Raw genomic sequence first — 57671 nt, forward strand, 5'->3', positions numbered from 1 at the left:
TCATCATCATTCAATGACATATCATCAGCATCAGGTGCGGTTTCTACCACTTTGATACCCATGTCATTGATCATTTGGATAATATCTTCAACCTGCTCAGAATCTACAATTTCTTCTGGTAGGTGATCGTTAACTTCTGCGTAGGTCAGATAGCCTTGTTCCTTGCCTTTGATTACAAGTAATTTTAGCTGTGACTGCGGATTTTGATCCATAGACGGTATCCTACTTCTGGTCTGTGTGAAGGAATTAGTATGCGAAATGCAAACTACTAATAATAACAAATTTTTTCATTGATGACGATGCTGGGATTCTATGCTTTTAGTTCTAGCATTAAGGCTAGTAGCTCCCGCTTTTCTTCGACTGATAAGCCAAGTGTTCTTTCTTTCGTCTGCAAACTTTCAATTTGTTGATTGATGCACTGGGCCAAAATATTGTCCAGCGAATCCATAAATAAATCTTGTATGTTGTCTTGGTTGATAGGAAGTTCCCATGCGGCCAAGCGTGATAATAATTTTTCATTTTTATCACCGCGCCAATATTCTAATAATTGGCCTGTAGTGATATGGGGGTTATGTCGACAATTTTCAAGTAATTGTAGAAATAAACTTAAACCAGGCAGTGGAATGTCTTGAACACTGCTTAAATCTGGTACTAATTGAGCTAAATTCGGATTTTGTAATAGCAGTGTGATCACTTCACGCATTGCCGTACGTTTCATTTCTGGTTGAGCTTGGCGCTTTGTTTCTGGAGCGCCTTGTTTAGATATTAGTTGCTGTAATTGGCTTTCATCCATAATTCCAAGCGTTTTGCCAAGTTGCTCACGTAAATAAAGACGTAATGTGCCACCAGGAACTTTATCAATCAAAGGAACCGCTAAAGTTGTTAGTTTTGCTTTCCCTTCGCGACTACTGGTATCTATTTGATCAACCAAACTTCTAAACATAAAATTAATTAAAGAATCAGCTTGAGCGACTTCTTGTTCAAATGCCTCTTTACCATGTTGACGAATATAAGTATCAGGATCTTCGCCATCAGGTAAAAACATGAACTTTAATTGGCGTCCGTCATTTAAGTATGGCAAAGCTTGTTCCATTGCGCGCCATGCCGCTTCTCGACCTGCTCGATCGCCGTCATAACAACAGACTACAGTACTGGTTTGACGAAACAGCAATTGCATGTGATCGCCAGTTGTTGCTGTACCTAGAGAGGCAACAGCATAATCAATGCCAAATTGAGCAAGGGCAACGACGTCCATATAGCCTTCAACCACCAATGCTTGCGGTAATTCTTTATAAGCTTGTAGTGCTTCATATAAACCATAAAGTTCTTTTCCTTTATGGAAAATAGGTGTTTCTGGTGAGTTTAAATATTTTGGAGTGCCTTCACCAATTACACGACCACCAAATCCAATAACACGTCCTCGGCGATCTCGAATTGGAAACATAACTCGACCACGGAAACGGTCGTAACGACGGCCATTATCGCTTTCAATTAACATCCCACCGCTGACTAATGCGTCTTGTGATGTTTTGTCTCTACCGAAGTTGTTTTTCACTAACTCCCATTCATCAGCAATATAACCGATACCAAACTTCTGAACTATTTCGCCAGAAAGTCCTCGATCCTTAAGATAGTTGATTGCGTGAATATTTGCTGCGGATTTTAATTGAGAGCAATAAAATTGACTGATGCCACCCATCAAATCATATAAGCTTCGTTTTTGTTCTGAGTTTGCTGTTGGGTCTGAGGGAGCATTGAAACCACTGCGTTGTTCACGTGGTACTTCAAGACTAAGCATTGAAGCAAGCTCTTCAATTGCTTCAACAAATTCTAAACGGTCAAACTCCATGAGGAAATCAATGGCGTTACCATGAACCCCACAGCCAAAGCAGTGGTAAAATTGTTTTTCTTGGCTAACAGAAAAAGAAGGGGATTTTTCGTTATGAAATGGACAACAAGCACCGTAGTTTTTCCCTTGTTTTTTCAGTTTTACTCTTGCGTCAATGATATCGACAATGTCATGTCGATTTAAAAGCTCATCAATAAAACTGCGAGGGATATGTCCTGCCATTTTTTCTTTTCCTGTAAATACAAACAAGCCGTGCGATCAAAGATAGCACGGCTTGTTTTATAAATAGAGTACTATTAAGCCAGTTTAGATTTAACTAGTTGGCTTACTTTACCCATGTCAGCGCGGCCTTGGATTTGAGGTTTTAACACGCCCATCACCTTGCCCATATCTTGCATTCCTGCAGCACCTGATTCAATAATTGCTTTGTCTAATAACTCGGCAACTTCTTCATCGGTAAGTGCTTGCGGCATAAAATCATCAAGTACTGAAATTTCAGCACTCTCTTTATCTGCAAGATCATCACGACCAGCGGCAGTAAACTGCGATACTGAATCACGACGTTGTTTAACCATCTTCGTTAAAACAGCAATGATTTCATCGTCAGACAAAGTTGTATGACCGTCGATTTCACGTTGTTTAATTTCCGATAAAGCTAAACGAATTGTGCCAAGGCGTAATTTATCCTTGGCTTTCATCGCTAACTTTTGCTCGTCTTTGAGTTTTTCAATTAGAGCCATAACTTAGTCCTAAATTAGGTAAGTTATTAGTACAGGCGAACGCGACGTGCGTTTTCGCGAGACAACTTCTTAGCGTGACGCTTTTGAGCTGCTGCTTTAGCGCGTTTACGTACTGTAGTAGGTTTTTCGTAATGCTCACGACGGCGAACTTCAGAAAGAATACCTGCTTTTTCGCAAGAGCGCTTGAAACGACGTAGTGCAACGTCGAACGGTTCGTTTTCACGTACTTTAACTACTGGCATATGCCTTTCACCTCAGGTGTTAGTCAATTCGCTGGTAGTTATAATTAACCAGCTATTATTCAAATTGGTGCCGAATTTTAATCCGATCAAGACGTTTTGTAAAGCATTCTTGATTAAGAATTGAGTAATTTCTTTGTTTATTTTGTCTTCTCTAGTCATCAGGTCGCTTGAGCTAGCTTAGGGATGTAGGTAATATGGCGATAAATTAACGGGTAACTGAGAAAAATATGCGAATTTTAGGTATTGAAACCTCGTGTGATGAAACGGGTGTAGCTATTTATGATGACGAAAAAGGGCTACTGGCTCATCAGCTGTATAGCCAAGTAAAATTGCACGCAGATTATGGTGGTGTTGTACCTGAATTGGCCTCTCGTGACCATGTTAAAAAGACAATCCCCCTAATTCAAGCAGCATTAAATGATGCAGGCATGACTAAAGATGATATCGATGGTATCGCTTATACCGCAGGTCCTGGTTTGGTGGGCGCGTTATTAGTTGGTTCAACTATCGGTCGTAGTATCGCGTATGCATGGGATGTCCCAGCCATTCCTGTTCACCACATGGAAGGGCACTTACTTGCTCCAATGCTTGAAGATGAGCCACCAGCATTTCCGTTTGTAGCACTACTTGTGTCAGGCGGACATACAATGATGGTTGAAGTAAAAGGCATTGGTGAATACCAAATTCTTGGTGAATCTGTTGACGATGCAGCTGGTGAAGCGTTTGATAAAACGGCTAAATTAATGGGGTTGGATTATCCTGGTGGTCCTTTGCTTTCAAAATTAGCAGAGAGTGGCACAAAAGGAAGATTTAAATTTCCTCGTCCCATGACTGATCGTCCTGGTTTAGATTTTAGTTTCTCTGGCCTAAAAACATTTGCGGCAAATACCATTCGTGCAAATGATGATGATTTACAAACTCGCGCTGACATTGCTTTTGCTTTCCAAGAAGCCGTTGCTGATACTTTAGCGATTAAGTGTCGTAGAGCATTAAAACAAACAGGCATGAAACGTCTGGTTATGGCTGGTGGTGTGAGTGCGAATACCTATTTACGCCAAGAGCTTGAAGTGATGATGAAGAAAATTGGTGGCGAGGTATTTTACCCTCGAACTGAATTTTGTACCGATAATGGTGCCATGATTGCTTATGCAGGTATGCAGCGTCTGAAAAATGGTGAGACAACTGACTTAGCGGTTCAAGCGAAGCCGCGTTGGCCGATAGATCAGCTAAAACCTATTGCTAAATAGTACAGATCAAAAAAGATCGTTAATGATCTTTTAGACTTTAATATATAGAGGGGACTTAATTAGTCCCTTTTTCTTTGCCAAATTTTTGTTTCTTTTCCTGCAAAAAAACGTCGAATATTTTCATGGTGTTTTAAAACAATTAAGCAAGAAAGCATGGCAACTGGTAAGGTGTATTGAGGTTTTACAAGCCAAGTAAATAAAGGGGCAAGTAGAGCGGTGACCATTGATGCTAATGACGAATACCCAGTAACTAATACTGTGACCATCCAGCAACCAAATAACATTCCTGTTAAATCGAGTCCAATTGGGGCAAGTGCACCTAGTGCGGTTGCAACCCCTTTCCCACCTTTAAAATGAAAAAATAATGGATACATGTGACCTAAACAGGCTGAAATAGCAATAATACCTAGAATGAAAGGGTTAATTTCAAGAAAGTAGCCGCCCCATACCGGTAGCATCCCTTTTAAAATATCACATAGAAGAACCAAGCCTGCTGCGCCCTTTCCTCCCAAGCGAAGAACATTAGTTGCTCCTGGATTATGAGAGCCGGAAGTTCTTGGGTCTGGCAAGCCTTTTAATCGACATATTAAAACCGCACTAGAGATCGATCCTAGCAGATAGGCGATGATGATCATAATTAGTGCAAGAGGGGTCATGAATGAGCCTTTATTTAAGTGATCAGGAGCGAACAAAAATCATTTTTATAGTATATTGCTGAACATATCGAGCAAGGTAATATCAATATTACGTTGTTTTTCTTTTGATGGGTATCCGACCTCTTAATAAAAAGTGTGATCAAAGATGGATTTAGTATTTATAAAACAGCTTGAAGTTATTACAACCATTGGCGTTTATGAGTGGGAACAAGGCATTAAACAAAAGCTCGTATTAGATATTGATATGGCTCACGACAATAAACCAGCGGCAGATTCAGATGATGTTGAGCATTGCTTAAACTATGCTGAGGTGAGTGAAGCGGTAACAGAACATATTCAACAAGGGCGTTTTCTTTTGGTTGAACGCGTAGCTGAAGAAATTGCCAATTTGATTATGACTCGTTTTTCAGTGCCTTGGGTTCGAATTCATTTATCTAAGCCTGGTGCTGTCGTTAATGCACATAGTGTAGGTGTTGTGATTGAGCGAGGAAGCAAATGATCACAACCTATATTGGTGTTGGCTCCAATATTTCTCCTGAAAAAAATGTAAAAAGAGCCATTGATGAATTACATCAACTTGGTGAAGTAACAAAAGTGTCAACAGTGTATGAAGCCGAACCTGTGGGGTTTTCTGGTCATAATTTTTTCAATTTAGTTGTTGAGCTAAAGGTTAATCACTCATTGAGTGAGCTTGGGGCTTTATTGCGTGCTATTGAAATTAAATGGGGTAGAGAGCCTGATGCAAAAAAGAATCAAGATAGAACTCTTGATCTTGATATCTTACTGTATGGTGACATCGTTTCTGCATCAGATCCAACATTACCTAGAGAGGATCTTTTTAAGTTCGCTTTTGCTATTTTGCCGATGGTAGAGCTGAACCCTGATCTTATTGTCCCTAATACTGAGAAAACGATCAGTCAAATATGGGCTGACTTTTCACACAGCCAATCACTTAAACCCGTTTTAGTTAACTTAAATTTTTAATGGAATATCAATGACGTACTTTGAAGCTTTTTTTCTTGCTTTACTGCAAGGATTTACTGAATTTTTACCTATTTCAAGTTCTGCTCACCTTATCCTTCCTTCTGCCGTTCTTGGATGGCCTGATCAAGGTTTAGCCTTTGATGTCGCTGTGCATGTTGGTACGTTAGCTGCTGTTGTTATCTATTTTAGAAAGGAAGTGGTGACTCTATTAACTGCTTGGATTGGCTCTATTGTTAAAAAAGAACACAATAAAGAATCTAAGCTGGCTTGGTTAATCATTTTATCGACTATTCCAGCCGCATTATGTGGATTGTTATTCAAAGATTTTATTGAAGTATATCTACGCAGTGCATGGGTGATTGCAACGACGACGATTGTATTTGGTCTCTTGCTTTGGTGGGTGGATAAAAATTCAGAGTTAGCGAAAGGTGAATATGAGATGACGTGGAAAAAAGCGTTATTTTTAGGTGTTGCTCAAGCAATGGCTATGATCCCTGGTACGTCTCGTTCTGGTATTACGATTACTGCTGCTCTTTATCTAGGTTTTACTCGTGAAGCGGCGGCTCGTTTTTCATTTTTAATGTCTATCCCAATCATTACTCTTGCTGGTTCTTACCTTGGCCTTAAATTAGCAATGAGCGATGTTTCTGTGAATCTAGGCTTGTTAAGTACGGGTGTTTTGGTTTCTTTTATTAGTGCTTATATTTGTATTCATTTCTTCTTAAAGCTGATTTCAAGCATGGGAATGACGCCGTTTGTTATCTACCGTTTGTTGTTAGGTGCCGGCTTGTTTGCTTGGTTAAGTTTCGGTTAGAAACTAGAGGCTATACGCTTCGCTAACTAGAAACGATAAGAGCGAGTATTGCTGGCGTGGCAATGTTCTAGGCTTCAGGGCGCTATGCTTGCAGGTTTCAGGTGTACTCGGTTTTGATTTTCCTGAAACCTGAAACCTTAGCTTTTATAGTTCCTAGAGCGAAGCGTTCTAGTCAGCGTAGCGTATAGCTTATTTGATATACAACTTATCCTTCACCGCTTCAATTCGTCTTTTGGTCAACTCATCTCTAATCTCTGGTCCTTTAAACCCAGCCGCAACCACTTCTTTTACTTCCACATTTTTTGCTGCTTCAAATGCCATTTCAAAACGTGTTTTTTGTGGATAAGGTTCAGATTCTAATCCTAATCGTCCTGCATGATCTGCTTGGCAACAAAGTAAAATAGGTTCTAAACGCTCTGGTTTACGCCATACATCCATTTTATCAAGTATTTTAATAAAGGTCTGAGCGCGAAGTTCAGAAGCTCGATGAATATTGGTGTGGTGCTCGCAAACTAACAAAGCTAAGTCTCTATATTCATTGGGAACCTTAACTCGAGTACACAGTTTTTTAATAAGTTTAATACCTGTATGACAATGCATTTTATGACTTGGCCATTCAGATTCTGGTGTTATACCTTTACCTAAGTCATGAACTTGAGCAGCAAAGCGAGTGGGTAAATCTTCGCTTAGCAATGCGGCTTGTTGAGTAACCATTAATGTATGAATGCCAGTATCTATTTCTGGGTGCCATTTTTCTGGTTGAGGTACACCAAACAATGCATCCAACTCTGGTAATACAACAGCTAGGGCACCGCACTCTTTTAACACAGAAAGAAATATCTCTGGATGTTGGCTTGATAAGGATTTTTCCCATTCCTGCCATACACGCTCTGGAGTTAGGTGAGATAACTCTCCACTCTCTACTAAGGTTTTCATTAATGTCATTGTCTCAACTGCGATAGTAAAGCCAAGATGATGAAAACGAGCTGCAAATCGAGCGACACGTAAAACACGCAAAGGATCTTCGACAAAGGCCTCTGATACGTGACGTAATAGGCGATTCTTTAAATCCCCTTGTCCATTGTAAGGATCAATGAGTTCACCATCACCAGTTTTAGCAATAGCGTTAATGGTTAAATCACGGCGCAGTAAATCTTCTTCTAACGTAACGTCAGGTTCTGCATAACAAGTAAATCCTTTATAACCTTGGCCGCTTTTACGTTCAGTTCTTGCTAACGCATATTCTTCTTTGGTTTTTGGATGTAAGAAAACAGGAAAGTCTTGTCCGACAGCTTGATAGCCGAGCGAACCCATTTCGTTAGGGGTAGATCCAACGACAACCCAATCTTTATCTTTTACATCAATATTGAGAAGTGAATCTCGAACGGCACCACCAACTAAATAAATTTCCACGTTTTGCCCTACTAGCTGCCAAGATAAAGAGAACTTTCTTTACTTTCTTAACTCCAATGATACCGTGCAATCATAGGTTTTCGACTTTTTATTCCATATTTATTCTTGGAATTATTCAGATAAGGCAAACACCATTCTTATGTACCAAGATTTTTTTGGCTTTAATGAGCTTCCATTTTCAATGACGCCTAATGCGCGTTTTCTCTATTTGAGTGAACGCCATAAAGAAGCGCTGAATTATTTATTGTCTGGGTTAGGGCAAGGTGGTGGGTTTGCATTATTAACAGGAGAGGTCGGTACGGGTAAAACGACGGTATCAAAAGCTTTGTTTTCTAAATTAGAAAATAAAGTGCACTTAGCCTTAATTCTAAACCCTACATTTAGCGCTCAAGAATTGCTTGAAGCTATCTGCGATGAGTTGGAGATTATCTATTCAAATAGCACCTCTTTGAAAAACTTAACAGATAATATTGTTGGCTTTCTTAAACAAGAAAGAGAGAAAGGTTTTCAAACGATAGTTGCGATTGATGAAGCACAGCACTTAGGTCCAGATGTTTTAGAACAACTTCGTTTATTGACGAATTTTGAAACGGACAGTGACAAATTATTGAAAGTTCTTTTAATTGGCCAACCTGAACTGCAGCAGAAATTACAACAAACTAATTTACGTCAACTAGCGCAACGTATTACGGCCAGGTATCACTTATTACCATTAACCCCAAAAGAAATTGAGTATTATATTGCCCATCGTTTAACGGTGGCGGGTGGGGATATTTCCTTATTTCCAGCATCGGTAATTAAAAAAATAGCTCATCATTCTAGTGGGATACCTCGCGTCGTAAATTTATTGTGTGATAAAGCACTTTGGATAAGTTATCAGAGCGGCAATAAGATCGTAAATAGCAAAGCGGTAGAGCAGGCGAGAGAGTTGGTGCTTGATTGGCAAAGTTCTCCAGAAGTGAGAACTCATCAGAGAGATTCTTTTGCATTTACCCCACTAGTTATAGCATTGGGTCTCTCTGCATTATTGAGTTTAGGGAGTTATCATTTTCTTCCTAAATATTTAGATGCTCATTACCCAATGAGTGCGCCTATCGTAGAGGCACCATTAATTGGATTTGAATCTCAATCAGATGCGTTTCAAGCTTTATTATCGGTATGGGGTTATTCAACCAATTCATTTCAAGCCAATTGTACCAATGCAAAAAGAGCACAATTATATTGTTTAGACAGTAACGGAAGTTTAAATGATTTATTGGCGATTAACAGACCTGCAGTGGTTTGGTTACAACAAGCAACAGGTGATGATTTATTAGCGCTTGTTTATCGTGTTGATTCTAAAGGGGTGGAATTGCTTTTGCCCTCTGAACATGTTGAAGTTTCTCATCAATGGTTTGAGCAACATTGGAATGGGGCTTATATTCAATTGTGGAAAAAACCAATTATTACCGACAGAGCAATGAAACGTGGTGATAAAGGGGAGGCGATTTTAGAGCTAAATCGTTTATTGTCCTTGGCATTAGAACAACCCTTCAGTAATTTAGATAGATTTAATAAAGAGACAGAAAAGCAAGTGAAAGAGTTTCAGGAAATATTTGGTTTAACCACCGACGGTGTTGCAGGCTCAAGTACATTAATGTGGTTAGACAGTGTGGTTAATATTGATGCGCCTTTGCTGCAAGGAGGTGAATAAATGTCGTCTTTCCGTATTCCTTTAGGGGTGTTAGGCTCAATTGTTGTGCTTCCTCCTTTGATGATATCTAGCTATCTTTCATTACCTTACTATAAAGCGTCTCAACAGGAGATAGAGCCTTACAAACCTACATATACGGTATTATCACTACCCGTTTTAGAAACGGTAAAGCTACCGCTACGAGCGACAGCGTTATCTTTAAGTCGTTTAAAAGAACCGACGAAAAAAGTGAATTCAATCGAAGAATTTAGAGGGAAGTCGGATTCAAAAGATAATGTAGAAAATATCGCAGTTGAACAAAATCAAGAACCTTTAGATATTGATAATCTCGATTTATCTGGGTTGTCACCGGAATTGGCTGCGCGATTTGAATCTATTTTAAATGAACCATCTGAGGTTGAGGAGCGAAATGAAAGCGATTCTGCTAAGTATGGTGACTCCTCATATGTTGAGTTAGATAAAAAAGGTGCTCAATTTTCAGGACGCTTACCACCGCTTAATTTTCAAACGCATAATTATACTTCTAAGGCGAGTCGTCGTTGGGTAAAAGTAAATGGTAGGGAAGTGAATCTTGGAGGGCATATTTCAAATGGAATTACATTATTAGAAATAAATCCAAGAAATGTAGTGATTGATTTTGAAGGTCAAAAGATAGAAATTCCCGCTCTGTATGAGTGGAAAGGTTAATATCAATTCCAGTAATTACATTGGTATAAAAAAGCTCAGATAATTCTGAGCTTTTTTGTATATAACGTTTGAAGATTAGTTATCAATAATGATTAAGACCAACCGTTTTGTTTTTTCTTACGGCTTGGGATCATGTGAGGAAGTAGAAGGCCAAATAATAGACCAATACCTGCAACACCACCGCCGTACATGAAGTACTTAAGTAATAAATCTTCTTTTTGCGTATCTAGCTTAGCGCGTAACTCGCGAATTTCAGACTGAGAGCTAACCAATTGGTTATTTACATCACTGTAGCTCTGCTCTAAATCTTGCATTTGTTGGTTACGTTGAGTCAGACTATCAGCTAAGCCCGCTTTCTCATCATTTGCTGCTTTACGAGCGTTAGCCAGTTGTGTTTTTACTGAAGTAAGTTCAGCTTCAACTTTTGGTAAACGCTCACCTAGACCAGCTTGGCGAGAAACAAATTTACTTTCAACCCAGCCTTTTCGGCCTTTAGTATCAACAATTTGTGTGAAACCAGAGTTTTTGTTGCTGCTTAATAGAGTAATGCGTTCACCCGCATTTACACTACCAATGATCTTGTATTGATTACTTGGACCTGAGTGCATGTACGTAAACAGGTTATCAGAAATATAACGAGTTTGAGCTTGCGCTGGCGCAGCAATAGCCCAAGTAAGTAGAATCAGGCTAATAAAATGCTTCACAATAATATTCCTTTGACAAATTGGCCTTGAACCTTCTAAGTAAAGAGAAAAAGAATTTACTCATCACGACAGATTCAAACGAAGTTATAGATACTAAAAATATTTAAGCCCAGATGCAAGAAAAGAGGAGATATTACTCTCCTCTTTGTGCAATTGTTTCAAAATTGATTAAGCTTATGCGCTAACGCCAATACCGAAGATTGCTTGCATTGCGTAGTAGAAAACTACAGCCAATAATGCACCAGCTGGTAAGGTTACAACCCAAGACGCGACAATGTTACGTACCACACCTAAGTTTAGTGCGCCAATACCACGTGCAAAACCGACACCTAATACAGCACCAACTAGAGTTTGAGTCGTTGAAATAGGAAGACCAGTACCTGAAGCGAGTACTACCGTTGATGCAGTTGCTAATTGAGCAGCAAAGCCACGGCTAGGAGTTAGTTCAGTGATACCGGTACCTACTGTTGCCATTACTTTATGGCCTAGTGTTGCAAGACCAACAACGATACCAATACCACCTAGAGGAAGGATCCACCAAGCGATAGTACTCTTCGTTGTGATTTCCCCCATATGTTCAACTGTTGAAACAACAGCAGACAGTGGACCAATCGCGTTGGCAACATCGTTAGAACCATGAGCAAATGCCATCGCACATGCGGTAATAACCATTAACGTACTAAAAATACTTTCTACGCCAGTAAAACCACGGCTGTCTTTCTCGTCATTTACGGTATTTGCAAATTTACGAGAGATATACAGATAACCACCAACCATCACTAATGCTGATACGCTTGCAGATGCAATCCATGCTTCACCGTTGCTTAAATGTAGACCAACGTGCTTTAGACCTTTCTTGATAGTAACAAGTGCAATAACCATAGTGGTTATGAACATGTACACAGGAACAAAACGTTTAGCATTCATTAATGGTTTATCAGTATCAAATATCAGTCGTTGAGCACTGATAAAGATCATATAAGCAAAAATACCGGATATGAGAGGGGTGATTAACCAGCTCCCTACGATACCTTGAACTGAGTTCCAATCAACTGCTTCAGTACCTACGGCAATACACGCAAAACCGATGATAGCACCGATAATTGAGTGAGTTGTTGATACTGGCCAGCCCATGTAAGACGCAAGCAATAACCAAGTACCCGCAGCAAGAAGTGCTGACATCATGCCGTAAACTAATACTTCAGGCTGATGGGCAAAAAGAGAGGTATCAATTACCCCTTTACGAATTGTATCTGTAACTTCGCCACCTGCAAGGTATGCCCCTGCAAATTCGAAGATCATAGCAATGATGATCGCTTGTTTTACTGTTAGTGCTTTAGACCCTACAGAGGTGCCCATTGCATTGGCTACATCATTTGCACCAATACCAATAGCCATAAGGAAGCCGAAGAAGGCCGCAACTAAAATAAGGGTCGTGCCGTAGTTAGCAAGAATATCCATTGTATTACCTGTTACTGAATCACAAACTTATGAGCGAGATAGCATTAGTTCTAAACGAGAACCAACACGCTGTGCTTGGTCGGCAATGCCACCAACCCACTCAAGGATTTTATAAAGGAACATAACATCGATCGGATTGTACTTGTGTTCGATGTTCATGAGTTGCTGGCGCAGTTGAATTTGCAATTCGTCAGTATCATCTTCAATGATATCTAATTTATTGATCATCTCAGCAACCAAAGTGACTTCACGTCCCTTAAAGCCGGTTTCTAATAGCTCGTCTAATTCGCTGATGACTTCTTGCGCTTGATTAGCCGCATCTAAACAACGTTGAACATAAGCTAAAAATGCGTCCTGCATAGAGCTTGGAATTTCAAGTTGGCGACCAACAACGCGACCTGCGATGTCTTTAGCCAGATTTGCAAGTTTATCTTGCTGAGTTAACAGACCGAGCATGTCGGTACGGTCAACAGGCATGAATAACCCACGAGGAAGTTTTAAACGAATTTCACGTTTTAGAACATCCGCTTCTTTCTCTAAATGAGAAATTTGTGCACGAAGTTCACCCGCTTTTTCCCAATCACCTTTTGCACACGTTTCGAAAAACGGAATAAGAAGTGAGCAGCATTCATTGACACAAACAACGTGACGCTGCAGAGGTTTCATTGGGGACTTTGCGAATAACCCCATAATAGTATTTACTGGCATGGTTTCTTAACCTATAAAACAAGTACCTAATGGTGAATTGTTAGACGATGGCCATAAAGGCGCGAATGTTAACCCAATCCCACTATCAATAAAACTACTTTAGATCATGGTTTTGGCATTATTTGTTGCTTGATACCGAACAGTTTAAGCCATATCCTTGGAAAGACAACGGTTATGAGGTCATTATGGAAACTGAAATAGAACTGAAATTTTTTGTTTTTCCTGAATTTGTTGACACTATTATAGACAAAATATCAGGAGCGAAAGTCATAGAGCAGAGTTGCCTTAACTTGGGTAACATCTATTTTGACACACCCGAACAGCATCTTCGTAAGCATGACACAGGCTTACGTATTCGTCGATTCAACGATGAAAGAACTCAGACATTGAAGACTGCTGGTCGAGTTGTGGCAGGATTGCACCAGCGACCAGAGTACAATGCTGAGCATGATTCCGATACTCCTAACGTTTACCTACATCCTCAAGATGCTTGGCCGAACGATATTGCTTTAGATGATCTTCAACAACAGCTTGCTCCTCTATTTTCGACTAATTTCGTTCGTCAGCAATGGTTAGTAGCCATGCCAGATGGCAGTGAAATTGAGCTAGCTTTTGACCAAGGTGAAGTTATTGCTGGCGATAAAACTACGCCAATCTGCGAAGTCGAATTAGAGCTGAAATCAGGTCAAACAGATGCCTTGTTTACGTTAGCTCGTGATTTATGTAGCTCTGGTGGAATGCGTCTAGGCAACCAAAGTAAAGCGGCAAAAGGGTATCGTTTAGCGATGAATGCTCCTGCTGATAAAGTAAAAAACTTGTCGCTAGTGAGAACGGAATCTAATGATAGCGTTGAAACATGTTTTATCAATTCTTTAGAATACGCACTTTCTCATTGGCATTATCACGAACAGATTTATATCGACACACAAGATCTACTTGCTTTGCAGGAGATCCGAATTGCGATCGCCTTTTTACGTCAAATATTTTTGGTATTTGGTGAAATGGTGCCAAAACGCGCAAGTGAATTATTGCGCCAAGAATTAAAATGGCTAGAAGAGCAACTTCATTGGTTAGATGAATCAGAGCACCTAGATTACTTAATTGAAGAGAAAGGCAATGTATTAAGAAAGCTAGATGCGAGAAAGTTTTTAGTTGCTAGTTTAAGAGAAAGTGCAGAGTCGTTACCAAAGACAGATGAAATGATGTCTTTATTGATGTCATCTCGTTATTGTGGTTTGCTATTAGATTTGAGTCGTTGGATTTTAACGCGAGATTGGCAGCCATTCTTAGATGATAAGAAGCGTCAAATACTGCAAGAATCTATCGATAGTCATTCAGGAACTTTACTCGATCGTACTTGGGAAGCATTAGATTCAGCATTCTCTACAGAAAACCAATTATTACCCGTAGATTACTTTAAGCAAAAAATGCGTTTACGCCGCAATTTAATGACAGGGACGTGCTTTGCTCTTATTTATGACAATGAGAGGCGAAAAGGCTTCCGTTTACCTTGGCTTGATTTACTGCAAGGCATTGATGATTTGATGAGCTTAGAGCCATTAAGGACTCGAGTTCAGTTACTTAATGACGAAGAAGAACGAGAACAACTTGTTCGTTGGTTAGTCCGTCAAGAGCGCTCAATACTTCATGCGATGGAACAAACCCGTAAAGCAGGGCTAGAATACCCCCCTTATTGGCAATAGGTTTACGCTTAAATTAAGAACGTGTAATTATATAAAGAGAAGTAATTACTTCTCTTTTTTATTGTCTATCTGATCTAGTTTTTTTAGTATTTCAGCTTGCTGCTGTAAAAGTAGCTCTAATCTTTCATCTCTATGATGCCTATCTTCTTGTTCTTTTTTTCTTTTCTCAATCTTTGAAGGCTCGGTAATTATTGAGGTTATTAAACCTGAAATCATACCGAAAATACCTACACCAGAAATAATCACCAATACCGCTAATACTTTTCCAGCGAATGTCACAGGATAGTGATCGCCATATCCGACGGTGGATATAGTAACAAAGGCCCACCATACCGCATCGCCTGCAGTATGGATGTTGGCATTAGGATCTTTCCCTTCAAACATCAGCATAAAGACTGAACCTAAAGATATTAGGGTTACCATTAGGATTAAAATAGAGGCAATGGTTGCTTCTTTTCTATTAGATTGAATTTGCTTTAGTAAGGATTGACTGGAACGTAATAAACGAAATACACGTAAAATATGAAAAATACGAGCATAACGTACGGGTTCAATGATTGGGATGCTGGCAATAAAATCTATCCAGTGATCTTTTAAATATTGAAGCTTGTGTTTACTACGAAAAAAATCAATCGAAAGCTGAAAGAGAAAGAGCCCACAGATGATGGTGTCGAGAGTGATCAACATTGTTCTACTATTGTGTTCTAACGGAACAAACAGAAGGCTTGAGATCACAATTAGTGATAAAAAGGATAGTATCAGTGACATTAAGCTCATGGGTTTAAGGTCAATTTTGTTATGATTCATGTTAATTACTTATGTCTGTCTATCGATATAAAATAGAAATATGTGTTTTCATGATGATAAAAATTATACGTTTTTATCATGCACTAAAAAAATTGATTCCGAAAGGTAGTGAGGGAAGAGAATGTTAACAATCGCTTTTAAGCCATGGGAAAGGCTGGTCACTGATATTAAGTTAGTACCAAAGCTGGTCATTTTAATGATATTTAGTACGGTTCTATTGGTGTCAAAACAGTTATGGGACGCGAATACTTTTTATCAAGCAGTCATTACTATTCAAAAAGAACAAGCCAAAGAGTCTGCAGTTGCTAGTGCTGAGTTAGTTGAGAATATCTTAACGAATAAATCAAATGGTAAAGAGTTAGCGCGTGAACTGGTTAGCATTCAATCTAATGCATTAGCTAAAGGTAATTATGTTTATGTGATAGATCGTGATAGCGGCAAAGTGTTTGGCCATCAATCAGTGCGGTCACTTTCTTCTCTTTCCTCTTCATTAGATGAAGGGCGTTCATTAAAAGAAGAGCTTCAAAGCCTTTCTTCTCAAAAAGCGTATTCTCTTAATGATCATAGTCGTTATGAATTTGCAGTAAAAGTACCTGATCATAATTGGGTGGTGGTAGCTTCCCAGACATCAGAGAGCGCAGAGGTATATTACCAAGATTACCTTTACCAAGTAATTTGGCAAACTATTGTTATGATCGTTGCCTTCATGGTTATTCTGCTTGGTGCTTCAAGCATTATGCTACGTCAGATGCGTTACTTAAATGCATCAATGAAAGAAATTGCAGCTCAAAATTTATCTGAGCCAGTTGGAATGAACTGTAAAGATGAATTTGGTGATTTAGCAAGAGAGCTAAATAAAACCCGTTTACAACTTAAATCGGTAGTTGAAACTCAACTAACTGCTTCTCAAGAGTTATCTAACCTAACTGAAATTATGACGATCAGTATGGAAGGGACAAAAGAAGCAGCCCAAGAAGAGTTTGCAGAGATAGATCAACTTGCTACAGCGATGAGTGAAATGAGTTCCACGGTACAAAACGTGGCAGAAAATGCACGTAATGCATCTGCAGGTACTGAGCAAGCTCAAGTTCAGGCTAAGGTTGGTCAACAGTTTGTGGAAGGCACGATTGTTAAAATTCAAGCGCTATCTGGTGATATAGCGGCTTCTGCTGAGGTGGTTAATCAGGTTGAAGAGCGTGTTATGTCTATTAGCTCAGTGGTTGAGACAATTCGTGGTATTTCAGAGCAGACGAACTTATTGGCATTAAATGCAGCGATAGAGGCGGCGCGAGCTGGAGATGCGGGACGTGGTTTTGCCGTGGTAGCTGATGAAGTAAGAAACCTAGCGCAAAGTACACAAGGGGCTACGGTTGAAATTCAAGATATGATCACCCAACTGCAAAATAGTGCCAATCAGGCAGTTGAGCTGATGGAGAAGAGCGTAGTTGAAGCGGCTGAAGGTGTTGAGTTAGTGACTAACGCAGGTACAGAGTTAAACAGTATCGTGAGTCAAGTTAGTAGTATTAATGAAATGAACTTCCAAATCGCAAGTGCGGCAGAGCAGCAAAGCAGCGTTGCGGAAGAGATGGATCAAAACCTGACGAATGTTCGAGAGCTGGTTGACGCTTCTGTAGTTGTAGTGACAGAGCTGACAGAGACCTCTGAAGAGATGCAAAAAAATGCGGAAGAACTAGAAGCTAAAATGAAAGTATTTAAGATTTAACGTAACGGGTTTAATTTTCTGACGCCTACACTCAGTTGTAGGCGTTTTTGTTTGCGGCTAATAATAAAGTTTGGCACAGTATGGAAAGTCAGATCTGTTCGCAGATTATAAGGAATTTCGATAAGGGATATCATGTCTTTGCCATCATCATTGCAAACACTTGCAGAGCGTCGTCAGCAAGAGTTAATTCATCTTTCTCATGTTCAAAATTGGCCTGAACTGTATCAGCAGCAATTACTTATTGCTCTTGGCTGTAGTGACTTTTTACACGAATGCTTCCAAAAAGATGAATTCTTGTGTCAGTATTTTCCATCGATGTTTAAAGCAGTAGACAGAAGTGAGGAGTACCGTTCTCGACTACAGGAGTTATTGTCATCCTATACTGATGAAAATGGATTGATGAGTGAATTACGCTATTTCCGCCGACGTGAAATGGCTTATATAGCGTGGCGCGATTTTACTTGTACCCAGTCAACTGGCGATAACTGGTCTTTAGAAATCAGTCTTTCTCATCTCTCTTTGTTAGCTGAAGCGCTAATTGTTGAGTCTTATCAATGGCTTTATAAACAAGCATGTATTGATTGGGGAACACCAAGAAATGCGCAAGGTGAAGAGCAGCCTATGCTCATTATTGGTATGGGTAAATTAGGTGGTGGAGAGCTGAACTTCTCATCTGATATCGATTTAATTTTTACTTATCCCGAAAATGGCGAGACAGAAGGCGCTCGTCGAAGTATTGCGAATGCTCAATTCTTTACACGCTTAGGTCAAAAACTAATTAAAGCGTTAGATCAAACGACGGTTGATGGCTTCTGCTATCGAGTTGATTTACGTTTGCGTCCTTTTGGTGAAAGTGGGCCATTAGTGATGAGTTACGCTGCGCTTGAAGATTATTATCAAGAACAAGGGCGTGATTGGGAACGTTACGCGATGATTAAAGCGCGAGTGATGGGAAAAGAAACGTACAGTCATTACCAAGAATTGCGTCAAATGTTACGCCCATTCGTTTTCCGTCGTTATATTGATTTTGGTGCGATTCAAGCACTACGTCGAATGAAATCAATGATAACAACAGAGGTTCGCCGCCGTGGTTTACATGACAATATAAAGCTTGGGGCTGGTGGTATTCGAGAAGTTGAGTTTATTGCTCAAGTATTCCAGTTAATTCGCGGTGGCAGAGAACCTTCTTTACGAGGTCGAGGCTTATTAGAGACATTAATTGCGATTAAAGAATTAGGGCAATTGTCTGTTCAAGAGGTTGATGATCTTACTAAAGGGTATTGCTTTTTACGTCGCTTAGAGAACTTATTACAAGCGATTGGAGATCAACAAACTCAAACATTACCAATGGATGAGCGCGACCAAATTCGCCTTGCTTTTGCTATGGGAATGCAAGATTGGCCTGAGTTGTACTCTGAAATAGAGCACCATATGAATACGATTCATGCCGTATTTGAAGACTTGATTGGTCATGAAGAAGAAGAGTCAGAGAGTAGTGTTGATAAAGCGTATATTGAGTTATGGGATATGGCTCATAATCAAGAAGTGTTAGAGCATATATTGCAAGAGCTCAATCCTGAACAAGCAGAATCGTTAACTCAACATATTATTGAGTTTAAAGGCGAGTTGAAAAAGAAAACCCTTGGTCCAAGAGGTCGAGAAGCGATTACTAATCTGATGCCGAAGTTGTTTAGTGTGGTGATCAGTCGAGAAGATGTTAGTGATACCTTACCTCGTATTACCAAACTTATTCAAGCGATTGCAACTCGAACGACTTACCTAGAACTCCTTGATGAGCATAGCGGAGCATTACACCATCTGGTTCGCCTGTGTGCAGCAAGTCCAATGGTTGCAGAACAGTTAACTCGTTACCCAATTCTTCTTGATGAACTATTGGATATAAACCAACTCTATAACCCTATTGAATTAAGTCAGTATAAAGTAGAGCTACATGAGTTCCTTGCTCGTATTCCTGAAGATGACATGGAGCAGCAAATGGAGGCATTGCGTCAGTTTAAGCAAGTGTGTTTGCTAAGAATTGCAGCCTCGGATATCGCTGGTGGGTTATCGCTTATGAAAGTAAGTGATCACTTAACGTATTTATCAGAAGCTATCGTTGAAGCGGTAGTAAATCAAGCTTGGTTGCAAGTCACAGAAAAGTTTGGTGAACCGACACATCTTGAAGGAAGAGACAGTAAAGGTTTTGCGGTTATTGGTTACGGTAAAGTTGGTGGATGGGAGTTGGGCTATAATTCTGATCTTGATATTGTCTTTATGCACGATTGCGATACAAACACATATACTAATGGTAAAAAAGAAATTGATGGTAGGCAGTTTTATTTACGCTTAGCACAACGCATTATTCATATATTCTCAGTGCGAACGCCTTCAGGTATTTTGTATGAAGTTGATACCCGTTTACGCCCATCGGGGGCATCGGGTTTATTGGTAAGTACGAGTGAAGCATTTGATGAATACCAACGAGATGACGCATGGACGTGGGAGCATCAAGCGTTAGTCCGTGCTCGAATGATTTATGGTGACCGTTTATTACAAGAGGCGTTTAATAAAACGCGACATGAGATACTTTGTTTAACTCGAGATGAAAAAACGCTTCAGAAAGATGTCGCAGAAATGCGAGAAAAGATGCGAGATCATTTAGGTGGAAAGAAAGCGGGACGTTTTATGCTTAAACAAGATATTGGTGGTATTACTGATATTGAGTTTTTAGCACAATATTTAGTGTTAAACCACAGTCATCAAGCCCCTAAGTTAACCCGTTGGTCTGATAATGTGCGTATTTTTGAAAGTTTTGCACAGCAAGGAGTAATGGATGAAGAACTATCTCAGTTGTTGATTCATGCTTATTGTGTAATGCGAAATGAAATACATCATCGCAATTTATTAGGCTTTGATGCTGATGTTGATGAAAATAGCTTTAGTCAAGAAAGAGAAACGGTAGTAAGTGCTTGGAATAGCTGGTTTGTTGAGTAAGAATTACTTAACTCTTCGTTTATTATTACTAAGTTGGCGCAGAACTTGCGTAAATGCTACCATTTATAACAGATGACTTTTTTATAAACAGCTTGAACCGATAATGGTGGATAGTTTGCTGTTTATTGCCCGGAGAAAAGAATGAAACCGACACTTCCTAACTATGAACAATCTGGTGTATTGATCATTGGTGATGTAATGCTTGACCGCTATTGGGGTGGCCCAACGACTCGTATTTCACCTGAAGCTCCAGTTCCGGTAGTTAAGGTTAATAATATTGAAGAGCGTCCTGGTGGTGCAGCCAACGTTGCGATGAATATTGCTGCATTAGGTGGAGATGCTCACCTTGTTGGTTTAGTGGGTGATGATGAACCAGCAAAAGCGCTAGAGGCAACATTAGCGTCATTAAAAGTACATTGTGATTTTGTTACTCTTCCTGAGTTTCCAACGATTACTAAATTACGAGTGATGAGCCGTGGCCAACAGCTTATTCGTCTTGATTTTGAAGAGAGCTTTCATGATGTACCCGTTGAACCATTGATCAGCCGTATGCAAGCTACCTTATCAAAAGTAAAAGCCGTTGTATTATCGGATTACGCAAAGGGCGCACTAGAGCACGTACAATTAATGATTCAAGAAGCTCGAAAAGTAAATGTTCCTGTATTCATTGATCCTAAAGGTGCGGATTTTGAGCGTTACCGTGGTGCTACGTTATTAACACCAAACATGCTTGAGTTTGAAACGGTTGTTGGCAAAGTAAAAGATGAAGATGACTTGGTAGTGAAAGGCCAACAAATCATTGAAGAATTTGATTTTGAAGCTTTGCTTGTTACTCGTAGTGAACATGGCATGACATTGCTTCGTCGCGATATGGAACCACTGCACTTACCAACACTTGCTCGTGAAGTATTTGACGTAACTGGGGCCGGTGATACGGTTATCTCTGTATTGGCAGCATCCGTATCAACAGGTAAACCGCTTGATGAAGCGTGTGCATTAGCTAATGCAGCAGCAGGTGTTGTAGTTGGTAAGCTGGGTACATCAACGCTATCAACGATTGAATTAGCTGAAGCGATTCACGGTAGCCAAGACTCTGGTTTTGGTATTATCGGTGAAGAGCAGCTAATCAGTGCGGTGAAACAAGCGCGTGAGCGTGGTGAGAAAATCGTAATGACTAACGGCTGTTTTGACATTCTTCACGCAGGTCATGTTTCTTACCTAAATCACGCAGCTGAGTTGGGTGACCGCCTAATTGTTGCCGTAAATACGAATGAATCAGTACAGCGCTTAAAAGGTCCTGGTCGTCCAATCAATCCAACGGATCGTCGTATGGCGGTATTAGCGGGTTTAGGTGCAGTTGATTGGGTAGTCCCTTTCTCTGAAGATACACCACAGCGCTTAATCTCAGAAGTATTGCCAACCACGCTAGTAAAAGGTGGTGATTATGTGATTGAAGATATCGCGGGTGGTGCAGAAGTTATTGCCGCGGGTGGTGAAGTTAAAGTATTAAATTTTGAAGATGGTTGTTCAACAACCGGCATCATTGAAGCGATTAAAGGTAGTAGAGGTTAATTTTTCTCTACTCGTAAATCGTTAGTTCTTTAAAGTAAAAGCCCCATTATCTATTTGGATAATGGGGCTTTCTTTTTAGAAGGTTTACGATAATTTAACGAAGTATTATTCTAGTTTTTTTGCTTTCTCAATCATTTTTGTGATCGTTGAGCCTTGAACAAGAATAGAGAAAACAACGACAGAGTAAGTCATAACAAGGATTAGCTCTCGTACATCAATATTTTTATCTGGGATAACTAAAATACCAGATGGAATCGCCAAAGCCATTGCCAGAGCTAAGCCTCCACGAAGACCGCCCCACGTTAAAATATTAACTGATAGTGGGTTATAGGTTCTGAAACGCTTAAAACCAATGTATGAAATGAAAACACTTAAATAGCGACTTGCTAGTACCAATGGAATAGATATTGCCATTAAGATCCAATCTTCTTGGTGGAACTGGAACAGCAGCATAGACATACCAATAAGAAGAAATAACACGCCATTTAAAAACTCATCAACTAATTCCCAGAAGTGATCTAAATGATCTTCACTCTCTTTTGAAAAGCCAATATAGCGAGTCCAGTTACCAATCATGATTCCCGATACCACCATCGCTAATGGGCCTGAAACATGAAGGGTTTCAGCAAATGCATAACCAGAGGTTGGAATACCTATCGTTAATAGTAACTCCATTGAGTGGTCATTGGTTGAGCTGATTAAGTAATGGAAAATTAGGCCTAAAACTAAACCATAAATGATGCCACCGATAGCTTCTTGTAAAAAGAGGGTGCTAACACTGCCTACTGTTGGTGTTTCTGAACCAAAAGCAATCGTAAATAGAGTGACAAAAATGACCAAACCAAAACCATCATTGAATAGAGATTCACCTTCAATTTGAGTCGAGATACGCTGTGGTGCATTGAGTTTCTTTACAATAGCGAGAACTGCAATTGGATCGGTTGGCGAGATAAGAGCACCAAATAATAGGCAGTAGATTAAATCGAAATTAATACCAATTAGGTTACATATTCCCCATAGGACAAAGCCTATAAAGAAAGTAGAGAATAGAGTTGCTCCTAAAGCCAATACGGTAATTTCCCACTTTTGGTCTTTGAGGTTTTGTAATTTAATTCCTAAACCACCTGCAAACAATAAGAAACCTAATATTCCTTTTAAGAGAAAATCTTCGAAATTTATGTCTGTTAGCGTTTCAGTCGCAATCTCTCTAAGATTAAACCAACCATTATGACCCGCAACAATGATCACTAGTGATAGCATCATTGAACCTGCAGTGATTGCTATGGTTGTTTGCATTTTCCCTATTTTGCTATTAAAAAATGCGATTAACATAGCAGCTGCTGCAAGAAAACAGAGTGTGTTATATACGGACATTGTTTAACCTCTATATATGTTATTTGTGTAACAAAATGTGATAGAGGTCATTTTCCACTCAAATTGATAAATATCAAACTTTATTTCTAATTTGTGAAAATAAAACCATTTTAGACGTCTAGATTTCTATTAGATGTGTGATAGGATTGTAACAGAAAAGTATTATGGATGAGGCTGTACCGTGGCAGGAAGCAATAAGAAAACTCAAATAGAAAAACAACTTTTAGAACGTATACTTTTGATAGATGGTGGTATGGGTACCATGATCCAAGAGTATAAGTTTGAAGAGCAAGATTATCGTGGAGAGCGCTTTAGTGATTGGCATTGTGATTTAAAAGGTAACAATGACCTTTTAGTGCTTTCTCGTCCTCAAATTATCAGGGATATTCATTCTGCTTATTTAGAAGCGGGTGCTGATATTTTAGAAACGAACACCTTTAACTCGACAACGATCGCAATGGCTGACTATGACATGGAAAGCCTGAGTGAAGAAATGAACTTTGAAGCGGCACGATTAGCAAGAGAAGTCGCAGATGAGTGGACATTAAAAACGCCTCATAAACCGCGTTATGTTGCTGGTGTTTTAGGCCCGACGAACCGAACGTGTTCTATTTCCCCAGATGTGAATGACCCTGGTTATCGAAATGTCTCTTTCGATGAATTAGTCGAAGCCTACTCAGAATCAACTCGTGCCTTAATTAAAGGTGGTTCTGATTTAATTCTTATCGAGACTATCTTTGATACCTTGAATGCAAAAGCCTGTTCTTTTGCTGTCGAATCTGTTTTTGAAAAAATGGGTATAACATTACCTGTAATGATCTCCGGTACGATAACCGATGCATCAGGACGTACCTTATCAGGACAAACAACCGAAGCTTTCTATAACGCATTACGTCATGTTAAACCAATCTCATTTGGTTTGAACTGTGCGTTGGGACCTGATGAGTTACGTGAGTATGTAAGTGAGCTATCTCGTATTTCAGAATGCAGCGTGTCTGCGCACCCTAACGCCGGTTTACCTAACGCCTTTGGTGAATATGACCTATCTCCAGAAGAAATGGCTGAGCACGTAAAAGAGTGGGCAGAAAGTGGTTTCTTAAATTTGATCGGTGGCTGTTGTGGCACGACCCCTGAACATATCCGCCAAATGGCACAAGTGGTTGAAGGTGTTAAGCCTCGTCAATTACCAATCCTTCCAGTTGCTTGTCGCTTATCAGGTCTAGAGCCATTAACGATTGAGAAAGACTCTCTTTTTGTAAACGTTGGTGAAAGAACCAATGTTACTGGCTCGGCTCGCTTTAAACGTTTAATTAAAGAAGAGTTATATGATGAAGCATTGAGTGTTGCTCGTGAGCAAGTAGAAAACGGCGCTCAAATCATCGATATCAACATGGATGAAGGCATGCTTGATGCTGAAGCGTGTATGGTTAAATTCTTAAACCTATGTGCTTCAGAACCTGAGATATCTAAAGTTCCTGTAATGGTCGATTCTTCTAAATGGGAAGTTATCGAAGCTGGACTTAAATGCATTCAAGGCAAGGGTATTGTTAACTCAATATCGCTTAAAGAAGGTAAAGAAAAATTCTTACAACAAGCTAAGCTAATCCGTCGCTATGGTGCTGCTGTGATTGTGATGGCTTTTGATGAAGTCGGCCAAGCGGATACGCGTGAGCGAAAAATAGAAATATGTACTAACGCTTATAACATCTTAGTGGATGAAATTGGTTTTCCACCAGAAGACATTATTTTTGACCCAAACATCTTTGCTGTTGCAACGGGGATCGATGAGCATAACAACTACGCTGTTGATTTTATTGAAGCCGTTGCTGATATAAAAAGAACGCTTCCCTATGCCATGATTTCAGGTGGCGTATCTAACGTATCATTCTCATTCCGAGGTAATAATTACGTACGTGAAGCGATTCACGCCGTGTTCTTATATCACTGTTTTAAGAACGGTATGGATATGGGTATCGTAAATGCAGGCCAATTAGAAATTTACGATAATGTACCTGAAGATTTACGTGAAGCGGTAGAAGATGTCGTACTTAACCGTCGTGATGATTCAACAGAACGCTTACTTGATATGGCAACAGAATATCTAGAACGAGCGGTTGGAAAGGTTGAAGATAAATCGGCTTTAGAATGGAGAACATGGTCAGTAGAAAAACGCCTTGAACATTCTTTAGTGAAGGGAATTACTGACTTCATTGTTGAAGATACAGAAGAAGCACGAGTCAATGCAGCTCGCCCTATTGAAGTGATCGAAGGTCCTTTAATGGACGGCATGAACGTCGTGGGTGATTTATTTGGTGAAGGGAAAATGTTTCTTCCTCAAGTCGTAAAATCAGCACGAGTAATGAAACAAGCCGTAGCGCATTTAGAACCCTTTATTAATGCCACTAAAGATGTTGGTTCAACCAATGGCAAAATCTTATTAGCAACAGTGAAAGGTGATGTTCATGATATCGGCAAGAATATCGTAGGGGTAGTTCTTCAATGTAATAACTATGAAATCATAGATCTTGGCGTGATGGTTTCTTGTGAGAAAATTCTAAAAGTAGCGAAAGAAGAAAATGTCGATATTATCGGACTTTCTGGCCTTATTACGCCATCGCTTGATGAGATGGTCCATGTCGCTAAAGAGATGGAACGTCAAGGATTTGATTTACCACTTTTGATTGGTGGGGCAACGACGTCTAAAGCACATACAGCGGTGAAAATTGAGCAAAACTACTCTCAACCTGTAGTTTATGTTAATAACGCTTCTCGTGCGGTTGGTGTTTGTACCTCGTTACTGTCTGATGAATTGAAACCAGCATTTATTGAGAAGTTGGATTTAGATTACGAGCGTGTGCGTGATCAACATAGCCGTAAAACACCACGAACAAAACCCGTTTCACTAGCAAGAGCACGAGCAAACAAAGTCGATATTGATTGGGTAAACTACACGCCTCCAGTACCTGTAAAGCCGGGTGTACATATTATTGATGATATGGATGTTGCGACGTTACGCGAATATATTGATTGGACTCCTTTCTTTATGACATGGTCTTTAATGGGCAAATACCCTGCAATTTTAGAGCATGAAGAGGTGGGTGAAGAAGCGAAGCGTTTATATAAAGACGCGAACGATCTGTTGGATCGTGTAGAAAAAGAAGGCTTACTAAAAGCGCGAGGAATGTGTGCTCTTTTTCCTGCTAACAGTGTTGATGATGATATTGAAGTGTATACCGATGAATCTCGCACTGAGGTATTGAAAGTGCTACATAATTTACGTCAACAAACAGAAAAGCCAAAAGGGTTTAACTATTGTTTATCTGATTATATTGCACCGAAAAAGAGCGGAAAGGCCGATTGGATTGGTGGCTTTGCTGTGACTGGTGGCATTGGTGAACGAGAGCTTGCAGATGACTATAAAGCCAAAGGTGATGATTATAATGCCATTATGATCCAAGCCGTTGCTGACCGTTTAGCTGAAGCGTTTGCCGAGTATTTGCATAAAGAAGTACGTAAAGATATTTGGGGCTATTCTCCAGATGAAGACCTTTCAAATGATGATCTTATCCGTGAAAAGTATCAAGGTATTCGTCCTGCACCTGGATACCCTGCTTGTCCTGAGCATACAGAAAAAGGGACATTGTGGGAGTTGATGGATGTTGAAGAAGCAATAGGAATGTCGTTGACTTCTAGCTACGCTATGTGGCCGGGAGCCTCTGTTTCTGGTATGTATTTCTCTCATCCTGATTCTCGCTATTTTGCGATAGCTCAGATCCAAAAAGATCAAGCAGAGAGTTATGCTGAGAGAAAAGGCTGGAACATGCTAGAGACTGAAAAATGGTTAGGTCCAAACTTAAACTAGTCTTCTTAAATAAAGCACATTAAAACAAAAAGCCCATTCACCAGTAACGAATGGGCTTTTTTAGATTAGCTTAAAGTGTAGGCTTATTTTTCAAAGAGCTCTTTATGTAGCACTTTTACAGCTTGTTTTGACTCTGACTCATGCAGTAAGAAGCAGAGGTTATGCTGACTTGCACCATAACAAATCATACGTAAATTGAAATCCTCTAAAGTACCGAATACTTGTTTAGCTGAGCCTTTAGAGTGACTCATTTGATTACCAATGAGGGCAACTAAGCATAAATTGTGTTCTATTTCTATTGTGCAGAGTTCTTCAAGTTCTTGCTGTGCTTCTGCTGGCAATTCAGGCGCTTTTCCGTTGGTATTTGTTTGATCCAATGTTAATGCAACACTGACTTCAGAAGTTGTAATTAAATCTACAGATATTTGGTATTTTGCCAAAATTTTAAACACTTCGGCAAGGAAACCGTAAGCATGGAACATGTTTGGACTATGCAACGTCACCATCGTTTGATTACAACGCAAGGTTAGTGCTCTAAATAAAGGCGCACTATTTACCTGTTGTTTAATCCATGTGCCGCCTTTTTCTGGTTCTTTTGATGAACCAACAAATACCGGAATTTGATGGCGAAGTGCTGGCAATAGGGTTGATGGATGCAATATTTTAGCCCCATAATTTGCCATTTCAGAGGCTTCGCTGAAACTGATTTCAGGGATTGGTGAGGCAGCAGAGGCAATGCGTGGATCGGTTGTATAAATACCCGGAACATCGGTCCAAATCTCTAATCCACACGCATTCACTGATTCTGCAATCAAAGCGGCACTGTAATCACTGCCTCCTCGACCTAATGTTGTTGTATTCCCTTGGCTATCTGAGCCAACAAAGCCCTGTGTTACAACGATATGTTTTTGGCATAGAGGTATCAGTTTTTCTCTAGCTAAACGAGTAATTTCTTCAAGTTGAGGTTCACCTTTACCAAACTTGGAATCGGTGCGTAGTACGGTTCGAATATCAAAGCGAACCGCAGAATTTCCACGTTCAATCAATAGTTGAGTAAAAAGGTGGGTAGACATTAACTCACCACACGCGACAAGGTGGTCAGTAAGTTTATCGCTAGGTTGGAAAGTCGCAGCGTCAGCCGCTTTTTCTATATCATCAAGAATTTCAAGAATGGCTTTTTCAGGGTAAATTGGATCGGAAAGTTGGTCTAATACTGAAAAATGTATGGACTTGAGTTCAGAAAGGATTGCTTTTTTTCTTTTGTTATCTTGTGTGCCGTTTGCGAGTTCAACTAAAAGATTAGTGACTCCGGAGCAAGCACTGATAACGACAAGGTGAGTATTTTGGTTCTGTTCTATGACATAAGCGCTGCGGCTCATTGCTTCAAAATTTGCAACACTTGTACCGCCAAATTTAGCAACATTTATAGAGTTCACTTTCCTGTCTCCCGACTACATCCAATGTGGAAATAAATGTGAAGAGTCATAGCAAAAAATAAATAGCTGCTAGAAGCTCTCCACTTAAAATTAAGTGGCAATCGTAAGGATTCAGCCAGTACGATCGATAATCTTTTCCCAATCAAGATTATCTCGGCACTGCTCTCCCTCACTTATTTGTTTGGGAGTTTGGGCTCCACAAATAAAGCTACCTAGGCAGTGCTCCTCTTCTGTGTACGTTTTATATAACAAAACATATGTTAACAATGTGCTTTTTTATGAAACAAATGTCAATCAATAGTAATGACTTTATTTGCATTTCTCCGATTTAAAGTAAATATAAGTGTTTTATGGCTATTTTCTATAGTTAAGTCACTCTAATTACTTCGTCTAATTGAGTTTAATTATTATTGTGTCTATTCTTTAAACACCCTATATTTCAAGGAGTGAATGATGCAAAGTTTTATCCCGCCAAAAAGAACCCTTATGGGACCTGGACCTTCTGATATATCGCCACAAGTATTGCAGGCATTAAGTCGCCCAACGATTGGCCACTTAGATCCTCTATTCATTAAAATGATGGATGAAGTAAAAGAGCTACTTAAGTATGCATTTCAAACAGAAAATGAGTTTACCATTGCGGTTTCTGCACCAGGAAGTGCAGGAATGGAAACTTGTTTTGTTAATCTCGTGGAAGAAGGCGAAAAAGTTTTAGTCTGCCGTAATGGTGTTTTTGGCGAGCGTATGCGTCAGAATGTTGAGCGATGTGGTGGAACTGCGATTGTTATCGATGATAAATGGGGTGAGCCAGTTTCACTAAATAAAGTTGAAGAGGCTTTACTGCAACATGCAGATATTAAGATCGTCGCTTTTGTGCATGCAGAGACATCAACCGGTGTATTAAGTGATGCAGAATCCATTTCAACTCTTGCGCGTCAACATGGCTGCTTAACTATTGTTGATGCAGTAACGTCGTTGGGTGGTGTACCATTATTCGTTGATAAATGGCAATTAGATGCGGTTTATTCTGGCTCTCAAAAATGTTTATCTTGTACTCCTGGTTTATCACCTGTGACGTTTTCTAAGCGAGCGGTCGATAAGATGAAATCAAGAACTAAAGCTGTGCAAAGCTGGTTCTTAGATCAAAGCTTAGTCCTGTCTTATTGGAGTGGTGAAGGAAAACGAAGTTATCACCATACTGCGCCTGTAAATAGTTTGTATGCATTGCACGAATCATTATTGATGCTTAAAAATGAAGGATTAGAAGCCGCGTGGAGTCGACATGCATTTTATCATCAAGAATTAAAAGAAGGATTAGAATCGCTAGGTATTCAGTTTATGGTTGATGAAGCGTATCGTTTACCACAGCTTAATGCCGTTTATATTCCAGAAGATGTTAGCGATGTAGAAGTTAGAAGTCGATTACTGAATGAGTATAATTTAGAAATTGGCGCAGGGCTGGGCGATTTAGCCGGAAAGACTTGGCGTATTGGTTTGATGGGGTATGCAGCTAAAAAAGAAAATGTCGCATTATGTTTAAAAGCATTATCTGACGTTCTTTAGGTTACAAATACAAAAGCCGCTAAAAACGTAGCGGCTTTTTACTGTGTCTTTATTTATGATTTTATTTTTGACGTAACTTTTCGTCGAGTTGTACCAATTCAAATTTGTTATTTGGAAAGAGAAAAATGGCTTCTCTTCTAATATCTTCTGCTCTTTTTTCTTCGCCTAAAGCTTGATAAGCAATGATTAGGTTTTGATAAAAGGCTGGTCTTGGCTTGGTTTTAATCAGTTCTTTTGACCAAGTAATATAAGGCGTGATCAGTTCTGGTTTTTTATTCATTATCCCAATGGATAGTTGAGCAGATAACACATCCCAATTAAATCTGTCTTCCCAAATCACAGGATTAGTTACTTGATTTAAAATATCAGGGTTCATTGGTCGAGTCGTTTCAAATTTAGTTAAAACCCAATTCGTGTGAAGTGTTGAAAGCATATAAAAAGCAGTGACAATTGGCAGTACTAATGAGCTGACTCGTAATGTTATTTTACTGATATCACTAATGCGGTACTTTTTATATTTACAGCTTAGTTGATCTATCCAGAACAGAAGAATGATGAATGTAAACCAGTGCAGCATAGAGTGGTAAAATGGATACTCTAATTGACTATGAATAAAGATCGGAGCAATTAAAGCGAGCAAAGCAAATTGTGTATCTAGTTTGCTTTTTCGTATTTTGAGTAACACTCCTCCCGCGGCAATTAACAAACCTAATATTGCAACGATACCACCTTCTACGCCCCAGTATAATACTTCATTGTGAGGATGATCCATTGAAGGCAACCCAGGTTTATAGCTTGATGAAATTTGGTGTTGTTTTGCTGTATATAGGGTGTAATCAGCCTCGAAATTACCATAACCATAACCGGTAATCGGCTTTTCTAAAAACATGTCTAGAGCTTGTGGAAAGGTATATCGTCTTGGACTTTCTAGATCCGCTTTTTGACTAATTAATGATACTTTAGATAAATTATCTTGAGATAAGTTAAATAAAACAAAGCTACCACTAAAACCAATAATTAAGGCTAATACCCAAGAAAAGAAACGTTGTTTTGTACAATATTTCCACATGTATGGCGTTAATAAAATAAGGCTGAAAACCGTCGCTAGCCAACCTGTACGAGACGCTAATACGACGATCAGTGGTAAGGTAAATAAGATCGTTGCATAAAGTAGAGTGAGTGCAATAACATTTTCACGGTATTTAATTGGTTGTCGAGCAAGGAAGTAAGAGGCGATAGCGAGCCCTGTCGCTAGAAAACTTGCCATTACATTGGGTTGTTGAAAAATACCGTAAGGGCGATTTGCTATAACGTTATAACCGAAGCTGTTCCCTTCCTTTAGAAAAAGGTATTGGATATAGCCAAAAACTGCTTCGATTAACACTGAACCGATAATACACCACAAGAGCCACTGCTTCTGTTTATTTGAAAAGGCGAATTGTTGCAGAGTAATGAAGAAAAGTAACCCAGCCCATAAACCTAAAAACTTTCCTAAAGCTAATTGAGGAGAGGCGTCGTGATAGAACAGAGGAAGGGAAAGTAAGCTAACGGCGAACAATAAAACCAGAGTTAAGGTGGAATATTTAATTAGTCCCTGTTTTGCTGTATGAAATAAGGCAATTGCGATTGCAATACTTGCAGGGATCCAAGAGGCGGCATTGAATGCTAGGTGTAGCCCTGAACCTCCTGGGTTAGGTTGGAAAAAATGAGCACAAACAAAGAAAAGAACACTTAAGCTGAATAGATAGGATTTAGTTAATGGTTTTTTAATCTTTCTAGCTTCTAATAATGTTCCTTGAGTGAGTAGCGTTGCCATGTTTCATTAATTCCTTATTACGAGCATGAGAATAAAAGTAAAGCCAACAAAATGCTGGCTTTATTCTATCTGATCCAAGCAATAAAAGGCTTAATTTTATTACTTTAGCATTGGTTTTAAGAAGCGTGCCGTATGAGAGCCCTCAATTAATGCAACATCTTCTGGTGTTCCCTCTGCGATGATCTCTCCGCCTCCTTGTCCACCTTCTGGGCCCAAGTCGATAATCCAGTCTGCGGTTTTAACAACATCAAGGTTATGTTCGATCACGACAATGGTATTACCTCGCTCACGTAAACGATGCAAGACGTTCAATAGTTGCTGAATATCATGAAAATGCAGACCTGTTGTCGGCTCATCTAGAATATAAAGCGTTTTCCCGGTGTCTCGTTTTGATAGTTCACGAGCTAGTTTAACCCGTTGAGCTTCACCACCAGATAGTGTCGTCGCAGCTTGCCCTAAACGAATATAAGACAGTCCTACATCCATTAAGGTTTGTAGTTTTCTAGCGATAACAGGTACTGGTTCAAAGAAAGAGTGAGCATCTTCAATCGTCATTTGAAGAACTTCATCAATACTCTTGCCTTTGTATTTTACTTCTAGTGTTTCGCGATTATATCGTTTACCAGTACATACATCACATGGCACATAAACATCAGGTAAGAAATGCATTTCTACTTTGATTACACCATCACCTTGGCACGCTTCACAGCGACCGCCGCGAACGTTAAAGCTAAAGCGACCTGGTTTATAACCACGAGAGCGAGATTCGGGCGTACCAGAAAACAGCTCACGAATTGGTGTGAAAATTCCGGTATAAGTCGCAGGGTTTGAGCGAGGTGTTCGGCCTATTGGGCTTTGATCTATGTCGATAACTTTATCAAAATGTTCGATCCCTTTGATCTTCTTATAGGGTGCTGGTTCTGACGTGGTGGCTCCGTTTAATTGGGTATGAGCAATTTTAAAGAACGTATCGTTAATCAGTGTAGATTTACCTGAACCAGAAACCCCTGTTACACAAGTAAAAAGACCGACAGGTAATCTTAATGTCACGTTTTTTAGGTTGTTGCCTGTCGCGCCAATTAACTCAACCTGCTTTTTCGGATCGGCTTTGATGCGCTCTTTAGGCACCGCGATTTCTTTAGCACCACTTAAGTATTGACCTGTTAGCGAATCTGGATTTGAAATAATATCTTGATAGCTACCTTCTGCAACAATATGACCTCCATGAATTCCTGCCCCAGGGCCAATATCAATAATATGATCGGCACTTCTTATCGCATCCTCATCATGTTCAACAACAATAACGGTATTACCAAGATCACGAAGGTGGTTAAGGGTTTTCAATAGGCGTTCATTATCTCGTTGATGAAGACCAATGGAAGGCTCATCAAGAACGTACATAACACCAACTAACCCGGCACCTATTTGACTTGCCAGACGAATACGTTGAGCCTCGCCACCAGAAAGAGTATCAGCACTGCGTGATAAATTAAGATAATTTAAGCCAACATTGATAAGGAAATGCAGCCGTTCATTAATCTCCTTCATTACTTTATCTGCTATTTGAGCTTTTTGTCCTTTTAGTTCCAATGTACTAAAAAAGGCCATTGAATCTTGAATACTCATCTCACAGATTTCAGGTAATGTTGTATCACCAACAAATACGCTACGAGCTTCTAAACGTAAGCGAGTACCGTGACAGCTTGAGCATGATTGAGTTGAAATATACTTTGATAGATCATCACGCACAGAGCTTGATTCTGTTTCTTTGTAGCGACGGTCAAGCGTATTTAATATTCCTTCAAAAGGGTGACGCTTAACGCGTAGATCGCCGCGGTCATTGCTGTATTGGAACTCAACTTCTTCCGTTCCTGAACCATTAAGAATGATATTTTGAAATTTCTTTGATAATGATTTAAATGGCACAAAAAGATCAAATCCATAGTGCTTGGCTAATGAACCTAACATTTGAAAGTAATAATAGTTTTTTTGATCCCAACCTTTAATCGCCCCTTCAGCAATACTGAGCTTATTATCTAAAACAATACGATCAGCATCAAAATACTGTTGAACCCCTAAGCCATCACAAGTACCACAGGCACCTGCTGGGTTGTTGAATGAAAACAGGCGAGGTTCAAGTTCAGACATGCTGTAACCACAATGTGGACACGCAAAATTGGCAGAAAAAATTAGAGGCTCATGATCGGTGTCATCCATATAATCAACAACAGCAATACCACCAGTGAGTTCTAGTGCGGTTTCAAAAGATTCGGCAAGACGTTGTTTTAAATCATCTCGAACTTTAAAGCGATCAACAACCACTTCAATAGTGTGCTTTTTATGAAGTTCTAATGTTGGTGGATCGGAGAGATCACACACTTCACCATCAATACGAGCACGAATAAACCCTTGGGCAGCTAAATTTTCTAAGGTTTTAACATGCTCACCTTTACGCTCTTTCACAATTGGAGCCAATAGCATGAGTTTTGTGCCTTCTGGCAACTCTAACGCTTTATCAACCATTTGACTGATTGTTTGTGCGGTTAGTTCGACATGATGTTCAGGACAGCGAGGTTCACCAATACGAGCATACAAAAGACGTAAATAATCATAAATCTCAGTAATCGTACCAACAGTAGAGCGAGGGTTATGAGATGTTGATTTTTGTTCGATAGAAATAGCAGGAGATAGGCCTTCAATGTGGTCAACATCTGGCTTTTCCATTAATGATAAGAACTGACGAGCGTATGCAGATAAAGACTCTACATAGCGTCGCTGACCTTCTGCATACAAAGTATCAAAGGCCAAAGAGGATTTTCCTGAACCAGATAACCCTGTAATAACGGTTAGCTTATCTCTTGGGATAGTTAAACTAATGTCTTTTAGGTTATGGGTTCTTGCCCCTCTAACTTCAATTTTATCCATGGAAATGTCTCTCTGCTTTAAAGAATAACTAGGATAAGTATTGCACAGAGTATCAAAACAACAAAGAGGTACTGGGTAAAAAAACAGTGGTTTTATTAAATTGGAGATAGTATGGGGGAAATGAAAACGCCTTGATATGTATCACAAGGCGTTTACATACTGGCATGTAGAGGTTTTACTTTTTACCTGTCGTTTGCTTTGCGAGTTCTGAAGATTTTTTATCTTTTAAATAAACATTCTCGTAGCAGTAGTTAGTTGCCTCGATGTAACCTTCAACGCTACCACAGTCAAAACGCTTACCTTTAAATTTATAGGCAAGAACACACCCTGATTGAGCTTGTTTTAGTAGTGCATCCGTGATTTGGATTTCACCACCTTTACCTGGCTCTGTGGTTTCTAGAATTTCAAAAATATCAGGAGTTAAAATGTAGCGACCAATAATCGCAAGGTTGCTTGGTGCTGTACCTGGTTCTGGTTTTTCAACCATGTTGTCTACACGATATAAATCGTCTTTGATCATCTCACCAGCAATTACGCCGTATTTGTGAGTTTCATCGTCTGGCACTTCTTCTACTGCCACAATAGAGCAGCGGAATTGTTTATACAGCGCAACCATTTGAGAAAGAACACCTTGCTCTTCATTTACGCATAAATCATCAGCAAGTACGACTGCAAATGGTTCATCACCGACTAACTCACGGCCAGTAAGAATAGCATGACCTAAACCTTTCATTTCTCGTTGGCGGATATAGGTAAAGTTAGCCGCGTCGATCAGCTCACGCACATCTTCCAGTAACTCTTCTTTATTTGTGCCACTAATTTGATGTTCTAGCTCGTAGTTTTTATCAAAGTGGTCCATTAAAGAGTGCTTACCACGACCTGTTACGACACAAATTCCATCCATACCTGCATTGATAGCTTCTTCTACGCCGTATTCAATCAGAGGTTTGTTAACTACTGGCATCATTTCTTTTGGCATTGATTTCGTTGCTGGTAAAAAACGAGTGCCGTAGCCTGCGGCAGGAAAGAGACATTTTTTGATCATTACAAGGTCCTAGAAAACAAGATTAAAATGAGTAAATAATGCTTACTTGAGCATTACTGTTATGAGTGCAGTTTAGCGATTAAGTAAACTGAAATGAAGCGCTTTAGGTGAAAAGAGAGCTTAGTATCATTATTAATTAAGTAATATTCATTAGTTCTTTAAACCAATCCCAAATTCCGAATGAGAAATTATGAAATATATCGATTCCTAGTGCTGATTTTATTAAATATAAAGTAATAACCGCTAGAGAAAATAAGCTCATTACACCTAGGGATGTTAACAATGTCATGATAAAAAGAGCAAAAGGAGATTCACTTCTTAGCTGTTGTCTAAAATCACGACCTAATAAGAAGACGAAAAAGTAGCGTTTATTGAATATAGAAACGCTTTTTCGTTTGCTCAGCAAAGCTGGCAAACCCGTCTGTTTGTAAGAAAGCAGAGTCACCCCGACTAAGGGGAAGACAATCTGAATGGCAAGGGCGTCACTGGCCAACGGTGGGGTCTGAAGGAAGCCATAGGAAGTTAGATGTACACAACTAACCGTAACCTGTTTCGGCAGCATTGGTGGGTAAGCGTCCGAAATAGCGCGAAGCCCGATACTTAGTCAGACCAATGTTGTGCTTGAGGGTGGGATATCTAACAGGGAGTCAGTGCAATAACTGGGGAAGTCTGGCATCAGATCCAGCTATCAGCTGGAAGCATTATATCAAGAGGTGACTCAAGAATAGTGTTGGTGTGAGGTGGCAGATGAACCCGTAGTAGTGAGTAAGGCTAGGCCGATTAAAGCCAGTAATGGTGTGGAGGATAAAACCAAGCCGACTATCAGCAGCGTGTCTGATTAGAGTCAATTGTTACCAAAAGTGCAATTGGTTGCGAAGGGGGGAAGCTTACTTAAAGACTATTACGGAATATTAGCGATGTTATATGGGTACACAAGCTATTTGACGAAATAGGACATCTGGATTTGGTTACTTAGGAATAAGTGGACTGATACCAAGAGCCGTACAGAGGAGTAATCACAGACCTTGAGGTAGATTGCCAACTGGCTAGAACGTCTCAAATCTGTGATGAAACACACTCACCATACAGACAAGAAAATACGAAATAATAGCGCACTTAATTGATGGAAAAACGATGAGAAAATTCTACAGCTTATATGGACGCTTACTCGATTTGAGAGGGTTATATAATGCATTTAAACAAGTGAAAAGAGCAAAAGGTGCGGCCGGAATAGACAGGCAGAGCCTGAGTGACTTTGAACAAAATTTAGTAGAAAACTTAACGGCTCTTCATCAGGAATTAAGCCTTAAAACGTATCAACCTCAACCTGTTAAACGGGTAGAAATACCCAAAGATGGTGGTGGAATTCGTCTATTAGGTGTTCCGACGGTTCGAGATCGCATTGTACAACAAGCCATCGTTGATGTGCTTGACCCCATTTTTGACCCAAACTTTCATCCGTCAAGCTACGGATACAGAAAAGGGCGAAGTTGCCACCATGCAATCAATAAAGCATCAATGTTTATCCGACAATATCAACGACAATATGTCGTTGATATGGACTTATCGAAATGCTTCGACATGCTCGATCATGACTTGATAATTGAGAGCATAAAGAGACGAGTAACAGATGGAAGTCTCCTAAAACTCATCAGGCAGTTTCTCGAAAGTGGGGTAATGATAAATGGGACATACGAGCCGACGACGATAGGCAGTCCGCAAGGTGGGGTAATTAGCCCCCTTATTGCTAATATCTATCTCGATAGATTCGATCAGCAAATGATGGCAAGAAATCATCGCATAGTGCGCTATGCGGATGATATTTTAATCCTATGCTGCACGAAAAAGGCAGCGGAAAATGCTTATGCCACGGCGGAAAAGATCCTAGAGGGCGAACTCAAGTTGGAGATCAACAAAGAGAAAAGCCACATAGCACACAGTGATGAGGGAATTAAGTTCTTAGGAGTAGAAATAAAGAGTAGATATACTCAAATTCAACCTAAGAAATTAACTGCCTTCAAAAATAAAGTTCGAGATTTAAGCCGAAGAAATGGCGGTAAGCCACTATTGCAGGTAATCAAAGAGCTAAATCCCCTGTTGCGTGGTTTTAGCCAATACTTTCGGATAGCCAATGCCAGTAAGCAGTTTAAAGCATTAGCAGTTTGGATAAGAAGGCGACTTCGTAGTATCCAGTTAAGGCTTCATCGATGGTTAAAGCAGCATGGTTACAAACCGCCCTTCAAATGCATCAACATGCGAGTATGGAACTCGTCAAAGAGTCCACTAGCGAGCTATGCTATGCCAAATCAGTGGTTTACCGAGTTAGGAGTATTTAATCTTGAAACGAGTAAGTGTCGGAAAAGTGCTCACATACGAATATAAGTAAGCAGGAGCCGTGTACGAGGTCCGTACGCACGGTTCTGTGAGAGGGATGAGGCGGTAACGCCTCACCCTACTCGATGTTTTATGTTGCTAATTTAAGGGGTTATTTTTCTACACTGCCGCCTTGACCATATTCAAAAGCCTTGATTACACCCTTAACACCTTTAATATTACGAGCTACATCTGCAGCAATATCACCTTGCTCTTCTGTTACAAACCCGACTAAGAATACTTCTTGTGCTTCTGTAAATACACTTACTTTAATGCCATTTAATTCAGATGTTGCAAGCAAAGACGATTTTACCTTTGTAGTAATCCAGTTATCGTTATTCACTTGTGTAAATGTCAATAAAGGACGAATTCTAATTTGGTTGTAAACAGTACTAACACCATTCATTGCTTTAATCTGTTGTTCAAACTTTTGATTTATTTGAGCATCCTTCGCTTGTCCCATTAACAGTACTTTACCGTCATAGGAAACTGCACTTACTCGCATATTATATTGATAAGGAGATTTGTTCGCTAAGCCTGTTGCTTCTAATGATCGGTTTTTATCTGACAACTGTTCTTTCATTGAGCGGTTGTCTGTTACTACGGAAGCAGTTGTTGCTGCCCCTGCAATAAATAAACCAGCACACCCTTGTAATAAAACGGCAGAAAGTAAAAGCGCACTTAATCTAACTAATTTCATATGATTACTCAGAATGTTGTGGGAAGAGAACTTGATCAACAAGATCGCAAATACAATGTAAAGTTAAAAGGTGAACCTCCTGGATACGAGCGACTCGATGAGAAGGGATCCGGATCTCTACATCAGATTCACCTAATAGACCAGCCATTACGCCCCCGTCCATGCCAGTGAGGGCGATAATAGTCATATCACGACTTACCGCTGCTTCCATTGCCTTTAGGATATCTTGACTGTTTCCACTTGTCGATAAGACAAGTAAGATATCACCAGGTTGGCCTAGCGCCCTGACTTGCTTAGAGAATATTTCCTCGTAATTATAATCATTGGCAATCGCTGTTAATGTTGATGTGTCTGCGGTGAGCGCCATAGCAGGTAAACTAGGACGTTCTGTTTCAAAGCGATTTAATAAGCATGATGCGAATTGCTGTGCATTAGATGCAGAACCACCATTACCGCAACATAGAATCTTATTGCCATTTAGCAAGGTAGCAACCATTGCCTGAGAAGCATGCATAATATGATCAGGAAGCGCTTCAGCTGCCGCAATTTGAATTTGAATACTTTCAGTAAAGCTTTCTTTGATGTGTTCTAGCATTGTTTACCCTTCAACAATTGCATTTTTGATCCAGTTGATTTCCTTACCTTGAGAGTGGATAGCAACTACATCAAATCTAAAAGATGTATGTTCAACAGAGAGCCCATTTTTCATGAGCCAAAAGAGAGCTGTTCGTTGTAATTTACGCTGTTTCTGCCATGTTACCATTTCTTGGGCTGAACCGTAATTTGAAGATGTGCGATATTTAACTTCGACAAAGACGAAGGTGTCTCGATCTCGCATGATGAGATCGAGTTCCCCTGTTTTAGAATGGAAATTTCGAGCAATGAATATAAGTTGGTGTTTCTCTAAATGACGCTGAGCCACCAACTCATAATATTCACCTTTTGCTCGCTTATTCTGATTTTTCTCCATGAATAGCCCAGCTCATTTGTCGTTGAATAACGCACTCTTTGTTAATGCTGAGCTCACCTGTTTTACCATCCATTTCGTAATTATCAACGGCTTTCATTTGTGGTAATTCAGTGATTAATTGATAGGCATCCATCCCAAGCGCATGAAGTCGAGTTTCGCCATTACTGCTTTTTGGCCAAAGCTCGTCATATTGACTTTTAAAGTTATTATCTTCATTTATTAATAGTGGAATATCACTAAATTCAATACCATGGATTTCGACTAGCTGAGTCTGACGTCCACTGTTACTTCGAGAGCTAGCATACAGCTTTGGCGGTGTGATACCTGGGTTAATAGCCACATCAATGAAGGGTTTTAATAGTACTAACTCACTGCTTTTCGCTACCATGTAAACAGCATCGATATCACGACGGCTACGTGGTTGGGACTCTAATTCCATTCCAGCTAATGCATTCATTTGATAAATTCTGGCTTGACTGCTTTCTAGGCCAAAAACACTATTCACTTTTTGTTGCAGTTGCGATTTCGAACCAAAATAACTGATAGAAGGTTTTTTCGCTGTTAATTGATACCATTTATCGCTAAATGCTTGGCTTAGACGTTCCCCCATAGTTCCTTGTGGAGCAAGAAATAGTGGATGTTTATGTCCTTTTTTAAAAAGGTGGATAGCTGCTTGCTCGGCTTCCTGTTCTGGAGATAGTGTAAAGTAACAACTGTTTTTATCTACATCAATGTCACTTGGGATGTTAAGGGCAAGTTGAGCAATATTTGAATTATTTAATGATTGAAATTCTTCTATTTTGCTACGAACTAAAGGGCCGACAACAAATTGAATTTTTTCTTGCTCTAAGGTGGCTATGATGTCTTCCATCGATGTGATTTCAGTATCAATGATTTTTAGAGTTGTAAATTCACCACGTTCTTTATCTTCCATCATCATATTGATGAAGCCATCACGGACACGAATGCCTTGAGGACCAAAGCGTCCTGATAGAGGTAAAAGTAACGCAACATTTTCAGGGCGAGTAATTTCAAGCGCAAGGATATCTAGAACTTCTTGTGGGGTGTAAATCGCGGCAGGATGAGCTGGATTAGCTAATAACCATTCATTTAATGCTTCTTGAAGACGAGTTGGAGAGCGCTTTAGAGTATCAAGGTATGTCGCTAATTGAACCCAGCCATGTAAAATGGTTTCGTTATCATCTAATTTAATATCTTGAAGGTTAACAGTATTTAATGACGATATATTTGTCCAAACTTGAGACCATAATTGTTGCTTTTGATCCTCTGGAGTATAGCGGTCAAGGTTGATCAATTCTCTTGTTGCATTAAGGTTATCGCCGTTAAATAAGTATAATTCGTGGCGTAACTTGTAGTATTGAATCCATTGGCTGTCTTCAACTTTCCACCATGCTTGAAAGTTAAGAACTTGAAGAGCTTCTTCGTACTTATTCTGTGTTTTAAGCATTGTTGCTTGGCTTAATTGAACTTCAGCTGTTTGAGATGGGGACAGTTGCGAGCCTACTAATCGCGTCAGTAATTTATTTGCTAGCTCAAAATTTTGTTCTTGCACTGATGCTTTTAATGCCATGATCAGGAAATCAGCTTGAAGCGTACCTTGTTTTTGATCCGCTTTTAAAATGTATGCTGAGCTGGTTTCTGATGGTGACTGTGTAATATCGAGACGTTCAGGTGCTTTTGGTGAACTTGAACATGCAGCTAATGTTAGCGCTAAGGCTACAGGAGCTATAAGGCGTGTTACACTGTTCTTTCTAAGGGTCATATTTGCCATGGGTAATATACTGGTCCTACTAAAAAGGGCTGTTGTTACTATGGATGCTAATCACCCGAACAGCTAAAATATTATTTTCATTATAGTGATGTCTACTCATATTCCCTATATTAATCGCAGAAGAGATAGTAAACAAATGACAGATCACAATTTATCTGTGGTAGAGACTGCAACTTTGTACATTGTTCCTACACCAATCGGTAATTTAGGAGATATAACGCAACGAGCTTTGGAAGTTTTAAAGTCCGTTGATTTAATTGCTGCTGAAGATACTCGACATACAGGCAAATTATTGTCTCACTTTGGTATTTCTAGTCAAACATTTGCATTACATGATCATAACGAACAGCATAAAGCAGACCTGTTGATCAGTAAATTACAACAAGGTAAATCTATTGCCCTTGTCTCAGATGCGGGAACTCCATTAATTAGTGATCCAGGTTACCATTTGGTGAACCGTTGTCGTCAAGCAAATGTCAATGTTGTGCCATTACCTGGTGCTTGTGCTGTTATAACAGCATTATCAGCGGCAGGTTTACCTTCTGATCGTTTTAGCTTTGAAGGCTTTTTACCGCCAAAAAGCAAAGGTCGTCGTGATAAATTTGAAGAAATAGCACAAGCAGAACGTACGTGTATTTTTTATGAGTCGCCACATCGTATTATGGATTCGTTAGAAGATATGTTGACGGTTCTTGGTGCTGAAAGACAAGTGGTTTTGGCTCGAGAGTTAACTAAAACCTATGAAACGATTTATGGCGCACCGCTAGGCGAATTGATCGAGTGGATAAAAGAAGATTCAAATCGTAAGCGTGGAGAAATGGTTTTATTAATTCATGGCTTCAGAAGTGAAGCAAAAGATGATCTTCCATTTGAAGCGACACGCTCAGTTTCTATTCTAGTAAAAGAACTTCCGCTTAAAAAAGCAGCAGCAATGGCCGCTGAAATTCATGGTGTGAAGAAAAATGCCCTATATAAATGGGGTTTAGAGCATTTAGATTAAGATAATTGCTAAAAAGAGGTGGTAACTTATAACTGACTCTTATATCATTCGCGTCAGGAGCTGACTCGGTAATCGCTGCTTCATTGATGTCCTTCGGGATACTGATGAAGGGGAGGAAAGTCCGGGCTCCATAGAGCAGGGTGCCAGGTAACGCCTGGGGGGCGCAAGCCTACGACAAGTGCAGCAGAGAGAAAACCGCCGATGGCTTAATCTTCTTTATTCTTCGGAATAGGAAGTAAGCACAGGTAAGGGTGAAAGGGTGCGGTAAGAGCGCACCGGGCGTCTAGTAATAGTGCGTTGCAAGGTAAACTCCACCCGGAGCAAGATCAAATAGGCCCTCACATAGCATTGCTCGTGTTTGGGGGCGGGTAGATTGCTTGAGCCTGTGAGCGATTGCAGGCCTAGACGAATGGTTACCACCGCGCAAGCGGGACAGAACCCGGCTTATATGTCGGCCCCTAACTTAGCCCACCATAGTACTATTTCGGTAGTGTTATGGTGGGCTTTGTGCTTTCTGCTACATTGGTTTAGAATTATCACTAATTTGACACACATCTCTGCATTTTTAGTTTACACTTCCAACTAAAATTCAGTCGCTTATTCTCATAATTACGGTAGTAAATACTCACTATGTCTGAACAATTTCAACACGTATCCGTTCTTCTTCATGAATCTATTGATGGCTTAGCTATTAAACCTGACGGTATCTATATTGATGGTACTTTTGGTCGTGGTGGTCACAGTCGTCAAATTTTATCGCGATTAGGTGAAAACGGACGTTTGTACAGTATTGACCGAGATCCTCAAGCGATAGCTGAAGCGAAAACAATTACTGATCCTCGATTCAATATTATTCATGGCCCATTCTCAGGTTTAAAACAATATGTTGAAGAGTTAGATTTAGTTGGTCAGATTGATGGTGTTCTGCTTGATTTAGGTGTGTCGTCTCCTCAATTAGATGATGCTGACCGTGGCTTTAGTTTTATGAAAGACGGTCCTTTGGATATGCGAATGGACCCGACATCAGGTATGCCTGTATCTCAGTGGTTGCTGGATGCTGATGTGGAAGATATTACGTGGGTTATTCGTGAATTTGGTGAAGATAAGCACGCATGGCGCATTGCAAAAGGTATTGTTGCTTATCGTGAGAATGAAGAAAACGAGCCGTTAACACGTACAAGCCAATTAGCTAAATTAATTTCAGATGTTGCTCCTAAGAGCTATAAAGAAAAAAAACACCCAGCAACACGTACTTTCCAAGCTTTCCGTATTTATATTAATAGTGAGTTGGATGAGATTGATACCGCGTTAAATGGTGCCCTTGATGTTTTTTCTCCTGGCGGTCGCTTATCAGTAATCAGTTTCCATTCATTGGAAGATCGTATGGTTAAGCATTTCATTCGTAAAGAAAGTCGAGGGCCACAAGTTCCTCATGGTTTGCCATTAACAGAAGCGCAAATTAAAGCGTTAGGCAGCGCAAAAATGAAAGCTGTTGGTAAAGCAATTAAACCCACCGATAATGAAGTTGACGTTAATGTTCGTTCACGCAGCTCTGTATTGCGTATCGCTGAGCGCTTATGAGTCAAAATACCTCACCACAGTCTAATTTAACAAAAATGATTGGCCTAGACCTTTTTGGTGTAGGTCGGTTTCATACTATCTTATTAATATGCATATTTTTTAGTGCTATTTGTGTTGTTTTAGCTACACACAATACCCGTCAAATGGCTGTTAAACGAGAGAATTTGTTACTTGAAAAAGACATTTTAGATGGTGAATGGCGTAATTTGATTTTAGAAGAAAGTGCATTAGCGGAACACAGTAGAGTGCAGTCTCGCTCTGTTGATGAACTGAATATGGAACGACCGGCACCGGATAAAGAAGTCATAATTAAACTACGATGAAATTACCAAATAGAAAAAAAAATAATAAACGAATCACCAAAGCGCCGCCGACTCTTATTCAGTGGCGCTTTGGCGTTATTGTTTTCTTTGTTTTTGTCGCATTAGCTATCCTAATTGCAAGGGCTGCTTATATCCAAGTTATTGAACCTGATAACTTGATTAAGCAAGGTGATATGCGTTCAATTCGAGTTAAATCCCTTCCTTCTGCTCGTGGCATTATTTCAGATCGAAATGACGAACAACTAGCTGTGAGTGTTCCTGTTGATGCGGTTTGGGCTGATCCTGTTGCCATTTATAAAGCAGGAGGTTTGGTTGAAGTCGAACGTTGGTATGCTTTAGCTGATGTGTTAGGTCTCAAACGTAAAGAGCTATTGAGTAAAATTGAGAAAAATAAAAAACGTCGTTTTATTTATCTTCAACGTCAAATCTCGCCAGCAGTTGCCTCTTATATTCGCAAATTAAAATTATCAGGCATTGGTCTGAAAGCGGAATCTCGTCGTTACTATCCAACTGGTGAGATCAGTGCTCATGTTATTGGTGTAACGGGGATTGATAGTCATGGTTTAGAAGGCATTGAAAGCAGTTATGATGGATGGTTAACTGGTGAGCCAGGTCGACGAACTGTACGAAAGGATCGTTATGGGCGAGTGGTTGAGAATATTTCGCTAAAAGAAAAGCAAGAAGGTAAACCGCTTACTCTTAGTATTGATCAGCGCTTACAAGCGATTGCTTACCGATCTATTAAACAAGCTGTTGCAGATTATCGTGCCATGTCAGGCTCTGTTGTTATGATCGATATTAAAACTGGTGAAGTGTTAGCTATGGTGAATGCACCATCGTATAACCCAAATGACAGAAGCCAATTACAAAGCTTTAGAATGCGAAATCGAGTGATTACCGATACGTTAGAACCAGGCTCAACGGTTAAGCCTTTTGTCGTATTAGCCGCTCTAGATGGTGGGACTGCAAATTTAAATACCATCGTAGATACGGGCAATGGCATTATGCGAATTGGTGGTAGTCGTGTTCGTGATAGTTCTAAAGTAGGTAAAGCCGATTTAACTACGATATTAAAGAAATCAAGTAATATAGGTGTTGCTCATCTGGCTCTCGGTATGCCTTTACAAGAACTTTTAGGTGAATACAGCGCTGTTGGCCTTGCTGATCCATCAGGGTTGAATCTTATCGGCGAGGCTACAGGAATTTTCCCTGATCGTCGTCGTTGGTCTGATTTTGAAATCGCTACATTAGCCTTTGGATATGGTCTTTCTGTTACTCCTATTCAATTAGCTCACGCATATGCCACGCTAGGTGCTTATGGAGAGTATCGTCCGTTATCTATTTTAAAAACCACAGGACCGACACCCGGTAAGCAAGTGGTTAATCGTCAACATGCTAAAGCCGTATTAGAAATGATGGAAACCGTAACTCAACCTGGCGGTACAGCAACTAAGGCTGCCGTTCCTGGGTATCGAGTGGCGGCGAAAACCGGTACGTCTCGTAAAGCGGTTCGTGGTGGTTATAGTGATGAATATATGACGGTTACGGCGGGCGTTGCTCCTGTGAGTAATCCTAGAATTGCATTAGTTACCATTGTTAACCAACCGCAAGGCGATGAGTATTATGCAGGTCAAGTTGCGGCGCCGATTTTTGGTCAAGTAATGAAAGATGCACTACAAATACTAAATGTAGCGCCAGACGAAAGTACCGTAAAACATATCGATGTATTGAATTAGGAAAGGGATGATGCAGTTATCTGAATTAGTATTACCTTGGTGTGAATTAAATCAAACCGTTGAAATATCATCCATGACATTGGACAGCCGCCAAGTCTCTGTTGGTAGTCTATTTGTTGCAATTAAAGGTCACGCTATTGATGGTCGACAGTTTATTTCTACTGCGATTGAGAGTGGTGCTTCAGCGGTTTTAGCCCAAAGTGATGAACTTAATATTGAAGGTACGATTAATTACGTTGATCAAGTACCTATTATATATATTAATGAGTTATCAATAGAATTAAGTGCGCTTGCTGGTCGCTTTTATCAAGCTGATAAGCGAAAAATGAAGCTAGTCGGTATTACTGGCACTAATGGTAAAACAACCATTTCTCAAATTATTGCACAATGGGCAACCCTATTGGATACCCCCGCAGGCGTTATGGGAACCACTGGCAACGGTTTATTATCGGATTTAAAACCAGCATTAAATACGACTGGTAGCCCTATTGAAATTCAGCAAACATTAAGTGAGCTTGAGGGGGATGGTGCCGAATTAACCGCATTAGAGATCTCTTCTCATGGGTTGGTACAAGGACGAGTAAACGCACTGAACTTTGATGCTGCTGTATTTACCAATTTAAGCCGTGACCATTTGGATTATCATGGTGATATGGTCAACTACGCTGAAGCTAAGAAGTTACTCTTTACCTCCCATCATCCTAAATATTCAATTATCAATGCAGATGATATCGTTGGTGCTTCTTGGTTAAAAGAGATTCCTTATGCGATTGCAGTGTCCTTAAATGAAGAAAGTGTTGAAAATCATTCTGGTAAAAAAGTTTTTGCTACCTCTGTCGCTTATTCTTCTGAGGGGATTCAGCTATCCCTTGATTCCGATTGGGGAAAGGCTGATTTATCTGTTCCGTTAATCGGTGCATTTAATGCGAGCAACGTGCTTGTCGCTTGTGCAACTCTACTTTCTCTAGGTTATGACATTCATTCTCTAGAAAAAACAGCCCCTAAATTAACAGCCGTTATCGGACGAATGGAGTTATTTACAGCAACAGGAAAGGCGAAAGTTGTTGTTGATTATGCTCATACACCAGATGCTCTTGATAAGGCATTACAAGCGTTACGAGTACATTGTGAAGGTCAGCTTTGGTGTATTTTTGGTTGTGGTGGCGATAGAGATACAGGTAAGCGACCAATGATGGCCAGTATTGCTGAGCAGCAAGCTGATGTTATTATTCTAAGTGATGACAATCCTCGCTCTGAAGAACCAAGTTTAATAACTAAAGATATGTTAGCAGGATTAAATAAACCAGAAGCTGTAAAAGTTATCCATGATCGCTTCGAAGCTTGTAAGTATGCGTTATCTCAAGCAGGAGAAAACGATATTATTTTGCTAGCAGGCAAGGGGCATGAAGACTATCAAGTGCTTGCTAATAATACTGTTCATTATTCAGATCGTGAAAGTGCACAAACATTATTAGGACTACTATCATGATAGAAATGACATTAAGTCAGATCGTGACATTATGCGACGGTCAACTGATCGGTACAGATTGCCAAATTGCATCAGTATCTACTGACAGTAGAAATATAGATAAATATGGGCTTTTTGTTGCATTAATTGGTGAACGATTTGATGCTCATAATTTTGTTAATACCGCTCAAGAAAAAGGTGCGATTGCGCTTCTTGTTTCTCGTCAATTAGACAGTGAATTACCTCAAGTTATCGTTAGAGATACTCAAAAAGCGCTTGGTTTAATTGCTGCGAATGTTCATCAGCAATGTGACACCTTTACATTTGCATTGACAGGAAGTTGTGGAAAAACAACCGTGAAGGAAATGCTAGCCTCAATATTACAGCGTTCAGGGCATGTATTAGCAACTGCAGGAAATTTTAATAATGAAATTGGTGTTCCACTGACATTATTACGCTCTCGTCCAAGTGATGATTTTGCTGTTATTGAGTTAGGTGCTAACCACCAAAATGAAATCTCATATACTACTCAATTAGCTTGTCCAAATGTTGCATTAGTAAATAATGTTGCAGCAGCTCACTTAGAGGGCTTTGGTTCTTTAAAAGGAGTGGCAAAGGCTAAAGGTGAGATCTTTGAAGGCTTGCAGAGTAATGGTATTGCTATTTATAACTTAGAAAGTAATGGCTTACCTGAGTGGGCATCACTATTTGATGGAAAAACAGTATTATCCTTCTCAATGGATAACTCTACGGCAGATTTTTATGCATCAGATATTAAAGTGAACTCTATTGGTGAGTCAACTTTCATGCTGAATACTCCGATTGGTGGTATTAGCGTATCTCTGGCTGTTATTGGCAAGCACAATATTGCAAATGCGGTTGCTGCGACTGCATTGGCACTTCAAGCAAATTGTTCATTAAAAGATATTCAACAAGGGCTCCAAGGGCTAAATAACGTCAAAGGCCGAGTGGCTGTTGAGGTGTTAGCGTCAGGTTTGAAAGTTATTGACGATACTTACAATGCCAGTGTCCCAGCAGTTAAAGCCGCAGTCGATCTCCTTGGTGAGTTTAATGCTCAGCGTTGGCTTGTTTTAGGTAATATGGCAGAGCTTGGCGAAGAAAGCCTTGCACTTCACCGAGAAGTTGGTGAATATGCAGCCCCATATCAATTCGAGCAAGTACTTACTTTTGGTGACGATACCAAAGTGATCAGTGAATTATGCAATGGTCACCATTTTGAAACTCGTAATGCTTTAAATAAATACTTACTGCAAGAATTACAATTAATTAAAAATAATGAGGTTACCGTGTTAGTAAAAGGTGCCAATAGTTCACGTATGAGCGAAGTGGTTTCTGCTCTTAAGGAGTGTCAGCAATGATTATCTGGTTATCTAACTTTCTAGAGCAATATTTCCCGTTTTTTCGTTTATTCGAATACCTTAGTTTTCGAGCTATTTTAAGTATTATCACTGCATTATCTATTTCGTTATGGATGGGACCAAAATTAATTCGATGGTTACAGAACCTACAAATCGGTCAAGTAGTGCGTGATGATGGTCCTGAGTCACATTTTAGTAAGCGTGGTACGCCAACAATGGGCGGTATCATGATTCTTACTGCGATTACGGTGACTGTGTTTTTGTGGGCAGATCTTACTAACCCTTATGTATGGGCAGTTATGTTTGTATTGCTAGGTTATGGAGCGGTCGGTTTTGTTGATGATTATCGTAAAGTTGTTCGTAAAAATACTGATGGTTTGATTGCTCGTTGGAAGTATTTTTGGCAGTCAGCAATTGCGTTAGTGGTTGCTTTTGCTTTATATGCTTACGGCAAAGATACGGCAGCAACACAGTTAGTCGTTCCTTTCTTTAAAGAAATAATGCCTCAACTTGGTCTTGCTTATATCCTTCTGACTTATTTCGTTATTGTGGGCACAAGTAATGCTGTAAACCTAACAGATGGTTTAGATGGTTTAGCTATTATGCCTACGGTATTCGTTGCAGCAGGTTTTGCCTTTATTGCATGGGCAACAGGTAATGTGCAATTTGCGAATTACCTACATATTCCACATATTCCACAAGCAAGTGAGTTGGTTGTTGTGTGTGCAGCTATTGTTGGTGCTGGTTTTGGTTTCTTATGGTTTAACACTTACCCTGCGCAAGTATTCATGGGCGATGTAGGTTCATTAGCACTCGGTGGAGCATTAGGTACGATTGCGGTATTAGTTCGACAAGAGTTCTTATTAGTGATCATGGGTGGTGTATTTGTTGTTGAAACATTATCGGTAATCTTACAGGTTGGTTCATACAAATTACGTGGACAACGTATTTTCCGTATGGCACCAATTCATCATCATTATGAATTAAAAGGTTGGCCAGAACCTCGTGTTATTGTACGTTTCTGGATTATTTCTATGTTATTGGTTCTTATTGCATTAGCGACGTTGAAGGTACGTTAATATGACTGGCTTTGGTGGTGTAAAAAGCGTTGTTGTCGTTGGGTTAGGAATGACCGGATTATCTGTTGTTAAGCATTTACTTAGACAACCAGAAGCGTTAATAGTTAAGGTTATTGATACTCGTGAAACGCCACCAGGCCAAGAACAACTGCCTGAGAATGTTGAGTTATATTCAGGTGGTTGGCAACAAGAGTGGCTCTTAGAAGCGGATCTCATTGTTACCAATCCTGGTATTGCTCTTGCTTCTCCTCAATTGCAGTCAGCGATTAAAAAGGGGACGCCAATTGTTGGTGATATCGAACTTTTTGCTTGGGCAGTAACTGCTCCTGTGATTGCAATTACAGGATCTAATGGTAAAAGTACAGTCACTGACTTAACTGGTGAAATGGCGAATGCCGCTGGCGTTAAAACAGTTGTTGGTGGCAACATAGGTTTTGCTGCGCTTGACCTATTAGAACAAGACGCAGAGCTTTATGTACTTGAGCTATCCAGTTTTCAATTAGAAACAACTTCATCGTTAAACTTAAAAGCAGCTGCATTCTTGAATTTATCCGAAGACCATATGGATAGATATCAAGGTATGGCTGATTATCGTCAAGCAAAGTTGCGTATTTTTGATAATGCAGACGTATGTATTGTTAACCGTGATGACAAAGAAACGCACCCTGATACCAAAGAAAAACCAGTAAAAAGTTTTGGTTTTGATGAAGGTAACTATGGTTGTGTTATTCAAAATGGGGTTAATTATTTAGCGATTAACTCAACACCTATCATTGCTGCGAGTGAATTAGGACTTGTTGGTAAACATAATATTGCGAATAGTTTAGTTGCGATTGCATTACTAGATGCAGTAGGAATTAAAATTGCTTCAACATTAGAAATATTAAGAACTTACAATGGGTTGACACATCGATGCCAAGTGGTAGCTGATAATAAAGGTATTCGTTGGGTCAATGATTCAAAAGCTACAAATGTTGCAAGTACGCTTGCTGCGTTATCTGGTCTAAAGATTGATGGTAAATTGCATTTGTTAGTTGGTGGTGTAGGTAAAGGCGCAGATTTTTCTGAGTTATCTCCTGCATTACATGCTTTGAACTTAATGATGTATTGTTTTGGTGAGGATGGTGAGCAGTTTCTTTCTTTAGACCCTCGTTCTCTGCAATGCCAAACGATGGATGAAGCTATAGATATTCTATTTCCTACCTTAACTGAAGGAGATATGGTTATGTTATCTCCTGCGTGTGCTAGTTTTGACCAGTATGCAAATTTTATGGCTAGAGGTGATGCATTCACTCAACTAGCAAGACAGTATTCAACTGAGAGTTAATTTTGATATTTGACCGCATTAAAAAATGGACATTATCAGCTCAGGATTGGTGTTTAACACCATCTCCTAAAGTGATGTTTGATCGCCAGTTAATCTGGATTGCTTTAGGGTTAATGTTAACTGGCCTTGTTATGGTTGGTTCTGCATCATTTCCAATCAGTACTCGCCTGACTGGGCAGCCATTCCATTTTATGATGCGTCATATGCTATTTATCTGCTTAGCACTTGGAGCTTCCTCTATTGTATTACGTATTAAATTGGATGATTGGTTAAAATACAGTAGCCACTTATTATTAATTTCTTTTTTATTACTCGCTGCTGTTTTAGTAGTGGGTAAATCCGTTAATGGTGCTGCACGTTGGTTGCCGTTAGGGATCTTTAACTTACAACCAGCAGAAGTAGCAAAACTCTCTTTATTTGTATTTATCTCTGGTTATCTTGTTCGTCGCCATGGCGAAGTAAGAGATAGTTTTAAAGGATTTGTTAAACCCTTAGTCGTGCTTATTGGTCTTGCTTTTTTCTTATTATTACAACCAGACTTAGGTACAACTATCGTAATGTTTGTTACGACTATCGGTATGTTATTTATTGCTGGCGCTAAATTATGGCAGTTCATAGCGTTGGTGATGAGTGGTATTTCACTCGTTATAGTTCTGATTATTGCTGAACCTTATCGTATGCGTCGAGTGACCTCCTTCCTAGACCCATGGCAAGATCCATTTGGTAGTGGTTATCAATTAACACAGTCTCTTATGGCATTTGGTCGAGGAAGTTGGTTTGGGGAAGGTCTTGGTAATTCAATTCAAAAATTAGAGTACTTACCTGAAGCTCATACCGACTTTGTGTTTGCTGTTGTTGCAGAAGAATTAGGATTCATAGGGGTATCTTTAGTCCTTATTTTGATATTTTCTTTGGTATTAAAAGCTCTGTTTATTGGCCGAAAATGTTTGCAACATGACCAGCGTTTTGGTGGTTTTTTAGCGTTTGGTATTGGTATTTGGTTTGCCTTCCAAACTTTAGTTAACGTTGGTGCTGCTGCAGGTATTGTTCCAACAAAAGGGCTGACATTACCACTAATTAGTTATGGTGGTTCCAGTTTAATTATCATGTCAGTTGCAGTATCTCTCCTTATTCGTATTGATCATGAGTGTCGTATTTTTTTAGAAAACGAGCCTCCACGGAGCGAAAATGAAGAACAGAAATAAACGTTTATTAGTGATGGCTGGTGGTACTGGCGGTCACGTATTTCCAGGATTAGCAGTAGCAAAACAACTACAGAATGAAGGCTGGGAAATTCGTTGGTTAGGTACAGAAGATAGAATGGAAGCGGATTTAGTACCAAAGCATGGTATTGAAATTGATTTCATCAAAGTAAAAGGGTTACGTGGTCAAGGTATTAAAAAATTATTGGCGGCACCTTTTCAAATATTGGGAGCGATTTCCCAAGCAAAAAAACACATTCAATCATGGCAGCCAGATGTTGTATTAGGCATGGGCGGCTATGTGAGTGGGCCGGGCGGTATTGCAGCATGGTTATCTGGAATTCCGGTTGTACTACATGAGCAAAATGCTGTTGCTGGATTAACTAATCAATGGTTATCTAAAATAGCGAAGCGTGTGTTTCAGGCGTTTCCTGGTGCGTTTCCTAATGCCGAAGTTGTGGGGAATCCGGTCCGAGAAGATGTCTGTCAATTAGCTCAACCAAGTGAACGATTTTCTGAACGAACTGGACCAATCCGAGTGTTAGTGATGGGAGGCAGTCAGGGGGCTCGGATTCTTAATACGACGTTGCCAGAAGCGCTACCAAAATTGAATCACGTTATTGAAATTTGGCATCAAGCTGGTAAAGGAAATCAAGAAACGGTTTATAGAGCGTATTGTGATAATGGAATTACCAGTGCAAACGTAACTGAGTTTATTGATAACGTAGCTGAAGCTTATGCGTGGGCTGATGTATTAGTATGTCGTTCAGGTGCATTAACGGTATCTGAAGTTTCAGCAGCTGGTGTTGGCTCGGTATTTATTCCCTTTATGCATAAAGATCGTCAACAAGCATTAAATGCGGATCACCTTGTACAGTGTGGCGCAGCGCAAATGATTGAACAACAAGATTTAACAGTTCAGGGTTTGGTTGATACACTGAATGGTTTAGAGCGAAAAGAATTATTAGAAATGGCATGTAATGCTCGTAAGGCAGCGATTATTGATGCTGACGTACGTGTTGCCAATGCGATTAAAGACCTCGCAAAATAGAAGAATTGAGATTTAGAATGATAAAAGATCAAAAACTGCAATTAGCTGAAATTAGAACCATGATCCCAGAAATGCGCCGTGTAGAATGCATTCACTTTGTTGGTATTGGCGGAGCCGGAATGAGCGGGATTGCTGAGGTCTTGCTTAATGAAGGTTATCATATCAGTGGTTCAGATCTAGCTGAGAATACTGTTACGGTTCGATTAGCTCAAAAAGGAGCAAAAATCTTTTTTGGTCATCAAGCAAGTAATGTAGAGAAAGCTAGTGTGGTGGTGGTTTCAACCGCAATCGATCCAACAAATCCTGAAATTGTTGCAGCAAAAGAAAACCGAATTCCTGTTATTCGTCGTGCAGAAATGCTAGCAGAGCTGATGCGCTACCGACATGGTATTGCTGTTGCTGGTACACACGGCAAAACAACAACAACAGCATTAACGACTCAAATTTATTCAGAAGCAGGATTAGACCCAACATTTGTAAATGGTGGTTTAGTTAAAAATGCAGGTACTAATGCACGTTTAGGCTCTAGCCGTTTTCTGATTGCAGAAGCTGATGAAAGCGATGCTTCATTTTTGCACCTTCAACCGATGGTTAGTATTGTTACTAATATTGAAGCTGACCACATGGATACCTATGGCGGTGACTTTGAAGTATTAAAACAAACCTTCATTGATTTTCTTCATAATTTGCCATTTTATGGTCAAGCTATTATGTGTATTGATGATGAGGTAGTTAGAGAATTACTTCCTCGTGTTAGCCGTCAAGTTATTACTTATGGTTTCTCAGAAGACGCAGACGTACGTTTAATTAATTACCGTCAAGTTGGTCAACAAAGCTTCTTTACAGTTCAAAGAAAAGATCGCGCTGATTTAGACATTATTCTTAATATCCCTGGCAAGCATAATGCGTTGAATGCAACGGCAGCTATCGCTGTTGCTACAGAAGAAGATGTTGAAGACAGTGCTATTCTTTCTGCATTACTTAATTTTGAAGGAGCGGGTCGCCGCTTTGATCAATTAGGTGAATTTGAAACCGGTAATGGTCATGCGATGTTAGTGGACGATTATGGACACCATCCAACAGAAGTTGATGTAACAATTAAAGCTGCTCGTGCTGGTTGGCCTGAAAAGCGTTTAGTGATGATCTTCCAACCTCACCGTTATAGCCGTACTCGTGATCTTTATGATGATTTTGTGAATGTGCTAGATAATGTTGATGTGCTTATAATGTTGGATGTTTATTCGGCTGGTGAAACACCGATTGTAGGTGCAGATGGGCGAGCATTATGTAGAACTATTCGTGGTAGAGGGAAGATTGATCCTATCTTTGTTCCAAATATTGAGGCATTACCACCAGTATTAGCTAATATTATTCAAGAAGGTGACTTAGTTTTGACTCAAGGCGCTGGAGATGTTGGTAAACTAGCAAAACAACTGGCGTCAATGAAACTAAATATTGAAACAATGAAAGAGTTTGGGTAATTATTGTTTAATTAGTTAGAACTTCTAATAAAAATACGAATAATGGGATAGAATCCTCATTGTATTAATAATATGCTATTGGAGATTGGGAATAGAGTGTTTTTGCACCCTATACTTATTAGTAGAATTCATTTTAACGTCATCATAAGGCGATTATTTTGTATAATTGGTTAATGCTGATGTTAGTTTCTAGTACTGTTGTGAAAATAATATGATAAAAACGGTCAAAATGAATACTTCATTTGATAAAGAAAGAGTAAGGAAACACCTGCCTGGTGGTCTTTTTCTTTTTTTAGTCGTAATCATTTCATTATGGCTAGTTATTTCAACAGTAAGTTGGATGACAGATGAAGACAGGTTGCCTTTATCTCATATGATTATTCAAGGGCAGCTAAAGCATATTACTGCGGATGATATTCGTGAAGCGATTGACTCAATGGATTCCATTGGGACATTTATGACTCAAGATGTAAATAAACTGCAAGACGCATTGTTATCACTACCTTGGATCGCTCAGGTATCAGTTAGAAAGCAATGGCCAGAAACGATTAAGGTCTTTGTAGTTGAGAATCAGCCTGAAGCAACATGGAATGATCGAGTAATCGTCAATCCAGAAGGTGCTGTTTTTAATGCACCAATGACTGATTTGATGGAGCCAAAACCTGCATTATTTGGTCCAGAAAATAGCAGTAAGGAAGTCTTGGATTTTTGGCATCAATTACAAAAGCAATTTGCACCATTACATACAAGTGTTCATAGTGTTGCATTAACTGACCGCTTATCTTGGCAAGTAGTCTTAGACAGTGGTATTCGACTTGAGTTGGGGCGTGATTCTCGAGAAGAAAGAGTTGAACGATTTATTGCTTTATATAAGCAGTTAGAAAAGAAAAAGAATTCGATAGATTATATAGATCTTCGTTACGACACTGGCGCAGCTGTTGGATGGAAATCCGACAATCTAGAAGATAAAGAAGAGAATTGACATGAGTAAAACGCCAGAAGGCAGTATTATTGTTGGTTTAGACATAGGTACAAACAAAGTTTCAGCATTAGTTGGCGAAGTTTTACCTGATGGCCAAGTGAGCGTTATTGGCTCTGGATCATGTCCCTCTCGTGGAATGGATAAAGGCGGCGTTAACGATCTTGAATCGGTAGTAAAATCAGTTCAAAGAGCGATTGATCAAGCTGAGCTTATGGCTGAATGCACCATTACCTCTGTATTTATTTCTTTATCGGGCAAGCATATTGCTAGTCAAATAGAGAAAGGAATGGGGTCTATTTCTGAAGAGGAAGTGACTCAAGATGATATGGATAGTGTTATTCACACAGCTAAATCCGTTAAGATTGGTGATGAACAGCGTACATTGCATGTTATTCCACAAGAGTTCTCTATTGATGTGCAAAAAGGTATTCGAAATCCAATAGGGTTATCGGGTATGAGAATGGAAGTAAGCGTTCACTTAATTACATGTCATAATGACATGGCGCGAAATATTGTTAAAGCTGTTGAACGCTGTGGTTTAAAAGTCGAACATATTATTTTCTCTGGTTTAGCATCGAGTAATGCGGTAATCACAGAAGATGAGCGAGATCTTGGTGTTTGTGTAGTTGATATCGGCGCAGGTACAATGGATATTGCAATTTGGACTGATGGTTCTTTACGTCATGCAGAGGTTCTTCCTTATGCTGGTAATGCAGTAACCAGTGATATTGCTTATGCGTTCGGCACACCATTTAATGATGCTGAAAAACTTAAAGTTAAATATGGTTGCGCAATTAGCGAGCATATTAATCGCGATGAAACAGTCAATGTTCCTAGTGTTGGTGGTCGACCATCTAGAAGTTTACAACGAAGAATGCTAGCAGAAGTTATCGAACCAAGGTATTCTGAACTGCTAGGTCTTGTAAACCAGCGTATTCTTGCAATTCAAGATAAATTACGCGCTGAAGGAACAAAGCATCATCTTGCTGCTGGTATAGTGTTAACCGGTGGTGGTGCACAAATTGAAGGTTTGGCAGATTGCGCAGAGCGTGTTTTTCAAACTCAAGTAAGAATAGGCCAACCTTTAGAGGTGACAGGCCTGACAGATTACGTAAAAGAACCTTATCAAGCAACAGCGGTAGGACTTTTGCATTACGGTAAAGAAAGTCAATTGCATGACGATGAAGATTATGTGCCAAGTAAGCACCA

At 39.7% G+C, this 57671-nt stretch carries 45 protein-coding genes, 1 other RNA gene and 1 riboswitch (2 of these 47 cut by a window edge); of the genes, 27 read left to right on the forward strand and 19 right to left on the reverse strand.

Features of this window, described 5'->3' with window-relative positions; translation table 11 throughout:
* The 4 genes from rpoD to rpsU all read right to left on the reverse strand — a co-directional run.
* A protein-coding gene (gene rpoD, locus AC2IP4_RS01595) for an RNA polymerase sigma factor RpoD (protein WP_375321258.1) crosses the window boundary here: on the reverse strand, positions 1-212 show its start. Its footprint begins 1630 nt before the window's first position; the window shows 212 of its 1842 coding nt (coding positions 1-212); it begins with the start codon at positions 210-212; its stop codon lies off the left edge, out of view.
* Between the two features lie 98 nt (positions 213-310).
* Complete coding sequence (gene dnaG, locus AC2IP4_RS01600) at positions 311-2071, reverse strand: DNA primase (protein WP_486310500.1); 1761 nt, start codon at positions 2069-2071, stop codon at positions 311-313.
* Positions 2072-2145: 74 nt separating this feature from the next.
* Positions 2146-2589, reverse strand: coding sequence for a GatB/YqeY domain-containing protein (locus tag AC2IP4_RS01605; protein WP_105053910.1), 444 nt, complete (start codon positions 2587-2589; stop codon positions 2146-2148).
* A 26-nt stretch (positions 2590-2615) separates the two neighbouring features.
* Positions 2616-2831, reverse strand: coding sequence for a 30S ribosomal protein S21 (rpsU, locus tag AC2IP4_RS01610; RefSeq protein WP_005421025.1), 216 nt, complete (start codon positions 2829-2831; stop codon positions 2616-2618).
* Between the two features lie 227 nt (positions 2832-3058).
* Here rpsU and tsaD point away from each other — a divergent pair, with 227 nt between their 5' ends.
* Positions 3059-4078: a tRNA (adenosine(37)-N6)-threonylcarbamoyltransferase complex transferase subunit TsaD gene (tsaD, locus tag AC2IP4_RS01615; RefSeq protein WP_375321256.1), complete on the forward strand. Its 1020-nt coding sequence runs from the start codon at positions 3059-3061 to the stop codon at positions 4076-4078.
* A gap of 59 nt (positions 4079-4137) precedes the next feature.
* Here the strand turns inward: tsaD and plsY are convergent, their stop codons facing one another.
* Positions 4138-4734 (reverse strand): glycerol-3-phosphate 1-O-acyltransferase PlsY, encoded by a 597-nt coding sequence (gene plsY / locus AC2IP4_RS01620; RefSeq protein WP_375321255.1) that lies wholly within the window; start codon positions 4732-4734, stop codon positions 4138-4140.
* 145 nt (positions 4735-4879) lie between these two features.
* Between plsY and folB the strand changes: the two genes are divergently transcribed.
* Genes folB through AC2IP4_RS01635 form a run of 3 tightly spaced genes read left to right on the forward strand, consistent with a single transcriptional unit; the run spans position 4880 to position 6532 of the window.
* Complete coding sequence (gene folB / locus AC2IP4_RS01625) at positions 4880-5233, forward strand: bifunctional dihydroneopterin aldolase/7,8-dihydroneopterin epimerase (RefSeq protein ID WP_375321254.1); 354 nt, start codon at positions 4880-4882, stop codon at positions 5231-5233.
* Positions 5230-5718: a 2-amino-4-hydroxy-6-hydroxymethyldihydropteridine diphosphokinase gene (gene folK / locus AC2IP4_RS01630; RefSeq protein WP_486306761.1), complete on the forward strand. Its 489-nt coding sequence runs from the start codon at positions 5230-5232 to the stop codon at positions 5716-5718. The genes folB and folK overlap by 4 nt, the downstream gene beginning before the upstream one ends.
* Before the next feature lie 10 nt (positions 5719-5728).
* Positions 5729-6532: an undecaprenyl-diphosphate phosphatase gene (locus AC2IP4_RS01635; RefSeq protein ID WP_105053915.1), complete on the forward strand. Its 804-nt coding sequence runs from the start codon at positions 5729-5731 to the stop codon at positions 6530-6532.
* A 189-nt stretch (positions 6533-6721) separates the two neighbouring features.
* Here the strand turns inward: AC2IP4_RS01635 and AC2IP4_RS01640 are convergent, their stop codons facing one another.
* Positions 6722-7945: a multifunctional CCA addition/repair protein gene (locus tag AC2IP4_RS01640; protein ID WP_375321252.1), complete on the reverse strand. Its 1224-nt coding sequence runs from the start codon at positions 7943-7945 to the stop codon at positions 6722-6724.
* Positions 7946-8084: 139 nt separating this feature from the next.
* On the opposite strand from AC2IP4_RS01640, the gene AC2IP4_RS01645 reads away from it, so the two are divergent.
* Positions 8085-9638 (forward strand): AAA family ATPase, encoded by a 1554-nt coding sequence (locus AC2IP4_RS01645; RefSeq protein ID WP_486310501.1) that lies wholly within the window; start codon positions 8085-8087, stop codon positions 9636-9638.
* A complete protein-coding gene (locus AC2IP4_RS01650; protein ID WP_105053918.1) occupies positions 9639-10325 on the forward strand; it encodes a general secretion pathway protein GspB in 687 nt (228 codons plus the stop codon). It begins immediately after the preceding gene.
* 92 nt (positions 10326-10417) lie between these two features.
* Here the strand turns inward: AC2IP4_RS01650 and AC2IP4_RS01655 are convergent, their stop codons facing one another.
* From AC2IP4_RS01655 to AC2IP4_RS01665, 3 genes are all read right to left on the reverse strand, one after another.
* A complete protein-coding gene (locus AC2IP4_RS01655) occupies positions 10418-11029 on the reverse strand; it encodes a TIGR04211 family SH3 domain-containing protein (RefSeq protein ID WP_060992588.1) in 612 nt (203 codons plus the stop codon).
* A 174-nt stretch (positions 11030-11203) separates the two neighbouring features.
* Complete coding sequence (locus tag AC2IP4_RS01660; RefSeq protein ID WP_375321249.1) at positions 11204-12490, reverse strand: inorganic phosphate transporter; 1287 nt, start codon at positions 12488-12490, stop codon at positions 11204-11206.
* A gap of 27 nt (positions 12491-12517) precedes the next feature.
* A complete protein-coding gene (locus AC2IP4_RS01665; RefSeq protein ID WP_375321248.1) occupies positions 12518-13198 on the reverse strand; it encodes a TIGR00153 family protein in 681 nt (226 codons plus the stop codon).
* Between the two features lie 185 nt (positions 13199-13383).
* Here AC2IP4_RS01665 and AC2IP4_RS01670 point away from each other — a divergent pair, with 185 nt between their 5' ends.
* On the forward strand, positions 13384-14901 hold the full coding sequence (locus tag AC2IP4_RS01670) for a CYTH and CHAD domain-containing protein (RefSeq protein ID WP_375321247.1): 1518 nt from the start codon (positions 13384-13386) through the stop codon (positions 14899-14901).
* A gap of 45 nt (positions 14902-14946) precedes the next feature.
* Here AC2IP4_RS01670 and AC2IP4_RS01675 read toward each other — a convergent pair whose 3' ends face one another.
* Positions 14947-15708 (reverse strand): ion transporter, encoded by a 762-nt coding sequence (locus AC2IP4_RS01675; RefSeq protein ID WP_375321246.1) that lies wholly within the window; start codon positions 15706-15708, stop codon positions 14947-14949.
* A gap of 121 nt (positions 15709-15829) precedes the next feature.
* Here AC2IP4_RS01675 and AC2IP4_RS01680 point away from each other — a divergent pair, with 121 nt between their 5' ends.
* From AC2IP4_RS01680 to hldE, 3 genes are all read left to right on the forward strand, one after another.
* A complete protein-coding gene (locus AC2IP4_RS01680) occupies positions 15830-17431 on the forward strand; it encodes a methyl-accepting chemotaxis protein (RefSeq protein WP_375321245.1) in 1602 nt (533 codons plus the stop codon).
* Between the two features lie 132 nt (positions 17432-17563).
* A complete protein-coding gene (gene glnE / locus AC2IP4_RS01685; RefSeq protein WP_486310502.1) occupies positions 17564-20425 on the forward strand; it encodes a bifunctional [glutamate--ammonia ligase]-adenylyl-L-tyrosine phosphorylase/[glutamate--ammonia-ligase] adenylyltransferase in 2862 nt (953 codons plus the stop codon).
* A 141-nt stretch (positions 20426-20566) separates the two neighbouring features.
* Positions 20567-21997 (forward strand): bifunctional D-glycero-beta-D-manno-heptose-7-phosphate kinase/D-glycero-beta-D-manno-heptose 1-phosphate adenylyltransferase HldE, encoded by a 1431-nt coding sequence (hldE, locus tag AC2IP4_RS01690; protein WP_375321243.1) that lies wholly within the window; start codon positions 20567-20569, stop codon positions 21995-21997.
* A 105-nt stretch (positions 21998-22102) separates the two neighbouring features.
* Here hldE and AC2IP4_RS01695 read toward each other — a convergent pair whose 3' ends face one another.
* A complete protein-coding gene (locus AC2IP4_RS01695) occupies positions 22103-23371 on the reverse strand; it encodes a cation:proton antiporter (RefSeq protein WP_375321242.1) in 1269 nt (422 codons plus the stop codon).
* 181 nt (positions 23372-23552) lie between these two features.
* Between AC2IP4_RS01695 and metH the strand changes: the two genes are divergently transcribed.
* Positions 23553-27233, forward strand: a complete 3681-nt coding sequence (metH, locus tag AC2IP4_RS01700) for a methionine synthase (protein WP_375321241.1) — start codon at positions 23553-23555, stop codon at positions 27231-27233.
* Between the two features lie 83 nt (positions 27234-27316).
* Here the strand turns inward: metH and lysC are convergent, their stop codons facing one another.
* Positions 27317-28669, reverse strand: coding sequence for a lysine-sensitive aspartokinase 3 (gene lysC, locus AC2IP4_RS01705; RefSeq protein ID WP_375321240.1), 1353 nt, complete (start codon positions 28667-28669; stop codon positions 27317-27319).
* A gap of 65 nt (positions 28670-28734) precedes the next feature.
* A riboswitch (Lysine riboswitch) is annotated at positions 28735-28907 on the reverse strand.
* 215 nt (positions 28908-29122) lie between these two features.
* Here lysC and AC2IP4_RS01710 point away from each other — a divergent pair.
* A complete protein-coding gene (locus AC2IP4_RS01710; protein ID WP_486310735.1) occupies positions 29123-30232 on the forward strand; it encodes a pyridoxal-phosphate-dependent aminotransferase family protein in 1110 nt (369 codons plus the stop codon).
* Between the two features lie 61 nt (positions 30233-30293).
* On the opposite strand, the gene AC2IP4_RS01715 is transcribed toward AC2IP4_RS01710, so the two are convergent.
* From AC2IP4_RS01715 to galU, 3 genes are all read right to left on the reverse strand, one after another.
* On the reverse strand, positions 30294-32048 hold the full coding sequence (locus AC2IP4_RS01715; protein WP_130044428.1) for a PglL family O-oligosaccharyltransferase: 1755 nt from the start codon (positions 32046-32048) through the stop codon (positions 30294-30296).
* 99 nt (positions 32049-32147) lie between these two features.
* Entirely contained in the window at positions 32148-34973 is a 2826-nt protein-coding gene (uvrA, locus tag AC2IP4_RS01720) for an excinuclease ABC subunit UvrA (protein WP_486310503.1), read from the reverse strand.
* 175 nt (positions 34974-35148) lie between these two features.
* The gene (gene galU / locus AC2IP4_RS01725; protein WP_375321237.1) at positions 35149-36018 is read right to left on the reverse strand and encodes a UTP--glucose-1-phosphate uridylyltransferase GalU; all 870 of its coding nucleotides are present in this window, start codon (positions 36016-36018) and stop codon (positions 35149-35151) included.
* A 1134-nt stretch (positions 36019-37152) separates the two neighbouring features.
* Here galU and ltrA point away from each other — a divergent pair.
* A complete protein-coding gene (gene ltrA / locus AC2IP4_RS01730; RefSeq protein WP_486306755.1) occupies positions 37153-38400 on the forward strand; it encodes a group II intron reverse transcriptase/maturase in 1248 nt (415 codons plus the stop codon).
* A 103-nt stretch (positions 38401-38503) separates the two neighbouring features.
* On the opposite strand, the gene AC2IP4_RS01735 is transcribed toward ltrA, so the two are convergent.
* From AC2IP4_RS01735 to AC2IP4_RS01750, 4 genes are read right to left on the reverse strand one after another with little or no spacing between them, the layout of a single operon-like run.
* On the reverse strand, positions 38504-39091 hold the full coding sequence (locus AC2IP4_RS01735; protein ID WP_375321235.1) for a BON domain-containing protein: 588 nt from the start codon (positions 39089-39091) through the stop codon (positions 38504-38506).
* Between the two features lie 4 nt (positions 39092-39095).
* Positions 39096-39686, reverse strand: coding sequence for a phosphoheptose isomerase (locus AC2IP4_RS01740; protein WP_375321234.1), 591 nt, complete (start codon positions 39684-39686; stop codon positions 39096-39098).
* 3 nt (positions 39687-39689) lie between these two features.
* Positions 39690-40061 carry a YraN family protein gene (locus tag AC2IP4_RS01745; protein ID WP_375321233.1) on the reverse strand — a complete coding sequence of 124 codons (372 nt, stop codon included), beginning with the start codon at positions 40059-40061 and terminating at the stop codon, positions 39690-39692.
* Positions 40042-41853: a penicillin-binding protein activator gene (locus AC2IP4_RS01750; RefSeq protein ID WP_375321232.1), complete on the reverse strand. Its 1812-nt coding sequence runs from the start codon at positions 41851-41853 to the stop codon at positions 40042-40044. The genes AC2IP4_RS01745 and AC2IP4_RS01750 overlap by 20 nt, the downstream gene beginning before the upstream one ends.
* A 136-nt stretch (positions 41854-41989) precedes the next feature.
* On the opposite strand from AC2IP4_RS01750, the gene rsmI reads away from it, so the two are divergent.
* The 14 genes from rsmI to ftsA all read left to right on the forward strand — a co-directional run.
* Positions 41990-42853, forward strand: coding sequence for a 16S rRNA (cytidine(1402)-2'-O)-methyltransferase (gene rsmI / locus AC2IP4_RS01755; RefSeq protein ID WP_375321231.1), 864 nt, complete (start codon positions 41990-41992; stop codon positions 42851-42853).
* A gap of 56 nt (positions 42854-42909) precedes the next feature.
* An RNA gene (gene rnpB, locus AC2IP4_RS01760) (RNase P RNA component class A) lies at positions 42910-43316 on the forward strand.
* A 167-nt stretch (positions 43317-43483) separates the two neighbouring features.
* The gene (gene rsmH / locus AC2IP4_RS01765) at positions 43484-44434 is read left to right on the forward strand and encodes a 16S rRNA (cytosine(1402)-N(4))-methyltransferase RsmH (RefSeq protein ID WP_375321230.1); all 951 of its coding nucleotides are present in this window, start codon (positions 43484-43486) and stop codon (positions 44432-44434) included.
* Positions 44431-44757, forward strand: a complete 327-nt coding sequence (gene ftsL, locus AC2IP4_RS01770; protein ID WP_105055507.1) for a cell division protein FtsL — start codon at positions 44431-44433, stop codon at positions 44755-44757. The genes rsmH and ftsL overlap by 4 nt, the downstream gene beginning before the upstream one ends.
* Positions 44754-46493 (forward strand): penicillin-binding transpeptidase domain-containing protein, encoded by a 1740-nt coding sequence (locus AC2IP4_RS01775; protein ID WP_105055506.1) that lies wholly within the window; start codon positions 44754-44756, stop codon positions 46491-46493. Before ftsL ends, AC2IP4_RS01775 begins: the two co-directional genes overlap by 4 nt.
* Before the next feature lie 7 nt (positions 46494-46500).
* Positions 46501-47982, forward strand: a complete 1482-nt coding sequence (murE, locus tag AC2IP4_RS01780) for a UDP-N-acetylmuramoyl-L-alanyl-D-glutamate--2,6-diaminopimelate ligase (RefSeq protein WP_486310504.1) — start codon at positions 46501-46503, stop codon at positions 47980-47982.
* On the forward strand, positions 47979-49340 hold the full coding sequence (locus AC2IP4_RS01785) for a UDP-N-acetylmuramoyl-tripeptide--D-alanyl-D-alanine ligase (protein WP_375321227.1): 1362 nt from the start codon (positions 47979-47981) through the stop codon (positions 49338-49340). Before murE ends, AC2IP4_RS01785 begins: the two co-directional genes overlap by 4 nt.
* Positions 49337-50419, forward strand: a complete 1083-nt coding sequence (mraY, locus tag AC2IP4_RS01790; RefSeq protein ID WP_375321226.1) for a phospho-N-acetylmuramoyl-pentapeptide-transferase — start codon at positions 49337-49339, stop codon at positions 50417-50419. The genes AC2IP4_RS01785 and mraY overlap by 4 nt, the downstream gene beginning before the upstream one ends.
* Before the next feature lies 1 nt (position 50420).
* Positions 50421-51746 (forward strand): UDP-N-acetylmuramoyl-L-alanine--D-glutamate ligase, encoded by a 1326-nt coding sequence (gene murD / locus AC2IP4_RS01795; RefSeq protein ID WP_375321225.1) that lies wholly within the window; start codon positions 50421-50423, stop codon positions 51744-51746.
* A 2-nt stretch (positions 51747-51748) separates the two neighbouring features.
* Positions 51749-52951 carry a cell division protein FtsW gene (ftsW, locus tag AC2IP4_RS01800; RefSeq protein ID WP_375321224.1) on the forward strand — a complete coding sequence of 401 codons (1203 nt, stop codon included), beginning with the start codon at positions 51749-51751 and terminating at the stop codon, positions 52949-52951.
* A complete protein-coding gene (murG, locus tag AC2IP4_RS01805) occupies positions 52935-53999 on the forward strand; it encodes an undecaprenyldiphospho-muramoylpentapeptide beta-N-acetylglucosaminyltransferase (protein WP_375321223.1) in 1065 nt (354 codons plus the stop codon). The genes ftsW and murG overlap by 17 nt, the downstream gene beginning before the upstream one ends.
* A 17-nt stretch (positions 54000-54016) precedes the next feature.
* Positions 54017-55480: a UDP-N-acetylmuramate--L-alanine ligase gene (murC, locus tag AC2IP4_RS01810; protein ID WP_486310505.1), complete on the forward strand. Its 1464-nt coding sequence runs from the start codon at positions 54017-54019 to the stop codon at positions 55478-55480.
* A gap of 229 nt (positions 55481-55709) precedes the next feature.
* A complete protein-coding gene (locus tag AC2IP4_RS01815) occupies positions 55710-56462 on the forward strand; it encodes a cell division protein FtsQ/DivIB (protein ID WP_375321221.1) in 753 nt (250 codons plus the stop codon).
* A 1-nt stretch (position 56463) separates the two neighbouring features.
* Positions 56464-57671, forward strand: partial view of a cell division protein FtsA gene (gene ftsA, locus AC2IP4_RS01820; RefSeq protein WP_060994098.1) — the 5' portion only. 55 nt of this gene lie beyond the right edge of the window; only the first 1208 of its 1263 coding nucleotides appear in the window; the start codon lies at positions 56464-56466; its stop codon lies off the right edge, out of view.

This window comes from Aliivibrio thorii, assembly GCF_057368585.1.

What these genes read in the sequence shown, in the direction of transcription:
- dnaG (WP_486310500.1), bottom strand. Translation starts at nt 2,071, where the DNA reads ATGGCAGGACATATCCCTCGCAGTTTTATTGATGAGCTTTTAAATCGA.
- AC2IP4_RS01605 (WP_105053910.1), bottom strand. Translation starts at nt 2,589, where the DNA reads ATGGCTCTAATTGAAAAACTCAAAGACGAGCAAAAGTTAGCGATGAAA.
- rpsU (WP_005421025.1), bottom strand. Translation starts at nt 2,831, where the DNA reads ATGCCAGTAGTTAAAGTACGTGAAAACGAACCGTTCGACGTTGCACTA.
- tsaD (WP_375321256.1), top strand. Translation starts at nt 3,059, where the DNA reads ATGCGAATTTTAGGTATTGAAACCTCGTGTGATGAAACGGGTGTAGCT.
- plsY (WP_375321255.1), bottom strand. Translation starts at nt 4,734, where the DNA reads ATGACCCCTCTTGCACTAATTATGATCATCATCGCCTATCTGCTAGGA.
- folB (WP_375321254.1), top strand. Translation starts at nt 4,880, where the DNA reads ATGGATTTAGTATTTATAAAACAGCTTGAAGTTATTACAACCATTGGC.
- folK (WP_486306761.1), top strand. Translation starts at nt 5,230, where the DNA reads ATGATCACAACCTATATTGGTGTTGGCTCCAATATTTCTCCTGAAAAA.
- AC2IP4_RS01635 (WP_105053915.1), top strand. Translation starts at nt 5,729, where the DNA reads ATGACGTACTTTGAAGCTTTTTTTCTTGCTTTACTGCAAGGATTTACT.
- AC2IP4_RS01645 (WP_486310501.1), top strand. Translation starts at nt 8,085, where the DNA reads ATGTACCAAGATTTTTTTGGCTTTAATGAGCTTCCATTTTCAATGACG.
- AC2IP4_RS01650 (WP_105053918.1), top strand. Translation starts at nt 9,639, where the DNA reads ATGTCGTCTTTCCGTATTCCTTTAGGGGTGTTAGGCTCAATTGTTGTG.
- AC2IP4_RS01660 (WP_375321249.1), bottom strand. Translation starts at nt 12,490, where the DNA reads ATGGATATTCTTGCTAACTACGGCACGACCCTTATTTTAGTTGCGGCC.
- AC2IP4_RS01665 (WP_375321248.1), bottom strand. Translation starts at nt 13,198, where the DNA reads ATGCCAGTAAATACTATTATGGGGTTATTCGCAAAGTCCCCAATGAAA.
- AC2IP4_RS01670 (WP_375321247.1), top strand. Translation starts at nt 13,384, where the DNA reads ATGGAAACTGAAATAGAACTGAAATTTTTTGTTTTTCCTGAATTTGTT.
- AC2IP4_RS01675 (WP_375321246.1), bottom strand. Translation starts at nt 15,708, where the DNA reads ATGAATCATAACAAAATTGACCTTAAACCCATGAGCTTAATGTCACTG.
- AC2IP4_RS01680 (WP_375321245.1), top strand. Translation starts at nt 15,830, where the DNA reads ATGTTAACAATCGCTTTTAAGCCATGGGAAAGGCTGGTCACTGATATT.
- glnE (WP_486310502.1), top strand. Translation starts at nt 17,564, where the DNA reads ATGTCTTTGCCATCATCATTGCAAACACTTGCAGAGCGTCGTCAGCAA.
- hldE (WP_375321243.1), top strand. Translation starts at nt 20,567, where the DNA reads ATGAAACCGACACTTCCTAACTATGAACAATCTGGTGTATTGATCATT.
- AC2IP4_RS01695 (WP_375321242.1), bottom strand. Translation starts at nt 23,371, where the DNA reads ATGTCCGTATATAACACACTCTGTTTTCTTGCAGCAGCTGCTATGTTA.
- AC2IP4_RS01710 (WP_486310735.1), top strand. Translation starts at nt 29,123, where the DNA reads ATGCAAAGTTTTATCCCGCCAAAAAGAACCCTTATGGGACCTGGACCT.
- AC2IP4_RS01715 (WP_130044428.1), bottom strand. Translation starts at nt 32,048, where the DNA reads ATGGCAACGCTACTCACTCAAGGAACATTATTAGAAGCTAGAAAGATT.
- uvrA (WP_486310503.1), bottom strand. Translation starts at nt 34,973, where the DNA reads ATGGATAAAATTGAAGTTAGAGGGGCAAGAACCCATAACCTAAAAGAC.
- galU (WP_375321237.1), bottom strand. Translation starts at nt 36,018, where the DNA reads ATGATCAAAAAATGTCTCTTTCCTGCCGCAGGCTACGGCACTCGTTTT.
- ltrA (WP_486306755.1), top strand. Translation starts at nt 37,153, where the DNA reads ATGAGAAAATTCTACAGCTTATATGGACGCTTACTCGATTTGAGAGGG.
- AC2IP4_RS01735 (WP_375321235.1), bottom strand. Translation starts at nt 39,091, where the DNA reads ATGAAATTAGTTAGATTAAGTGCGCTTTTACTTTCTGCCGTTTTATTA.
- AC2IP4_RS01740 (WP_375321234.1), bottom strand. Translation starts at nt 39,686, where the DNA reads ATGCTAGAACACATCAAAGAAAGCTTTACTGAAAGTATTCAAATTCAA.
- AC2IP4_RS01745 (WP_375321233.1), bottom strand. Translation starts at nt 40,061, where the DNA reads ATGGAGAAAAATCAGAATAAGCGAGCAAAAGGTGAATATTATGAGTTG.
- AC2IP4_RS01750 (WP_375321232.1), bottom strand. Translation starts at nt 41,853, where the DNA reads ATGGCAAATATGACCCTTAGAAAGAACAGTGTAACACGCCTTATAGCT.
- rsmI (WP_375321231.1), top strand. Translation starts at nt 41,990, where the DNA reads ATGACAGATCACAATTTATCTGTGGTAGAGACTGCAACTTTGTACATT.
- rsmH (WP_375321230.1), top strand. Translation starts at nt 43,484, where the DNA reads ATGTCTGAACAATTTCAACACGTATCCGTTCTTCTTCATGAATCTATT.
- ftsL (WP_105055507.1), top strand. Translation starts at nt 44,431, where the DNA reads ATGAGTCAAAATACCTCACCACAGTCTAATTTAACAAAAATGATTGGC.
- AC2IP4_RS01775 (WP_105055506.1), top strand. Translation starts at nt 44,754, where the DNA reads ATGAAATTACCAAATAGAAAAAAAAATAATAAACGAATCACCAAAGCG.
- murE (WP_486310504.1), top strand. Translation starts at nt 46,501, where the DNA reads ATGATGCAGTTATCTGAATTAGTATTACCTTGGTGTGAATTAAATCAA.
- AC2IP4_RS01785 (WP_375321227.1), top strand. Translation starts at nt 47,979, where the DNA reads ATGATAGAAATGACATTAAGTCAGATCGTGACATTATGCGACGGTCAA.
- mraY (WP_375321226.1), top strand. Translation starts at nt 49,337, where the DNA reads ATGATTATCTGGTTATCTAACTTTCTAGAGCAATATTTCCCGTTTTTT.
- murD (WP_375321225.1), top strand. Translation starts at nt 50,421, where the DNA reads ATGACTGGCTTTGGTGGTGTAAAAAGCGTTGTTGTCGTTGGGTTAGGA.
- murG (WP_375321223.1), top strand. Translation starts at nt 52,935, where the DNA reads ATGAAGAACAGAAATAAACGTTTATTAGTGATGGCTGGTGGTACTGGC.
- murC (WP_486310505.1), top strand. Translation starts at nt 54,017, where the DNA reads ATGATAAAAGATCAAAAACTGCAATTAGCTGAAATTAGAACCATGATC.
- AC2IP4_RS01815 (WP_375321221.1), top strand. Translation starts at nt 55,710, where the DNA reads ATGAATACTTCATTTGATAAAGAAAGAGTAAGGAAACACCTGCCTGGT.